The 57,344-nt window shown below is 67.2% G+C and carries 49 protein-coding genes and 1 pseudogene (1 of these 50 running past the window's edge); 20 read left to right on the top strand and 30 right to left on the bottom strand.

All coding sequences use genetic code 11. The features are described from left to right. Window positions 1-121 precede the first annotated feature (121 nt). Window positions 122-352 (bottom strand): annotated as a pseudogene (locus ABD104_RS22080) (Bug family tripartite tricarboxylate transporter substrate binding protein); the annotation flags it as partial. A 22-nt stretch (window positions 353-374) separates the two neighbouring features. Then, complete coding sequence (locus ABD104_RS22085) at window positions 375-1,292, bottom strand: SMP-30/gluconolactonase/LRE family protein (RefSeq protein WP_343928196.1); 918 nt, start codon at window positions 1,290-1,292, stop codon at window positions 375-377. Window positions 1,293-1,405: 113 nt separating this feature from the next. On the opposite strand from ABD104_RS22085, the gene ABD104_RS22090 reads away from it, so the two are divergent. The 3 genes from ABD104_RS22090 to ABD104_RS22100 all read left to right on the top strand — a co-directional run bounded on the left by ABD104_RS22090 (window position 1,406) and on the right by ABD104_RS22100 (window position 4,436). Then, window positions 1,406-2,347 carry a LysR family transcriptional regulator gene (locus ABD104_RS22090; protein WP_343928197.1) on the top strand — a complete coding sequence of 314 codons (942 nt, stop codon included), beginning with the start codon at window positions 1,406-1,408 and terminating at the stop codon, window positions 2,345-2,347. 224 nt (window positions 2,348-2,571) lie between these two features. Next, window positions 2,572-3,183 (top strand): isochorismatase family protein, encoded by a 612-nt coding sequence (locus ABD104_RS22095; protein ID WP_087841146.1) that lies wholly within the window; start codon window positions 2,572-2,574, stop codon window positions 3,181-3,183. A 2-nt stretch (window positions 3,184-3,185) separates the two neighbouring features. After that, window positions 3,186-4,436: an MFS transporter gene (locus tag ABD104_RS22100; protein WP_087841145.1), complete on the top strand. Its 1,251-nt coding sequence runs from the start codon at window positions 3,186-3,188 to the stop codon at window positions 4,434-4,436. Here ABD104_RS22100 and ABD104_RS22105 read toward each other — a convergent pair. The 8 genes from ABD104_RS22105 to ABD104_RS22140 all read right to left on the bottom strand — a co-directional run bounded on the left by ABD104_RS22105 (window position 4,424) and on the right by ABD104_RS22140 (window position 15,260). Continuing rightward, window positions 4,424-5,338, bottom strand: coding sequence for an AraC family transcriptional regulator (locus ABD104_RS22105; RefSeq protein WP_343928198.1), 915 nt, complete (start codon window positions 5,336-5,338; stop codon window positions 4,424-4,426). The two genes, ABD104_RS22100 and ABD104_RS22105, sit on opposite strands and share 13 nt — an antisense overlap. A gap of 164 nt (window positions 5,339-5,502) precedes the next feature. Next, a complete protein-coding gene (locus ABD104_RS22110) occupies window positions 5,503-6,984 on the bottom strand; it encodes a class I adenylate-forming enzyme family protein (protein ID WP_343928199.1) in 1,482 nt (493 codons plus the stop codon). Next, entirely contained in the window at window positions 6,981-7,853 is an 873-nt protein-coding gene (locus ABD104_RS22115; RefSeq protein ID WP_343928200.1) for an amidohydrolase family protein, read from the bottom strand. Before ABD104_RS22115 ends, ABD104_RS22110 begins: the two co-directional genes overlap by 4 nt. 13 nt (window positions 7,854-7,866) lie before the next feature. Next, window positions 7,867-8,847, bottom strand: coding sequence for a Bug family tripartite tricarboxylate transporter substrate binding protein (locus ABD104_RS22120; protein WP_176400837.1), 981 nt, complete (start codon window positions 8,845-8,847; stop codon window positions 7,867-7,869). 60 nt (window positions 8,848-8,907) lie between these two features. Further along, entirely contained in the window at window positions 8,908-10,956 is a 2,049-nt protein-coding gene (locus ABD104_RS22125) for a hydantoinase/oxoprolinase family protein (RefSeq protein ID WP_343928201.1), read from the bottom strand. Beyond that, on the bottom strand, window positions 10,953-12,623 hold the full coding sequence (locus tag ABD104_RS22130) for a hydantoinase B/oxoprolinase family protein (protein WP_343928202.1): 1,671 nt from the start codon (window positions 12,621-12,623) through the stop codon (window positions 10,953-10,955). The genes ABD104_RS22125 and ABD104_RS22130 overlap by 4 nt, the downstream gene beginning before the upstream one ends. A gap of 113 nt (window positions 12,624-12,736) precedes the next feature. Further along, the gene (locus tag ABD104_RS22135) at window positions 12,737-14,107 is read right to left on the bottom strand and encodes an MmgE/PrpD family protein (protein WP_343928203.1); all 1,371 of its coding nucleotides are present in this window, start codon (window positions 14,105-14,107) and stop codon (window positions 12,737-12,739) included. Window positions 14,108-14,117: 10 nt separating this feature from the next. Continuing rightward, window positions 14,118-15,260, bottom strand: coding sequence for an acyl-CoA dehydrogenase family protein (locus ABD104_RS22140; protein ID WP_343928204.1), 1,143 nt, complete (start codon window positions 15,258-15,260; stop codon window positions 14,118-14,120). Window positions 15,261-15,347: 87 nt separating this feature from the next. Here ABD104_RS22140 and ABD104_RS22145 point away from each other — a divergent pair, with 87 nt between their 5' ends. After that, on the top strand, window positions 15,348-16,115 hold the full coding sequence (locus ABD104_RS22145) for an IclR family transcriptional regulator (protein WP_343928205.1): 768 nt from the start codon (window positions 15,348-15,350) through the stop codon (window positions 16,113-16,115). 179 nt (window positions 16,116-16,294) lie between these two features. After that, window positions 16,295-17,467, top strand: a complete 1,173-nt coding sequence (locus ABD104_RS22150; RefSeq protein WP_343928206.1) for an ABC transporter substrate-binding protein — start codon at window positions 16,295-16,297, stop codon at window positions 17,465-17,467. Window positions 17,468-17,553: 86 nt separating this feature from the next. On the opposite strand, the gene ABD104_RS22155 is transcribed toward ABD104_RS22150, so the two are convergent. From ABD104_RS22155 to phaC, 14 genes are all read right to left on the bottom strand, one after another. After that, window positions 17,554-18,234, bottom strand: a complete 681-nt coding sequence (locus ABD104_RS22155) for an isochorismatase family protein (protein ID WP_343928207.1) — start codon at window positions 18,232-18,234, stop codon at window positions 17,554-17,556. 3 nt (window positions 18,235-18,237) lie between these two features. Continuing rightward, complete coding sequence (locus ABD104_RS22160; RefSeq protein WP_425543353.1) at window positions 18,238-18,954, bottom strand: ABC transporter ATP-binding protein; 717 nt, start codon at window positions 18,952-18,954, stop codon at window positions 18,238-18,240. Next, entirely contained in the window at window positions 18,951-19,700 is a 750-nt protein-coding gene (locus tag ABD104_RS22165; RefSeq protein ID WP_343928208.1) for an ABC transporter ATP-binding protein, read from the bottom strand. Before ABD104_RS22165 ends, ABD104_RS22160 begins: the two co-directional genes overlap by 4 nt. Further along, window positions 19,697-20,695: a branched-chain amino acid ABC transporter permease gene (locus tag ABD104_RS22170; protein ID WP_343928209.1), complete on the bottom strand. Its 999-nt coding sequence runs from the start codon at window positions 20,693-20,695 to the stop codon at window positions 19,697-19,699. Before ABD104_RS22170 ends, ABD104_RS22165 begins: the two co-directional genes overlap by 4 nt. Before the next feature lie 4 nt (window positions 20,696-20,699). Next, window positions 20,700-21,629 carry a branched-chain amino acid ABC transporter permease gene (locus tag ABD104_RS22175; protein ID WP_343928210.1) on the bottom strand — a complete coding sequence of 310 codons (930 nt, stop codon included), beginning with the start codon at window positions 21,627-21,629 and terminating at the stop codon, window positions 20,700-20,702. Window positions 21,630-21,656: 27 nt separating this feature from the next. Beyond that, complete coding sequence (locus tag ABD104_RS22180; protein ID WP_343928243.1) at window positions 21,657-22,790, bottom strand: ABC transporter substrate-binding protein; 1,134 nt, start codon at window positions 22,788-22,790, stop codon at window positions 21,657-21,659. 71 nt (window positions 22,791-22,861) lie between these two features. Beyond that, window positions 22,862-23,920 carry an anthranilate 1,2-dioxygenase ferredoxin subunit AndAb gene (gene andAb / locus ABD104_RS22185; protein WP_343928211.1) on the bottom strand — a complete coding sequence of 353 codons (1,059 nt, stop codon included), beginning with the start codon at window positions 23,918-23,920 and terminating at the stop codon, window positions 22,862-22,864. Between the two features lie 6 nt (window positions 23,921-23,926). After that, on the bottom strand, window positions 23,927-24,403 hold the full coding sequence (gene andAd, locus ABD104_RS22190) for an anthranilate 1,2-dioxygenase small subunit AndAd (protein ID WP_343928212.1): 477 nt from the start codon (window positions 24,401-24,403) through the stop codon (window positions 23,927-23,929). Between the two features lie 2 nt (window positions 24,404-24,405). Then, window positions 24,406-25,671 (bottom strand): anthranilate 1,2-dioxygenase large subunit AndAc, encoded by a 1,266-nt coding sequence (andAc, locus tag ABD104_RS22195; RefSeq protein ID WP_343928213.1) that lies wholly within the window; start codon window positions 25,669-25,671, stop codon window positions 24,406-24,408. 88 nt (window positions 25,672-25,759) lie between these two features. Then, window positions 25,760-26,800 carry an AraC family transcriptional regulator gene (locus ABD104_RS22200; protein WP_343928214.1) on the bottom strand — a complete coding sequence of 347 codons (1,041 nt, stop codon included), beginning with the start codon at window positions 26,798-26,800 and terminating at the stop codon, window positions 25,760-25,762. 96 nt (window positions 26,801-26,896) lie between these two features. Further along, window positions 26,897-28,282: a 30S ribosomal protein S12 methylthiotransferase RimO gene (rimO, locus tag ABD104_RS22205; protein WP_343928215.1), complete on the bottom strand. Its 1,386-nt coding sequence runs from the start codon at window positions 28,280-28,282 to the stop codon at window positions 26,897-26,899. An 82-nt stretch (window positions 28,283-28,364) separates the two neighbouring features. Beyond that, window positions 28,365-28,931, bottom strand: coding sequence for a polyhydroxyalkanoate synthesis repressor PhaR (phaR, locus tag ABD104_RS22210; protein WP_087841135.1), 567 nt, complete (start codon window positions 28,929-28,931; stop codon window positions 28,365-28,367). 106 nt (window positions 28,932-29,037) lie between these two features. Next, entirely contained in the window at window positions 29,038-29,775 is a 738-nt protein-coding gene (gene phbB / locus ABD104_RS22215) for an acetoacetyl-CoA reductase (RefSeq protein ID WP_343928216.1), read from the bottom strand. A gap of 64 nt (window positions 29,776-29,839) precedes the next feature. Beyond that, the gene (phaC, locus tag ABD104_RS22220; protein ID WP_176400835.1) at window positions 29,840-31,471 is read right to left on the bottom strand and encodes a class I poly(R)-hydroxyalkanoic acid synthase; all 1,632 of its coding nucleotides are present in this window, start codon (window positions 31,469-31,471) and stop codon (window positions 29,840-29,842) included. 225 nt (window positions 31,472-31,696) lie between these two features. Here phaC and ABD104_RS22225 point away from each other — a divergent pair, with 225 nt between their 5' ends. Then, window positions 31,697-31,921: a hypothetical protein gene (locus tag ABD104_RS22225; protein ID WP_130358701.1), complete on the top strand. Its 225-nt coding sequence runs from the start codon at window positions 31,697-31,699 to the stop codon at window positions 31,919-31,921. Window positions 31,922-31,960: 39 nt separating this feature from the next. On the opposite strand, the gene pgeF is transcribed toward ABD104_RS22225, so the two are convergent. Further along, complete coding sequence (gene pgeF / locus ABD104_RS22230) at window positions 31,961-32,716, bottom strand: peptidoglycan editing factor PgeF (RefSeq protein WP_343928217.1); 756 nt, start codon at window positions 32,714-32,716, stop codon at window positions 31,961-31,963. Further along, window positions 32,713-33,723 (bottom strand): RluA family pseudouridine synthase, encoded by a 1,011-nt coding sequence (locus tag ABD104_RS22235; protein ID WP_343928218.1) that lies wholly within the window; start codon window positions 33,721-33,723, stop codon window positions 32,713-32,715. Before ABD104_RS22235 ends, pgeF begins: the two co-directional genes overlap by 4 nt. Window positions 33,724-33,812: 89 nt before the next feature. Between ABD104_RS22235 and ABD104_RS22240 the strand changes: the two genes are divergently transcribed. Beyond that, on the top strand, window positions 33,813-34,661 hold the full coding sequence (locus ABD104_RS22240; protein ID WP_087841130.1) for an outer membrane protein assembly factor BamD: 849 nt from the start codon (window positions 33,813-33,815) through the stop codon (window positions 34,659-34,661). 13 nt (window positions 34,662-34,674) lie between these two features. Further along, window positions 34,675-35,307, top strand: a complete 633-nt coding sequence (locus tag ABD104_RS22245; RefSeq protein ID WP_343928219.1) for a response regulator transcription factor — start codon at window positions 34,675-34,677, stop codon at window positions 35,305-35,307. A gap of 14 nt (window positions 35,308-35,321) precedes the next feature. On the opposite strand, the gene ABD104_RS22250 is transcribed toward ABD104_RS22245, so the two are convergent. Next, on the bottom strand, window positions 35,322-37,067 hold the full coding sequence (locus ABD104_RS22250) for an ATP-binding response regulator (RefSeq protein WP_087841128.1): 1,746 nt from the start codon (window positions 37,065-37,067) through the stop codon (window positions 35,322-35,324). A 133-nt stretch (window positions 37,068-37,200) separates the two neighbouring features. Between ABD104_RS22250 and ABD104_RS22255 the strand changes: the two genes are divergently transcribed. From ABD104_RS22255 to ABD104_RS22265, 3 genes are read left to right on the top strand one after another with little or no spacing between them, the layout of a single operon-like run. Continuing rightward, window positions 37,201-38,862 (top strand): M30 family zinc metallopeptidase, encoded by a 1,662-nt coding sequence (locus ABD104_RS22255; RefSeq protein ID WP_140416912.1) that lies wholly within the window; start codon window positions 37,201-37,203, stop codon window positions 38,860-38,862. Window positions 38,863-38,874: 12 nt separating this feature from the next. Continuing rightward, window positions 38,875-40,527, top strand: coding sequence for a M30 family zinc metallopeptidase (locus tag ABD104_RS22260; protein WP_087841126.1), 1,653 nt, complete (start codon window positions 38,875-38,877; stop codon window positions 40,525-40,527). A gap of 8 nt (window positions 40,528-40,535) precedes the next feature. Next, window positions 40,536-42,206, top strand: a complete 1,671-nt coding sequence (locus ABD104_RS22265) for a M30 family zinc metallopeptidase (RefSeq protein WP_087841125.1) — start codon at window positions 40,536-40,538, stop codon at window positions 42,204-42,206. Window positions 42,207-42,250: 44 nt separating this feature from the next. Here ABD104_RS22265 and yoaA read toward each other — a convergent pair whose 3' ends face one another. Together yoaA and ABD104_RS22275 are read right to left on the bottom strand one after the other, a co-directional pair. After that, window positions 42,251-44,335 carry a DNA repair helicase YoaA gene (gene yoaA / locus ABD104_RS22270; RefSeq protein WP_425543354.1) on the bottom strand — a complete coding sequence of 695 codons (2,085 nt, stop codon included), beginning with the start codon at window positions 44,333-44,335 and terminating at the stop codon, window positions 42,251-42,253. Beyond that, window positions 44,332-44,535, bottom strand: coding sequence for a YdcH family protein (locus ABD104_RS22275; protein WP_087841124.1), 204 nt, complete (start codon window positions 44,533-44,535; stop codon window positions 44,332-44,334). Before ABD104_RS22275 ends, yoaA begins: the two co-directional genes overlap by 4 nt. 835 nt (window positions 44,536-45,370) lie before the next feature. Between ABD104_RS22275 and ABD104_RS22280 the strand changes: the two genes are divergently transcribed. Continuing rightward, on the top strand, window positions 45,371-47,737 hold the full coding sequence (locus ABD104_RS22280) for a Tex family protein (protein WP_087841122.1): 2,367 nt from the start codon (window positions 45,371-45,373) through the stop codon (window positions 47,735-47,737). Window positions 47,738-47,802: 65 nt separating this feature from the next. On the opposite strand, the gene zapE is transcribed toward ABD104_RS22280, so the two are convergent. Continuing rightward, a complete protein-coding gene (gene zapE, locus ABD104_RS22285) occupies window positions 47,803-48,897 on the bottom strand; it encodes a cell division protein ZapE (RefSeq protein ID WP_132980272.1) in 1,095 nt (364 codons plus the stop codon). A 168-nt stretch (window positions 48,898-49,065) separates the two neighbouring features. Between zapE and ku the strand changes: the two genes are divergently transcribed. The 8 genes from ku to ABD104_RS22325 all read left to right on the top strand — a co-directional run. Next, a complete protein-coding gene (ku, locus tag ABD104_RS22290; protein ID WP_087841116.1) occupies window positions 49,066-49,935 on the top strand; it encodes a non-homologous end joining protein Ku in 870 nt (289 codons plus the stop codon). A 21-nt stretch (window positions 49,936-49,956) separates the two neighbouring features. Next, window positions 49,957-52,377 (top strand): DNA ligase D, encoded by a 2,421-nt coding sequence (ligD, locus tag ABD104_RS22295; RefSeq protein ID WP_087841115.1) that lies wholly within the window; start codon window positions 49,957-49,959, stop codon window positions 52,375-52,377. A gap of 167 nt (window positions 52,378-52,544) precedes the next feature. Further along, complete coding sequence (locus ABD104_RS22300) at window positions 52,545-53,459, top strand: LysR family transcriptional regulator (RefSeq protein WP_087841114.1); 915 nt, start codon at window positions 52,545-52,547, stop codon at window positions 53,457-53,459. Window positions 53,460-53,548: 89 nt separating this feature from the next. Then, entirely contained in the window at window positions 53,549-54,460 is a 912-nt protein-coding gene (locus tag ABD104_RS22305) for a tripartite tricarboxylate transporter substrate binding protein (RefSeq protein WP_279815057.1), read from the top strand. 38 nt (window positions 54,461-54,498) lie between these two features. Beyond that, complete coding sequence (locus ABD104_RS22310; protein WP_343928220.1) at window positions 54,499-55,482, top strand: Bug family tripartite tricarboxylate transporter substrate binding protein; 984 nt, start codon at window positions 54,499-54,501, stop codon at window positions 55,480-55,482. Window positions 55,483-55,491: 9 nt separating this feature from the next. Next, entirely contained in the window at window positions 55,492-56,682 is a 1,191-nt protein-coding gene (locus ABD104_RS22315; protein ID WP_343928221.1) for an alpha-hydroxy acid oxidase, read from the top strand. A 97-nt stretch (window positions 56,683-56,779) separates the two neighbouring features. Beyond that, a complete protein-coding gene (locus ABD104_RS22320; RefSeq protein ID WP_132980278.1) occupies window positions 56,780-56,974 on the top strand; it encodes a hypothetical protein in 195 nt (64 codons plus the stop codon). A gap of 120 nt (window positions 56,975-57,094) precedes the next feature. Beyond that, window positions 57,095-57,344 carry the 5' portion of a hypothetical protein gene (locus ABD104_RS22325; RefSeq protein WP_343928222.1) on the top strand. 620 nt of this gene lie beyond the right edge of the window, so only the first 250 of its 870 coding nucleotides appear in the window; the start codon lies at window positions 57,095-57,097; the stop codon falls past the right edge of the window.

A 57,344-nucleotide genomic window follows, 5' to 3' on the forward strand; every position in this document is an offset into this window, starting at 1 on the left:
GAGCAAGACGCCTATGCAGGCTATGAGTGGGTGGTATGATTCACACCCTCATTTGTTCCATCGGCGGCCTTATGATCGTCCGGGACTCGACACCTATCGTATAGCCGTCCTTGGGCGCCTTGGCGACCATGTCCACGCCTATGTTGCCACCCGCGCCGCCCTTGTTCTCGACCACCACCGGTTGGCCCAGCTGCCGCGACAAGGGCTGCGCCAGCGCACGTGCCAGGATGTCCACCGAGCTGCCCGCCGCGAACGGCGCGATCAGGCGTATCGGGCGGGTCGGGTAGTCCTGTGCGTGCGCGGCGCCCAGCGCGCCGGTCATGATGGTCAGCGCAAGCGCGGTGTGTTTCATCGGGTCTCCTCGTTGTCTTTCTTCATGTGTGTGCGTATGGCGGCAGGCCGGGTTCGGGCAGCCGGGCGGCCAGGATCACGCCCTGCTCCGCTTCGGTCACGTACAGCGTGCGCCGATCGGGCCCCCCATAGGCGACGTTCGTGGTGCGGCGGCCCGCGCACGAACGGATGCGCAGCAGCGGCTCGCCCATGGCGCTGAACAGCCACACCGATCCGAGCCCCGCGTGGACCACGGCCAGATTGCCGTGGGCGTCCGTCGCCAGGCCGTCCGGGCCGGTGGGACTGCCGGACAGCTGGATGAAACGCCCCACCTTGCCGACCCGCCCCGCCTCGTCCAGCGGCACGCTGTAGATGGCGTTGTCGCGGGTCACGGCCAGGTAAAGCAGGCGTTCGCCCGGCGCGAAGGCTAGCCCGTTCGGGCCTGCCAGGCCATCCACCAGGGTCTCGACGTGGCCGGCGTCGCGCCGCAGCCGGCACAGCCGGCCCGTGGGCCGGTTCAGCGCGCTGTCGCCCTGGTCGGTGAAATACAGGTCGCCGTTGGCGGCGAACAGCAGGTCGTTGACGCCCTGGAGCCCACGGGCCTCGTCCGGCGCGAGCAGGGCCCGCGGACGGCTGTCCCGGGGAAACATGGTCATGATGCCGTGGCGCCGGTCGGCGATGTAGAGACGACCATCGCGATGCAGCTTGAGCCCGTTGGGCTCGCCGTCGTAGCGGCATGCCAGCGCGAACCGTCCCGCCGGATCGACGCGGAAGATCCTGCCATGGGCCAGGTCGGTGCAATACAGCGTACCGTCGCGGTCGAAGGCGGGCCCTTCCAGGAAGGAATGCAGGGGTCCGGCTCCCCGCGCCTTCACCCAGGGCGACATGGATCGCACCAGGTGCAGGGATGGCGGCAACGCGGCGTGGATCTCGGTGGCCAGGTCGGGAGGAGCGGCGTACATGGGACCGGAACGGATGGAACAGCCACCTATAATGGCAGTCGTTCCCCAGCCCGGGTAACGTTTTTTTCAGATGCCCCCATCTGGATCCGCGATGGCCCCGGACCACGCCCGACATGGACCTGCGACGCCTGCGTTATTTCGTCACGATATTGGAAACCGGCAGCTTCTCGCAGGCGGCCGAACGCCTTCACGTCGTGCAAAGCGCGCTCAGCGCGCAGATCCAGAAGCTGGAGGACTCCCTGGGCACGCGCCTGTTCGTGCGCGATGCCCATGGCGTGCAGCCCACGCCGTCCGGCCGCAAGCTGCTCGGCCATGCGCGGCGCATCCTGGACATGGTGGCGGCCGCCGAACACGACTTGCGGCAGGACGCGGAATCGCCCCGCGGCATCGTGCGCATCGGCATTCCCAGCAGCATCAGCCGCATGATGACGGTGCCCCTGCTGCAGGCGGTCGAAGAGGCCCATCCCGAGGTCACGCTGCACGTGGTCGAGGCGATGACCGACGAACTCGAGGCGCTGTTGAAGCAGAACCGGCTCGAGATGGCCATCCTGTTCACCGTGGGGGAAACCGGCAGTCCCCACCTCATCGACACCCTGCGCGACGAACCCTTGTACCTGGTGTCGCCCGCGGACGGCTCCCCGCCCTCCCATGTGGTCCCCTTCGCCGAACTGGCCCGCATGGACCTCGTGCTGCCCACGCTGCGCCACCGCGTGCGCCAGATGCTGTCGCGCGAGGCCGAGCAGCGCGGCCTGGCGCTCAGGATCAAGCACGAGCTGGACTCCATGGCACAGACCGTGCAGTTGATCGCCGCCGGCAACGGCAGCTCGGTCATGATCGTCTCGTCCTTCATCGAGGAATGGCAGGCCGGGCGCGTACAGGCCACGCCGGTTTCCGACCTGCGCACCACCGCGCAGGTGGTGCTGGCCACCTCGCACGGCGCATCGCACAGCGCCGTGGCCGGCATCCGGGACCTGGTCGTCGCCACCGCGGCCCGCCTGGCGCGCGACGGCACCTGGCCCGACCGTCCGCCACGGGAAGCCGCCCACCTCCGCTAGGGCCTGCGCGATTTATCCCCAGGCGATGTGGAAAACCCTGGGGAAAGCACGGGCACAACTTCACCCGGCCTAGATTCCATGCGGGTCTGCGGGCGGTGACGCGAAAATGGGCAGGCTCCTCATCCACTGCGCAACTTTTGCGCTGCCACCGCAATTTCCTGCGCTTGGCCCGCGGCCGGCGGCGCTATGTTCGGCCTTCCACCCACCCCACGGAGGCCTCTCGCATGCCCTCTTCCCTTTCCCTTGATCCCGCCAAGGCCGTCCTGCTGGTCGTCGACATGCAGAACGACTTCGTCCTGCCGGACGCGCCCATGGAGGTCGCCGCCGCCCGCCAGCGCGTCCCCGCCATGGCCGCGCTGGTCGCCCGCGCGCGCGAGGCCGGTGTCCCGGTCATCTACACCCAGCACGTGCTGTACGACGGATTCGACGTCTCGCCGCTGGAGACGACCCAGTTGCCGCACTTGAAGACGGCCGGCATGCGCGCGGGCACGCCCGGGGTCGAGATCATCGCCGAGCTGGCCCCCCTGCCCGGCGAGGTCGTCATACCCAAGCATCGCTACGACGCGTTCTACAACACCCGCCTCGAGACCGTCATCCGCAACATCCGGGGCCGCAACGTCGCCGACAGCGTGATCATCACGGGTACGGTCACCAGCGTCTGCTGCGAGTCGACCGCGCGCAGCGCCTTCATGCGCGACCTGCGGGTTTTTTTCGTGGACGACGCCACCGGCGGATTCGACGACGCCTCGCATCGCGCCACGCTCGCCACCATCGACCGGGTGTTCGGCAAGGTCGTCTCCACGCGCCAGGTGCTGGACGCGCTGGGCGGAGCATGACCATGACCCGGCCACTCGTGCACGATACCGCCTACGAATGGAAGGCCGTCACCATCCTCGCCCTGGGCTTCGGCCTGATGGGCCTGGACCGCTGGCTGCTCGCCCCCATGTTCCCCTTCATGATGAAGGACCTGGATCTGTCCTACCAGGACCTCGGCCTGCTCATCGGGGTGCTGGGCCTGGCCTGGGGCGTGTTCTCCATCACCATGGGCCGGGTCTCGGACCGCGTCGGCCGACGCAAGGTCCTGATCCCTGCCGCCATCGCGTTCTCCTGCCTGTCCGGATTGTCGGGGCTGGCCACGGGCCTGATCAGCCTGATGCTGATCCGCACGGTCATGGGCGTCGCCGAGGGCTCCTTCTGCCCCACCAGCGTGGCCGCGGCCGGCGAGGCCTCGCATCCGCGGCGCCGCGGCCTGAACCAGGGACTGCAGCAGAGCGCCTTTCCGCTGTTCGGACTGGGGCTCGCACCCATCATCGCCACCCAGCTGATGGACGTACTGCCCTCCTGGCACTATGTGTTCTTCCTGTCGGCGGTGCCTGGCCTGATCCTCGCCTGGTTCATGTACAAGGTCATCCGCGAACCCGGCACCGGTGTCCAGGGCGGGCTGCCCGCCGCGCCGGCTGCCGGGGCCACGCTGTCCTGGAAGGAACTGCTGCGCCGGCGCAACCTGCTGCTCGCGGTCGCCTCCATCCTGTGCGCGATGACCGGCATCTTCGTGGTCGGCGCCATGGTGCCCAACTACCTGACCGACTACCTCAAGCTGACACCGCAGCAAATGGGACTGGTGGTCTCGGCCATCGGCATCGGCGGGTTCTTCGGTGAATTCGGCGTGCCCGGCATCTCGGACTTCATCGGCCGCCGCGCCGCCGCCTTCCTGGCCTTCGTCGGCGCCGCGCTGGCCCTGTATGCCTTCATCCGCACCGATGCCTCGCCCTGGGCGCTGTTCGGGGTGCTGCTGGTGGTGTCGTTCTTCTGCTTCGGACTGCTGGCCCTGATGACCGGGCCCATCGCCACCGAGGCGGCGCCTCCCGGCATGGTGGCCTCGGCCATCGGCACGGTCAGCGGCCTGGGCGAGATCTTCGGCGGCGGGGTCGCGCCCGTGGTGGCCGGCTACATCGCCCAGCACCATGGCATCCAGTACACGCTGTACCTGGCGCTGGGCGGCATCGCGATCGGCCTCGCCGTGTCGCTGTTCCTGAAGGAGACGGCCCCGCGCAAGGTCGAGGCCGGCGTCCGGGCTCAGGCGTCGTAGTGGCCGGCCGTGGCGCGGTAGGCCGAGGCCGAACTGCCCAGGGCCTTCTTCAAGGCCCGGCCCATCGCGCCCGCCGACGCGAAGCCGCAGACGCTGGCGACGTACGAGACGGGCTGGCCCGTCGTCGCCAGCAGGTGGCGGGCCCGCTCCACCCGCATCGCGGTCAGGTGGCGGTATGGGGACACGCCCTGCGCGGCCTTGAAGCAGCGCAGGAAATGGTATCGGCTCAAGCCGCACAAGGCGGCCAGCTCGGCCAGGGAAATGTCCTCGGCCAGGTGTTCGTCCATGTAGCGGGTGACCTTGCGCAACGCCTGGGGACTCAGGCGCGGCGCCGTCGCGGCCGCCGGCTCCGCCCGCCACTTCTTGCCCAGTTCGTTCAACACCAGCGCGCCGAAGCTGTCGGACAGCAGGCGCGAGACCTGGCCGGCCCCCAGGTCCCGGACGAACGCTCCCAGGGCCGTGTAGACCAGCGGACTCACGAAGCCGCGCTGGGCCAGCGACCACATGCCATCCACCGGCCGCTCGCACCCCAGTTCCTCGAACATCTCCAGCGCAGCCTGCTGGTCGAACGTCAGCAGCGACACCCGGGCGGGCCCGTCCTTGACCCAGCGGAAAGCGGTGCCGGGCGGAATCAGGTGCAGCGGATTGACGAAATTGACGAAATGGTCGCGGTAGCCCCAGCCCAGGTCGAATCTGGCGGACCTCAGCCGGTACTCGTGCGAGACGAGCAGGAGCATGTGGGGCAGCGCCGGGCAGGACAACTCATGGGCATCGAAGCTGCAATGCACCACGCTGCCGGCCAGCCGGCCTCCGTAGTCGAACGACTGGTGCAGGCTGTAGGCGCCGGTATCCGTCAATACCTGGCGCAACCGGGCGGCGGTCGGGGAAGGGTCGGTGTTCACGGGATCTCCCGGAAGGCGGGAACGGCTCACCCCATATACTACCCGGCAGCCGGACTTATCCCCACCCGCTGTGAACAACCCTGGGGAAAGGCTGCGGACAAATCATCCGGCGCCAGCAACCATGCGGGTTTGCGGACCATGGCGCGAAAACGGGCAGCCACCGGCTAATCCGGGGTCGGTCCCTCGATCAGGCGCTTCTTGATGATCTTGCCGGCCGAATTGCGCTCGAACTCGTCGACGAAGCGGAAATGGCGCGGCACCTTGTAGGGCGCCAGCCGTTCCCTGCACCAGGCGGCCAGGGCCGCCGCGTCGCGATCGCCACGCATCATCACGAAGGCGGCCACTTCTTCGTCGAATTCCTTCGAGGGCAGGCCCACCACCGCCGCTTCCTGCACGTCGGGGTGCGTCATGAGGATGGACTCGATCTCCAGCGGATAGATGTTCACGCCGCCGCGGATGATCATGTCCTTGGCCCGGCCGCACAGGAACAGGTAGCCTTCTTCGTTCAGGTAGCCCAGATCGCCCGGGTAGAAGAAGCCGTCGCGGAAGGCCTCCCTGCTCGCCTCCTCGTCGCGGTGGAAACCCTGCGCCACCGTGGCGCCCTCGTAACGGATACGCCCGACTTCGCCGGGCGGCAATGAGTGGTCCTGTTCGTCGACGACCTGCAGGCGCACGCCGAACACCGGCCGGCCGACGGAGGCGGGCTGCGCCTCCAGTTCCTGGTTGGACAGCACGGTCACGCCGCCGCCCTCGGTGGAACTGTAGTACTCGATGAAATTGGGACAGACCTCGTTGCGGATGCGGCGCCGCTCCTCGGCCGTCAGCGGCGAGCCCGACGAGATCAGCGTGCGCAGGCCGCGCAGCGGCGCCACGTCGCGCGGCTCGGCCTGCAACACGCGCCGCAGCAGCGTGGGTACCAGGAAGGTGATCGTGGCGCCCGTGCGCGCCACCTCGGCGGCCAGTTCCTCGACCTTGTAGGGCGGCGGGCACAGCACCGTCGTGGCCCCCACGTACAGCGACGAGACCGAGAACGCGCGCCCGCCGCCGAAGTACAGCGGCGTGGCGTTGATGTAGGTCTCGCGGCTGCCGAACCCCAGGTCGGCGTAGTGCGTGAAGAAGCGGCTCATGAACTGCGCATGCGACAGCAGCGGCCCCTTGGGCCGTCCCGTGGTCCCCGACGACAGCGACAGGCAGAAGCCGCGGTCCTCCTCGGCGTAACGGTCGCGCACCACGACCTGCTCCGCGCGGGCCAGCCAGGCCTCGTCGGCCGCCACGCACAGGCCTGGCGCGAAGTCGTCTCCAGGCTCGACCAGCACGCAGCGCGCGCCGAAATGCCGCGCCACCCTGAGTTTCTCGCCGGCTTGCCAGCGGCAGTCCACCGGCAGGATCACCGCCCCGGCGCGCGCCACGGCGTAGAGCATGACCAGGTGCTCGGGCGTGTCCTTCAGCGCCACGCCCACCACGTCACCCGGCTGCACGCCCATCTCCAGCAACAGCGAAGCCCGTTGTCGCACCAGCAGGTCGAGCCGGCGATAGTCGATGACCCGATCGCGATGGATGATGGCGGGCTTGGTGGGCCGCTGGCTCGCGTGCAGGGTCAGCTGGTCCGCGATGTTCGGGCCGCGCATCGGCATTCCCGTGCTCATCGGTCCAGTCCGTAGACACGCAGCACGTTGCCGCGCAACAGCTTTTCCCGGGAGCCGGGCCGCAGGCCCAGGGCCTCGATCTCGTCCCGCGCGCGCTTGAAATCCAGGATGGGAAAATCGGTGCCGAACATCACCTTGTCCTGGCCGTAGCTGTCGATGTACTTCACGAAGGCCTCGGGCCAGTACCTGGGGCTGTGGGCGTCCGTGCCGATGTAGACGTTGGGATGCTTCCAGGCCATGGCGATCATCTCCTCGGTCCAGGGTATGCCCACATGTATCCCGATGATCTTGAGCTCCGGAAAATCGCAGGCCACCGCGTCCAGGCAGATGGGCCGGCCCACGCTGCGCAGCCGGTGCGAAGGGTCGTAGATCATGGACTGCCCCACCTGGAGCTGCACCGGCACGTCCAGTTCCGCGCACTTGGCGTAGAAGGGATACCACTTCGCGTGATCGGGCGCGAGCTCGAACCAATGGGGATAGAAATGCGCGCCGATGAAGCCGTATTCCCGCACGGCCTTCTCCAGCTCCCGCACGCCTCGCATGCCTTCCGTGGGGTCGAGTCCGGCCAGGCCGTGGAAGCGGTCGGGATGGCGATTGACCGCCTCGGCCACCGCCTCGTAGGGCACGTGGTAGCTGGCGCGATGCTGCCAGGGCCCTACCTTGGCGGCGATCAGGAAGGCCTGTTCGATGCCGGCGGCGTCCATGCGGCGCAGCATGTCCTCGTGCGACAACCCTTGCATGATGGCCGTATCGACGTTCATCTTGCCGCTGTAGAAGGCATCGCGCTTGGGCCGTTGCGCCAGCAGCTCGGGCGTCCAGATATTGACCACGGCGTCGATCGCCGGGATGTCGTAGCTGTGGGAGGTCATCTCGCTTCCTCGATTACGGCGTCAGGTTGGCGTTGGCGACCGCCTGCTTCCAGGCCGCCAGGTCCTGCTCGATCTTCCTGGCGAACTCGGCCGGGCCGGTCGGATGCGGGTCCAGGCCGCTGGCCAGCAGCCGGTTCCTGATGTCGGGCATCGCCATCGCTTCCTTCAGCGCATCGGCCAGGGCCTGCACCACGTCCCTGGGCGTGCCTGCGGGCGCCATCAGCCCGTACCAGACATTGAAGTCGAAGCCCGGCACGGTCTCGGACACGGCCGGCACGTCGGGCAACACCGACGAGCGCGACTGGGTGCTGACCGCGATCGCCTTGAGCTTGCCCGCGCGGATCAGTTCCAGCGCGCCGCCCAGGCTCACGAAGGCGGACTGGATCTGGCCGGACATGATGTCGACCTGGATCTGCGAAGACCCCCGGTAAGGCGCGTGGACCATCTGGATGCCGGCCATCTTGGCCAGCGTGGCGCCCGCCACGTGCGTGCTGCTTCCTATGCCCACCGACCCGTAGGTGATCTTGCCGGGATGCTTCTTCGCGTAGTCGATGAATTCGCGCATGTTCGAGGCCGGGAACGATGGCGCCACCACCAGCACCGTGGAGCCCGACACGATCTGGCCGATGGGCTGGAAGTCCTTGATCGAATCGTAGCTGGGCTTGTCGGGCAGCCAGGGACTGATGGCGATCGGCCCGACGTTGGCGAACAGCAGCGTATAGCCGTCGTTCCTGGACCGCGCCACGTAGCTGGTGCCTATGCTGCCGTTGGCGCCGCTGCGGTTCTCCAGCACGAAGGGCTGGCCAAACTTCTGCGAGAACTTTTCCAGCAGCGGCCGGATGATGGCGTCGGACGGGCCGCCGGGCGCCCAGGTGTTGACCATCATGACCGGGCGCGACGGATAGTCCTGCGCACGGACCGCGGCCGGCACGCCGGCCGCCAGCGCGGCGCACAGGATGGCCAGGTACTCACGAAGCTTGATGCGGGATCTCATTTCGCCTACCTCATCGTCTACGGGACTGCATCGCATGCCGGGCGGGCCATCCCGCCCGGATCAAACCGGTTTCAGGATCAGATTGCCGTGGTCGTCCGTCGTGGCCGAGAAGCCCGGCTCCAGCCATACGGTGGTATCGGGCTGCTCCAGGATGGCCGGCCCCTCGACTCGCGTGCCCACGGGCAGCTCCAGGCGCGCATGGCGCGGCACGTCCATCCACGCGCCGTTCACGTGCACACGTTGCGTGTCGGCCGGCCTGGGCCGCGCATCGGCCGGAGGTGCCAGCAGGCGCAGGTCGAATTTGGGCCGCACGCCGATCCGCGCGTAGCGCAGGTTCATGATGCGCACGGCAATGCCCGGCAACAGCCGCCCGAACTCGGCGCGATACGCGGCCTCGAACGCGGCGGCCACGGCCCCGGCGTGCAGGTGGTCGGCCTGGACCGGCACCATCACGGTATGGGTCTGGCCCTGGTAGAGCATGTCCAGGAAGAGTTCCTCGCGCACCGAGGCGATGGCCACGCCGGCCGAGGCCAGGTGCACGTCGCAGCGCTCGCGGAACTCCCCGACCAGCGCGCGCAGGGTCTCGAAATCCACCTCGTGCAGGCCGCGGTTGATGGTCCGCACCGCATCGTGGCGCAGGTCGGCCATCACGCAGCCCAGCGCCGAGGTCACGCCGGGATAGCGCGGCACGATGCCCGTCTCCACGCCCGTCTCGCGCATCATCGCGCACACGTGCAGCCCGCCTCCTCCGCCGAAGGGCATGTAGGCGAACCGGCGCGGGTCGTGTCCCTTCTCGATGGACACCAGGCGCAAGGCGCCCGCCATCTTGGCATTGGCCACGGTCAGGATGGCCTCGGCCGCCTCCAGCACGTCCAGGCCCAGCGGCTCGGCGACGTGGGCGCGGATGGCGGCGCGCGCCAGTTCCGCGTCCAGCGTGCCCAGAAGGCCTCCGCCCAGCGGCCGCGCGGCGTCGATGCGGCCCAGCAGCAGGTTGGCGTCGGTGACCGTGGGATAGGGATTGCCGTGCCCGTAGCAGGCCGGCCCGGGCCGGCTGCCCGCCGACTCGGGTCCGACCTGCAGCATGCCGCCGGCATCCACCTTGGCGATCGACCCGCCGCCGGCGCCTATGGTCTCGATCTGTATCATGGGCGAGCGCACGACCATGCCGAAGGCGATGCTGGTCTGCTCGGCCAGCGCCACCCGCCCGTCCACCACCAGCGAGACGTCGAACGAGGTTCCGCCCATGTCCCCGGTCATCACGTCAGGATGGCCGGCCGCGCGCGCGATCGCGGCGCAGGCGATGACCCCCGCCGCGGGGCCCGACAGCGTCGTGCGCACGGGCAGCTCGCAGGCGGTCTGCCGCGACATCACTCCGCCGTTGCTTTGCACGATCATCAGTTGCCCGCCGAAGCCGCGTTCGCGCAGGTCGCCTTCCAGCCGCCGCAGGTAGCCGCCCACGACGGGTTGCAATGCCGCGTTGAGGCTGGCCGTGGAGACACGCTCGAACTCGCGGATCTCGGGCAGGACCTCGGCCGACGAGGTCACGCAGTCGTTGGGCCACAGTTCGCGCACGCGCGCCACCGCCGCCGCCTCGTTGGCCGGGTTGGCATAGGTGTTGATGAAGAAGACGCAGACCGCCTCGCAGCCCTGCGCCAGCAGTTCGCGCACGCAGGCCTCGACCTGGTCCAGGTCCACTTCGGTGTGGATGGAACCGTCGGCCAGCACGCGCTCGTCCACTTCCTTGCGCAGGTCGCGCGAGATGGGAGGCAGGTATTCTCCGCGCAGTCCCCAGGTATGCGGCCGGTCGCGCCGCCGCATCTCGAGCACGTCGGCGAAGCCGCGCGTGGTGATCAAACCCGTGCGCGCGGCCTTGCGCTCGAGCAGCGCATTGGTGCCCACGGTGGTGCCATGGATGATGGTGGCGATGCCGGCCGCGCCGCCGGCGGCATCGTCCAGCCGCGCGATGCCGTTCATGAAGCCGACCGCTTCCTCGCCTCGCGTGGAGGGGACCTTGACCACCGCCACCGACTGGTCCGCCTCGTCCAGCACGAACAGGTCGGTGAATGTTCCGCCCACGTCGACGCCGACGACCCGCTGCTGCCCGCTCACTGCCCACCCTCCGTCACATAGCCCATGGCCCGGTCGCGCTCCACGGCGGCGCCGCTGCGCCGCGCGGGATCGCCATAGCCGCCCCCGCCCGGGGTCTCCAGCCTGACCCTGTCCCCGCGCGAGAGCGGTATCCCCATCATCTTCGACACCATGGGCGGGGTCCGCCACTGGCCGTCCACGCAATAGCTGAACCGGTTCAACGCGCCGTCGCCGCCGCCCGCGATGCCTTTGGGCGCGGACTTGCCGCGCTCGCCGAAGATGAAAGCCTGCGCCGACTGCTCCAGCAGTTCGATCTCGTAGACCGCGCCCAGGCCGCCCCGGTGCGTGCCGGCCCCGCCCGAATCGGGCCGCAGCGACCACTGCGTGAAGCGCACCGGATACGCGGCCTCGATGATCTCCAGCGGCGGTATCGTGGCCGTGGAAATGGGCGCGTTGCCGTGGCTCAGGCCATCGCCGCCGGCATGGCCGCCGTGGCCGCCCCCGAAGAAGCTGAACATCACCCAGCGCTGGCCCCGGCGCCCTTCGTCGCTGCGCAGCCCCGCTATGGACAGCGCGTTGATCGTGCCGTAGGCCTGCGCCACGGCGCGCGCCGGATCGGCCTGCGCCGCCGCGCTGAAGACCACGTCTATCATGCGCAGGATGGTCTCGGTGTAGCCGCCGACCGGCCGCGGCCGCTGCGCCGTGATCAACAGGCCCTCGGGCATCACGAACTCGACCGCATCCAGCACGCCGGCATTGGCCGGCACGTCGGGAAAGAGGTGCTTGAGCGCGACATAGCACGCCGCTACCGCGGTGGCGCGCGAAATGTTGACCGCCCCCGCGCAGGGGCCCGAGGTGCGCGAGAAATCCAGCACCAGCCGCTCGCCTTCCACCGTCATGTCCAGCGCGACGCGCAGCATGTCGTCGCGGATGCCGTCGTTGTCCAGATAATCCTCGAATGCATAGCGGCCATCGGGCAGCGACGCGATGTGCGCCCGCATCAGCCTGCGCGCCCGTTCGCGCAGCGCGCCCATGGCGCCCGTCACCCGCGCCTCGCCATAGGCCGCGAACAGCTCGGCCAGGCGCCGCTCGCCCAGTTCCAGCGCCGCGAGCTGCCCGTTCAGGTCGCCCCACAGGCTGTCGGGCATGCGCGTATTGGCGCGCAGGATGGCCAGCACGTCGGGATTCACTTCCCCTTGCTGCACGATGCGCACCGGCGGGATCTGGACCGCCTCTTGCCAGCACTCGGTAGCCGCCGGGTTGTAGTTGCCGGGAACGTTGCCGCCCACGTCGTGCCAATGCGCGGCCGAGGCCAGGAAACAGACCAGCCGGCCTTCCAGGAAGAAGGGCTTGACCAGCTTGAAATCATTGGCGTGCGTGCCGCCTTCGTAGGGATCGTTGAACAGCCAGACCTCGCCTTCGCGCATGCCGCCCAGCGGCTGCGCCGCCTGGACCGCCGCCCGCACCGCGAACGCCATCGCCCCGACGAACACCGGCAGCCCCGATTTGCCCTGTACCAGGGTATCGCCGGTCGCACCGTCGTAGATCCCGTGGCAGGCATCGTGGGCCTCGGCAATGATGGGATTGAACGCACTGCGGTAGAGCGTGGCGTCCATCTCATCGGCGATCTGCTCCAGCCGGCCTTTCAGGACGGCCAGGGTGACTGGATCGAGCTTGGCCTCAGACATGCGCTGCCTCATGCATTCAGGATTCTCCACAAACTGTATGGATGATCTATTGTTCTGTCAATAGAACAATTAGATGGGCTAGTCATCGAGTTCGCCATGCATCGGCATGCAGTCTAGTTGCTCAGTCCCCGTACCGCTCGTACTTCACTCCATAGCGCGTCGGCCTCGGCGGCTTCCAGCGCAGCTTGCGCCAGGCCGAGGAATTTGCGTTTGACCCCTTCCCTGCCCAAGGGAGGCACATTGGTTCCCAATGGCGAGTAAGGTCCATGTTCCGATGGCGTGCCATATTCCATCATGCACAAGCCGGTGCGGCGTTGCCCGCCGGACAGCGTAAGCTCGACCCTGGCGGGGAGGAAACGGGGGTACAGCGCGCTATAGCCCTCATCGACATGAAGATGGATCTTGTCGTAGAGCGCGCAAACCGCCGGGTCAATGGCCGGGGCGCGGACATTGGACAAGTCGTAGCGTCCGTGGCGAAGCGCGCTGGCCACGGCCCAGACCACGCTCATCAGCCGGTCGTACAGCTCGTGCCGCGCGTTGGGCACCTTGCCGAAGCGCAACGCCACCGGATAGGTATGAAGGTCGACGCGGACGATATCCTCGGCGGCCAACGGCCCCTCGCGCCAAATGGCTTCGATGGCGTCGATGGCCGGCTGGGCGTGGCGGCATGCCGGTATGGCCTTGAAGTAGACGCCGTCGAGCATCTCCCCTCGCCAAGTCTCGGGTGGGCAATCGAACCCGCGGCTATGCAGCACTGCCAGCACTCCGGGGTCGTCGCCATCGTCGAAAATGCGTTCGCCGGCGCACAGCCCCGCCTGCGCCATCCGCACGGCTTCGAGCGCACAGCGGGCGGCCAAGCCTCCATGCAAGGGCACGGCCGAACCGTGTCCGGTCAGCCCGCGCAAGGCGGCCGCGGGAAACGAGAACGCCGCGTTGCTCAACGCCCGGACCAGCGTCGCTTCGTCCAACTCGAGCAAGCGGCCCAGCGCCGCCGCGGCGCCGATGGCGCCGGTGCAGGAAGTCGGTGCCAGCCCGGCCAGGGTCAAGGCAGGGTGCGCGCTGGCTGCCAGCCGATTGGCCACTTCATAGCCGACGGCGATCGCCGTGTGGACGGCTTCCATCGACCGTCCTTCGCGCATGCACCAGACCGCGGGAATGATGCTGTTGCTGGGATGGTTTCCGCCGTTGCCGAAACCATCGTGCAGCTGCAGCAGCGAGCCCAGCGCGCCCATCGCAATGGCCGCCGATTCCGCGCTCAGTCCAGCCGGTGCTCCCGGGATCCTTACCGGGCCGGGCTGAGCCAGCACGAAAGCCGTCGAGGCCTCGGGCAGCACCGACCCTGCCAGCATGCAGCCCAGAAAGTCGGCCAGGATCAGCGACACTTTTTCCTGCCTGGCTGGCGAGAGATCGTCCCGCCGCAAGCCTAGGGCGAATGACGCAAGACGCCTCGCAATGGAAGGATGGGATCCGTGGTCTGCCGGCATCGCGCTTTCCTTACTTCAAAAGCGCCCGCGCAATCAGCATGCGCTGGATTTCGGAAGCGCCCTCGCCTATGCGATAGTGGCGCACATCGCGATAAAAGCGTTCGACCGGCACGCCGCGGATCAACCCCGAACCGCCAAGAATCTGCACCGCACGATCGGCGACCCGACCGACCATTTCGGAACAGAAAAGCTTGACCATGCTCGGGGCCGTACCGGCGTCTTCGCCGGCGTCGATACGCCGCATGGTGTCGTAGGCCAGTGACCTGGCCAATGCCAGCTCGGTGGCCGAATCGGCCAGCATCCATTGGATAGCCTGGCGCTGCGCCAGCGGCTGGCCGAACGTCACGCGCGTCTTCGCGTATTCGATGGCATCCTCCAGCAGGCGGTCGGCAGTCCCTATGCATGCTGCCGAGACCCCCATGCGGCCGCTGGCCAGCGACTCCATCGCGATCCCGAACCCGCCGCCGACCTGTCCCAGCACGGCTTCGTCGGGAACCCGGCAATCCTCGAACCGGATCTCGGCCAATTCAATGGGATCCGAGCCGATGGTTTTGTCGATGCGGTCGATATGCATGCCGGGCGTTCCGCGGTCGACCAGGAAGGCCGTGATGCCGCCGCGCGCGCGCTTGGACGGATCGGTCACGGCGAGCACCATGAGGACTTGTGCGCGATGTGCCGCGCTGATGAACTGCTTCACGCCCTGGATCATCCAGCCGCCCGCCACCTTCTGCGCCGTGGTTCGCAGGGCGGCCGCATCGGATCCGGCGTCCGGCTCGGTCAGCGCGAAGCTGGCCAGCCATTCGCCCTTGGCCAGCTTGGCCACGTATTTTTCCCGCTGCGCCGGAGTGCCATGCCGGGCGATGGCAATCGGGGTCAGGCCGCTGGTGCAATCCAGCATGACGGTGAAGATCCGGTGCGAGCGTGCCACCTCTTCCATGACCAGGCAATACGTCGACAGGTCGAAGTCTCCGCCGCCATGTTCGGCCGGCAGCCGCATGCCCAGGTAGCCCTGCCCCCGCATCTGGTCCAACGCGGCTGGCGGTACGACGCCTTCGCGGTCGATCTGGCGGGCGAGCGGCTCCAGGCGTTCCGTGACGAAGCGGCGGATGGCCGGCCGCATTTCGGCCAACTCGGGCGTGCAGTCTTGCTTCATGGACTTTATCAATTCATTGTATGAATATACAATTCGTTTTATGAATTTATTCTGCGCGTCGCCCGAGCGCGGTGTCAAGGGCGTTCCATGAAAGAAGAAGATCCACTGTTCGTCACGGCCTTGGCGCGCGGCCTGCAAGTGCTGCGCTGCTTTACCCCTGGCCACCCGGAACTGGGCACGACCGAAATCGCCAAGCTCACCGGCCTGCCGCAGCCGACGGCCTGGCGGCTGTGCAAGACACTGGTTAGGCTCGGCTACCTGGTTCCCACCGCCAACGACAAGCTGCGTATCGGCGCCGCGGCCTTGTTGCTCGGCTATTCCGTCGTGGCGCAAACCGACATCAACCAGTACGCGGCGCCGCTGATGAAAGCAGTGGCGGATGAACTGGGAACCACGGTGCTGCTGGGCGAACGCCACGAGTCGAAAATGGTGGTCATCCAACGCAGCGAACCCGCGACCGCGCGGCGGGTGATGCTGCATATCGGGTCCACCGTGGGTCTGACCGATTCCTCGCTTGGTCTGGCCTACCTGGCAGCCCTCGACGTCGGGGAGCGCCGACAGGTCATCGGCACGCTACAAACCCGCGGCGAATGGGACCCGGCACGCGACCCGGGCCGGCTGGAAGCCGCCCTGGCCGACTATGCGAGCCACGGCGCGGTCTTCATGCGCTATCCGCAAGAAAACTTCAACGCCATCGGGGTACCGGTGCAGCCGGCCGATCGCAACCGCACGCTGGTACTGACCTGCGGGGCCTCCAGCGCGCTGTTCACCGACGACTACCTGGTATCCACCGTCGCTCCGGCGCTGAACCGGCTGGCGGCCGATATCGCGCCCCTGCTGATGGCCCGCAAGTAGCGCGGCTGCCCCTTCCCGTCCATCCGCCGGTTTCCGGATTCGGACATCCGGCCGACCTGCTTTGCCGAATTCGGATTGTCCCGGCTCCGGCGCGCCCTCCACAATGTCACCAAGTGTCACCAACCGGCCCGGGACACTTGGTCCTGGCGCGCCATCTCCAATCCATACAGGGAGCCACTATGCGCAAATCACCGCTCGCCCTTTCCATTGCCGCGCTCGCTTTCGGCTTTGCCGGCATGGCGCATGCCGCCGACCCGATCAAGGTCGGCCTCGCTCTCGACCTGTCGGGGCCCTTCGCAACAGCCGGGGCAGAAGCGCGCGATGGTTTCGATCTTGCCATCGAAAAGCTGGGCAGCAAACTGGGCGGGCAGCCGGCCCAGTTCCTCAAGAACGACTTCGCCGGCAGCCCGGACCAGGTCATCCAGTTGGTCAAGCGCTACGTCGACCGCGACAAGATCGACTTTTTCACCGGCCCCATCGCCTCCAACTCCGCCCTGGCGGCCGGCCCTGCGCTGTTCGCCGCCAAGGTGCCCTTCCTGTCCAGCAACCCCGGTCCGAGCCAATATGCCGGCAAGCAATGCAATCCGTACTTCTTCGGCCTGTACCAGAACGACACCTACGATGAGACGGCCGGCATCCTGGCAAACACCAAGGGCTACAAGAAAGTCGTGATTATTGCGCCCAACTATCCCGCGGGCAAAGACCACCTGGGCGGCTTCAAGCGCTTCTACAAAGGCGAGATCCAGAACGAGGTCTACACCAAGGTCGGGCAGATCGACTATGCCGCCGAAATCGCCCAGATCCGGTCCTCCAAGCCCGACGCGGTCTACGTCTTCCTTCCCGGCGGCATGGGGATCAATTTCATCAAGCAGTATGTGGCGGGCGGGCTGAAAGACACGCCGCTGCTGATCTCGGGCTCAGGCGCCGATGAAGACGTGATTCGCGCCGTAGGCGAAAGCATGCTGGGTACGACCAACACCGCCCATTGGGCCCATGACCTGAAAGTGCCGGCCAACGTCGAGTTCGTTGCCGCGTACAAGAAGAAATATGGGCACTTCCCGTCGGTCTATGCGGCCCAGGCCTATGACACCATCATGGCCATGGACGCCGCCGTGCGCGACGTCGGCGGCAACCTCAAGGACAAAGCGGCGCTGCTCAAGGCGCTCAAGGCCGCCAACTTCGAGACGCTGCGTGGACGCGTCAACTACGGTCCCAACAACTTCCCGGTGCAGGCGTTCTATCAGCGCACCATCGTCAAGCTGCCGGACGGAACCATCACCAACAAGCTCGACGGCATAGTGGTGGAAAAGCACCAGGACGCCCACGTGCAGGACTGCAAGATGGCGTCCTGATAGCGAACGGGCCAGGCAGCCCCGCCGCCCGGCCCATCGACTCAGCTGTGGCCCGCAGCGCCGGTACGCCGCTGCGGCCGAACGGCTCAGTCCAGCCGCTCTATGACTTCCGCCGATTCGTAGACATCGCCAAAGTTCTGGATGAAGGTCTCCAGTGCTGCCCGGTGCTCTTCATCGGACAGCGCGGCGAGGCAATCCGGCACCATGACCGGAAAGAAGTCGAGCATCATGGCGTCACGACCGGTCGACTCGCAGCAGATATTGGTCTTGGTCCCGGCAATCAGCAGCGTCGTGATACCGGCGCTGCGCAGCACCCGCTCCAGCCCGGAAGACCCATGCGCCAGCGCACTGTACCGGTTCTTGCTCACGTGCACGTCGCCCTCCTCGACCTGCAGCTCGTGCCAGAGCGACTCGCGCGGCGCACGCGGCGCGTTCGCATCGATCGTGCGGGCGCGCACATCGGCCGCGACAAAATGGTCGTAGAACGATGACCAGTCCGACCCGTCGCCCACCTTCTGGTTGGCGTGCGTGACCCAGATGACCAAGCCTCCCTTGGCGCGTACGCCGGCCGCCAGCCGATTGATGTTGCCGACGATGGAACGGGACTCCGGCACCTCGGCAGGGCTGCCCGGCGCCACGAAGGTGGGCTGCATGTCGATGACCACGAAGGCGGTCTTGCGGGCCGGCAGCCGGTCGTGCAGATGATAGCGGCCGCGGCGGGCGACGACCCGGTCGACGATGTGCTGCCGGATGGAAAAGGGATGCATGTTTCAAACTCCTAGGTAACGGGCCCACAGGCCGCGGTCGCCGTCGAGCTCCGCGGACGAGCCCTGCCAGACGACCTGGCCGCGTTCGAGAATAAAGTGATGGTCCGCCAATTCAATCAGCTTTTCGACGTACTTATCCACGACCAGAATGGTCTGGCCAGCCGCCTTGAGCAGATTCAGGCACCGCCAGATCTCGTCGCGGATCACCGGCGCCAGGCCCTCGGTCGCTTCGTCCAGGATGAGCAGGCGGGGGTTGGTCGATAGTGCCCGCCCGATCGCAAGCATTTGCTGCTCACCGCCGGACAGTTGGTTGCCCATGTTCTGCGCACGCTCGGCCAGGCGTGGAAAGAGTTCGCAGATCCGGTCCAGCGTCCAAGCATCGGACTGGCCGTTGCGATTGTCGGCAAAGGCGACCAAGTGCTCGCGGACGGTCAGATTGGGAAAACACTGGCGGCCTTCGGGCACGATGGCCATGCCCATCCGGGCAATGGCGTCGGCGCGCAGCTTGGCCGTGGATTGGCCGGCAAAGCGGATGTCGCCGTTGCGCAGGCCCAGTGCCCCGATCAGCGTCTTGATCGTGGTGCTCTTGCCCATGCCGTTGCGGCCCATCAGGGTGACGATCTGGCCGGGTTCGATGTCGAGGTCTATGCCGAACAGGATCTGGCTGGCGCCGTAGCCGGCCTGCAGGCCGCGCGCGGAAAGCAGCGGTTCGCGCTTCATGCGTGCACCTCCGTACCGAGATAAACGCTTTGCACCTCGGCATTGCCCTTGATGTCTGCGGCGGTGCCGGACGTGAGCACCCGGCCATAGACCAGCACGGAAATGCGGTCGGCAAGTTGGAAAACAGCGTTCATGTCGTGTTCAATGAGCAGGATGGCCATGTCCGTGCGCAGCAGCTGGATGAGCTCGACCATGCGGGCCGAATCTTCTGGCCCCATGCCGGCCATGGGTTCGTCCAGCAGCAGCAGCTTGGGATCGGCCGCCAGGGCCAGTGCCACGTCGAGCTTGCGCTGGGCACCGTGCGGCAGTGCGCCGGCGATGCGGTCGTATTCCTTATCCAGCCCCACTCTTACGGCCAGCTCATGGGCGCGGTCCTGCAGCGCCGCTTCGGCATTGCGCGGCGCCATGAAGCGGAAACTGGAACCGCTATGGGCCTGCGCAGCCAGCAGCAGATTGTCGCGCACGGTGGCGCCGGGGAAAATGCTGGTGACCTGGAAGCAGCGCGACAAGCCCTTGCGTACGCGCTGATAGGACGGCAGCGGCGTCAAGTCCACGCCATCCAGCTCCACGGTGCCCTCGTCAGGTTGAAGCAGTCCCGAAATCAGGTTCACCAGTGTCGACTTGCCGGCGCCGTTGGGACCGATCAAGGCATGCACCTCCTCGGCCTCCACTTCGATGCTGACATGGTCGGTAGCGGTCAGGCCGCCAAAACGCTTGACCAGGCGGCGGGCGGCGAACAGGCTCATGCCTCCTCCTTGCGACGGCCGTCGAAAATCGTAGCCAAGCCGCGCGGCTTCCAGAACACGGCCAGGATCAGCAACAGGCCCAGCGGCCAGTGCCAGAAATCGGTGTAGTTGCGCAGGGTTTCTTCCAGGATCAGCCATACGGCCGTGCCTACGACCGCTCCCCAGCGATGGCCGACACCGCCCAGCACCAGGATAACCATGACGGTCGCCGATTGCGTCCAGTGGATCATCGAAGGGCTCACGAAACTGTTGTGGGTGGCCAGAAGCGCGCCCGAGAGGCCCGCCACGGCGCCCGCGATGACGAAGGCAGCCAGGCGGATCCTGTAGACCGGATAGCCCATGGCCAGCATGCGGGTTTCATTGTCCCGGCACCCGATCAGCGCCTTGCCGAAGCGGGAATGGGAGATGCGTGCTAGTACCGCCAGCAGCGCCACGGTCAATGCCAGCACCACCCAGTACAACGTGGCTTCATCGTTACTGTCCAGGCCCAGCCCCAGCTCCGGACGCATGGGAATCGAGTAGCCGTCATCCCCGCCATAGGCGCTGAGCGACACCGTGACGTAGTAGATCATTTGCGCAAATGCCAGCGTGATCATGATGAAGTACGTCCCCCGCGTGCGCAGCGAAATCACGCCGACGACAAGCGAGGCAATCGCCGCGCCCAGCGTTGCCACTCCCCACAGGACCCAGGCCGACTCGACCCCGGAGTCGGTCAGCACCACCAGCGTGTAGGCGCCCACGCCGACGAAACCGGCCTGCCCCAATGCGACCAGGCCGCCATATCCCAGTACGAAGTTGAGCGACGCGACCGACAGGACGATGATGAAGAGACGGCGCATGAAGCTGACGTAGTACTCCGAGCCAAGCACCGGGCTCAGGAAGGGAAAGGCGGCGAGCACCGCCAGCAGCACCCATGGCGCCCACCGTCCCAGCGGGCTGCCGGCGCTCGCGGCACCGGGTAGCGCCGCGGGTTTCACGATAGCTTGCAGATTCATGGATTCAGCCTCGGGCCGGGAACAGCCCGGCCGGTTTGAATACCAGCACCGATGCCATCAAGGCATAGATGGCAATGCTGGTCAGGGTCGCGCCCAGGTCCGTGGCCACGGCCGCGGGCAGCATCGCCTTGAGCGCGGTCGGAAGGTAGGCCTTGCCGTAGGTTTCCACCATGCCGACCATCAGGCTGGCAATGAAGACCCCACGGATGGACCCGACGCCGCCGATAACGATGACGACCATGGCCGGGATCATGATGCTCTCGCCCATGCCGACCTCCACGGCGGCGATGGGCCCCATCAACGCCCCTGCCAGCGCCGCCAATGCGGCGCCAAGCAGGAAAATCCACGTGAAGACCCGGCTGACATTGATACCCATGAATTCGGCCATGCGCCGGTTGGAGGCACCGGCCCGCACCAGCATCCCGACGCGGGTGTGATTGACCAGCACATAAAGGCCCGCCGCCACCGCAAGGCCGGCCAGCAGCAGCACCAGGCGATAGGTCGGGTACGGGAGACCGTCGATCAGCTCGATCGGCGCCGCCAGGGCCGCCGGCGTCGGCGCCATGAGCGGCGCCACGCCCCAAATCGCGCGCACTGTGTCGTCGGCGATCAGGATGACGCCGAACGTGGCAATGACGTGCGTCAGATGGTCCTTGCCGTACAGTTTCTTGAACAGCACGATTTCCAGCAGGCAGGCGAACAACAGCGTAGCGACGATCCCTGCCAGCACGGCGGCGAGAAACGAGCCGCTGTGCGTATGGACGGTGGCGGCGACGTAGCCGCCCACCATGTACATGGACCCGTGCGCAAGGTTCAGAGTATCCATGATGCCGAAGACCAACGTCAGCCCGGCTGCGATCAGGAACAGCATGAGACCGTAGCCCATGCCGTTCATGGTTTGTTCAATGAAATAAATCATGGGAAGGAACTCCATCGCCGGGAAGCATGCCTCCGGACGCCATCAGATGGCCTTGCATTGACCGTGGAACGAGTCCTGGTACTTTTCGAGCAGGACGCCCTCCGTCTTGTTCGTGAGCTTGCCGCTCTCGTCGCGAACGACCTGCCGGGTATAGAAGTTCATGATGGGGTGGTTGTTGCCGTTGTATGAGAAGTCGCCCCGTACCGACTCGAACTTGGCCGTGCGCAAGGCCTTGGCCACCGCCGCACGGTCGCCCAACTTGCCGTTCAAGGCCCGCACCGCAGCGTCGATGTTCATCACCACATCGTAGGCATGAGCTGCGTACAGCGTGGGATTGCGGCCGTAGGCCTTGCGGAACTCTTGCACGAATTTCTTATTGGCCGGATTGTCCAGGTCATAGGCGTACGGGGCGGAGTTGTAGAGCCCCAGCATGGGTTCGCCCACCGCGACAATCATGTCTTCGTCGGCCGATACGCCAGCCGTGACCATCTTGATGTCGTCGGCCAGGCCCGCAGCGACGAACTGCTTGATGAAGTTGATCCCCATCGCTCCCGGAAGCAGGAAATACACACCTTGGGGCTTGGCCGCGCGCAATTGCGCAATTTCGGCCGAATAGTCGATCTGCCCGACCTTGGTATAGATTTCGGCCACGATCTCGCCCTCGTAACGGCGCTTGAAACCCGTCAAGGCATCCTTGCCTGCCGGGTAGTTCGGCGCGATCGCCACGACTTTCTTGAAACCCCGCTGGTTGGCCAGCACGCCGCCGGGTTCGTGCATCATCTGGTTCTCGTACGAGGTGCCGAGATAGAACGGCGAGCACTTCTCCCCTGCCAGCAGGCTGGGGCCGGCATTATTCGACAGGTAAGGCACCTTGGCGGCGATCAGCGTCGGCGCGACGGCCAGTGCCACATTCGAACCGATGGGGCCGGTGAAGAAGTCGATCTTGTCGCGTTGTATCCACCGATTGGCGAGCTGGCGCGCCTGGTCAGGGTTGCCAGCCATGTCGGTCTGCAGGAACTCGGCAGGAAAACCGCCCAACTTGTTGCCCAGCATCTTGATAGCCAGGTTGAACGCGTCCTTGGCCTCGGCTCCGTTGGCGGCGAACGGACCCGACATATCGAGGGCCATGCCGACTTTGATGGGTTCGGCCGCATGCGCACCTCCCCACAGGCTCAAACATAGGGCGGCACAAGGCGCAACGGCAAAAGAACGGAATGACACAGCATTACTCCATAGTGAATCTTTGATCAAACCTTGCTGTCCGCCTTGGACAGGAAAGCGTCGGCGTAGTAGTTATCGGCCGGCAGCCGGCACGCCTGCACGAAATCGGCGCGCGCTGCCTCGACCATCTGGGGCGCGCCGCATGCGTAGACCTCGTGGCCCGACAGATCGGGAAAGTCTTCCATCACCGCGCGGTGCACGAACCCCGTGCGCCCCATCCAGCCGTCCTCTGGCGCCAGGTCGGACAACACCGGCACGTAGGTCAGCCACGAATATTGCTCGGCCCAGCGGCGGCACAGCGTATCCATGTACAGGTCGGACCGCCGCCGCCCGCCCCAGTAGAGATGCATCGCACGCGGCCGGAACAGGGCCGCATTGGCAGCCACCATGGCCTTGATGGGTGCAAAACCCGTGCCACTGGCCAGCAGGATCGCCGGCATGCCGAATTCGCTCAGGGTGAAGCTGCCCGCCGGCCCTTCTATGCGCAGCGTGTCGCCGCTGGCCAGCCCGCCGAAAACGCGGTCCGTGAACAGCCCGCCGGGCATATGGCGGATATGCAGTTCCAGCCCTGCCTCCCCGGGCAGCGATGCCATCGAATAGCTGCGCCGTTCGCCGTTTTCCAGCAGAACGTCCAAGTATTGGCCGGGGCGGTAGTCCAGCAACGGCTCGGTGGCCAGCGAAATCACCGCCACATCGGCCGCCGGCCGCTCGATGCCGGTGATGCGGGCCGACGCCTGCGTGACCGCCGGCCGCTCCTCGGCCCACGCGCAGCCGGTGGACACCTGCACCCGTCCGGCCACCACGCGCACCGGAAACGTGCGCACTGGTTCGGTCAACGGCGCACAGCGCACCGCGCCGCTGCGGATATCGAACAGGCCCTGATGAAGAGGACACTCCACGCAGCCGTCCTCGACATAACCGTCGGACAACAGCGCGTTGCCATGCGTGCACAAATCGCGCAGGGCGAATAACTCATCCCCCAAGCGGAACATCGCGATGGCGACGCCGCCTGCCTGCACCGGCGTGCCGGCATCTTCGGGAAACTGGTCGGGTGTGCCGACGTCGTGCCAATCGCTCATGGTCATCGGCACTCAGATAGGCGTCGCCAGCAGCGTCTGTACCCGCAAGGTGTCGTACACCACCTTCTTGCTGCGATAGCGCCACTGGCCTTCGTGCTTGACCACCTCGTCGATGTACATGCCGGCTTGGTAGACCACCGTATCCCCTGCCGTGCCGGTGGATACGACCACGTAGTTCGAATGCGTCGTCACGACATCGTCTTCGATGCCCTTGATCACCAGCCCGGAGGTGGCGTGCCGGTAGGTGTGCGCCTCGTAGATGTTGGCGTTGCGCAACGACACCACCCGGTCCCGCATCATGCGCGCATTGCGGCAATAGATGACCGGCACCGGCAGGCCCTGGTCGTAGTTTTCCTTGGGAATGATCTCGTAGTGCCCTTCTTCGAGGAAGAAGGCGGGCCACGCCTCGAGCTCGTTGGCGTCGAGGGCGGCGACATACCGGTGCTGGAGCTCCAGCAATTCCATCCAGAGTTGCAGGTTGTTTTCCATGATCAGTAGCCCATGAGCTTTTGATAGCCGGTCCAGAAACGCCGGATCAGGTTTTCGGTAATGACGGTGTCGGTCTGGTCGGGCGCCGACCGGGCCATCGCGATGTATGAGTGCTTGTCGCCATCGCGCACCGTTCCCTGCTGCACCAGCTCGGTGGCCTCGGTGTCCTCCATCGAGATGTAGCCCGCCGGCCCCACCAGGTTGGCCTGCAGGATGCGCAGCTCATGCAGCTCGGGGGTATCGTCCTCGTAGCCGAAGAAATGGAAGATCAGTTCAAAATGGTCCGGCCCCTTGGGCAGCAGTTGCCGTGCCACCAGGGTGTTATGGATCTGCTGGATGACCAGTTGGGGGAAGATCGGCTGGATCTGGTTGGTCGTCATCTCGTCGTATTCCTGGATCTGGCCGAGCAGTTCCGGATCCTCGAGGGCGAAGCCGCCGTCCATGGAGCGGATGTTCTGGGCTGCATACGCCGCCGCCGTGTCCGATCCGTCTTCAGGCTTGGTGACGGTGATGATGCTGTGCAGGCCGTGCTTGCTGTCCGGGATCGAGCGAGCCTTCATTCCCACCCGGAAAATGTTGAAGGTAGTATGGAACAAGTGCAGCAGGCTGGCGTGGTAGGGATCCTTGACGTTCTCCAGATACAGCTTCCAGTTCGAGTTCGAGTACTGGCGGGTACATCCCAGGAACGCGATGGGTTTGTGGAAGATGCGGTCGATCCACGGGCGCATTTCATCGCCCAGGTATTCCGGCAGCGGCGGCGTCTCGTCGCTGAAAGTCGCGAACATCAGGCCCCGGTAGCTGTCGACTCGCAGCTTGCGCAGCCCATGTTCGGCGGGCTTGAAATCGGGCGGCATGCCCACCATGCCCTTCTGGCCGCGGCGGAACGGCACGCCCAGCAGGTCGCCGTTGGCCGCGAAACTCCATTGGTGATAGACACAGGCATGCGAGTCGGCATTACCTTTCTTTTCGCGCACGACCATCGCGCCGCGGTGGGCGCACTGGTTCACCCAACAGGCCAGCCCCTCGGCCGTGCGCGTCACCACCACCGGCGTATCGCCGACAAAGGTGCTCTTGAAGTCGTTGACGTTGGGGATCTCGCATTCGAGCCCCAGGAAATTCCACGTGGGGCCGCGGTAGATACGCTCCTGCTCGCGTTCGTAGACTTCCTGCGAGCTGAAGACACTATAGGGGACCTGCGAACCGTCGGCTTGGGGAAAGACGACGCGGCGCTCGGCCTTCGCTTCGGAATGGTGGGCAAGTGTGGTCATGATGATCTCTCTGACTCGATCCTGAAATCAAGTCTATGGAGACCGGAAAAGCGTGGCTATCCGCTATGTGCAAGACAGGTTCGGAACCTTATCCGATTCCCGCAATCGTGCCGGCGGACAACCGCTGCACCGCAGCGGAGACCGACGCAGCGGTCTGATTGGGCAGTTCTCCGAAGCGCTCGCGATAATAGGCGGCGAAGCGGCCGAGATGCCCAAAGCCGTGCTCCAGAGCCGCGCTCGTCACGTTCACGCCCGGCTTGCTGAGCAAATGGGCGCGGACCGCATCGAGGCGCCGGTTGCGCAGCAGTTCCATCGGCGTACAACCCCGGTAGCGGCGGCACAGAAGATTGAGGGTGCGCACGCTGACGCCGATCACGCGGGCCAGGTCGAATGTCGAGACGGGAGCGCACAGCTTGGTGTGGATATAGGCATCGAGTGCCTCCATCCGCCTGACCGACTCCGGCGACGACAACGCCTCCGGTTCGGGATGCCGCATCTGCGACGGCGCGCCCCCCTGAGGACAGGACAAAAGGAACAGCGCGACATTGCGCTCGAAATGCTGCAGCCAGGCCTGCGCGACCTCGTTGCCCGGCGCGCGGTCGGCGCTGGTCAGCAGCGACTGCACCAGCAGGTCCCATTGGGCCACGGCGGCCTCCGGCAACAGGAGGACCGGCTCCAGGCCCGCCGCGCCGCCTTGTCCATGCCGCACTTCCTCCAACAAAGCCTTGGGCACCTTGATGATTAATTGCTCTGCGCCCTTCTGCCACCGCATGCGTATGTTCTTCCTTGGTGCGATCAAGGCGCTGCGTCCCGGCCCGACGCACACTTTCCGCCCATCGGCCTCGACTTCCATCACGCCGCGCAAGGACATATGGACCAAGGAAAAATCCTGGAATACGGCGGGCATGACCTCCACTTCGGCGCCGTAGCGCAAGGCCATGATTTGCAGGTCGTTGACGCCGGCCTTGAACAAGGCCGTATCGGCCGGCCCCCGGCTCCAGCGCAGGTCGTGGTCGGACAGCGCGCTGGCGACCTGGTGATGCGATTCTGCCTGCGTATCCGAGCGGAAGACGCAGCGGCGATACAGGCGGGAAAGGTCCAAAGGACGGCTAGGCGTCGAAGCGTTCATGGCAATCTCGCGCCGGCCCGCGAGTGCCGGCACCACGGAAAACATTACCGTGGAAGGCAAGAAACGTACCAGAGGCCAGGTGCCGCCTGCCAGAGATCAGGCCACGGCGCCCCACAAGTCGTGATCGTCGGACTGTGTGATGCGCACGGAAATGATGTCCCCGACCTTGTAGCGTTTCCAGGGCTTGTCGACCGGCGCCACGTAGACCTTGCCGTCGATGTCGGGCGCATCGCCCATGGAACGGGCGACGCCGCCCTCGGGGCCCACCTCGTCGACGATGCACTTGATGACCTTGCCGATCCGGCGCGCCAGGCGCTTGCGGGAAACGGCCTCCTGGACCTGCATGAAGCGGGCCTGGCGTTCCTGCCGGACTTCGTCGGGCACGGGATCGGGCAGCTCGTTGGCGGCCGCGCCCTCGACCGGTGAATAGGCGAAACAGCCCACGCGGTCCAGCTCGGCCTCGCGCAGGAAGTCCAGCATTTCCTCGAACTCGGCCTCGGTCTCGCCGGGGAAGCCGGCGATGAAGGTGCTGCGTATCGTCAGGTCCGGACAGACCGCGCGCCAGGCCCGGATGCGGTCGAGGTTGCGTTCGGACGAAGCCGGACGCTTCATCAGCTTCAGGATGCGCTGGCTGGCATGCTGGAACGGCACGTCCAGGTACGGCAGCACGCGACCGCCGTTCTCGTGGACTTCGTTCATCAGCGGCAGGACCTCGTCCACGTGCGGATAGGGATACACGTAGTGCAGGCGGATCCAGGCGCCCAGCCTGGACAGCTCGCGCACCAGTTCGGTCATGCGGGTGCGCACCGCCCGGCCGTCGACGAAGCCCGTGCGGTACTTCACGTCCACGCCGTAGGCGCTGGTGTCCTGCGAAATGACCAGGATTTCCTTGACGCCGGCCTTGACCAGGTTCTCGGCCTCGCGCATGACCTCGTGGATGGGCCGCGACACCAGGTCGCCGCGCATGGACGGGATGATGCAGAAGCTGCACCGGTGGTTGCAGCCCTCGGATATCTTCAGGTAGGCGTAGTGCTTGGGCGTCAGGCGCACGCCCTGCGGCGGCACCAGGTCGCTGAAGGGATCGTGGGGCTTGGGCAGGTGCAGGTGCACCGCCTGCATGACCTCGTGGGTGGCGTGCGGCCCGGTCACTGCCAGGACCTTGGGATGCATCTTCTGCACCACGCCTTCGCCATCGGCCTCCTTCTTGGCGCCCAGGCAGCCGGTCACGATGACCTTGCCGTTGGCCTGCAGGGCCTCGCCTATGGTGTCCAGGCTTTCCTTGACCGCGTCGTCGATGAAGCCACAGGTGTTGACGATGACCAGGTCCGCGTCCTCGTAGGTCTTGGACGTCTCGTAGCCTTCGGCACGCAGCTGGGTCAGGATCTGCTCGGAATCCGAGGCTGCCTTCGGACAGCCCAGGCTGGCGAAGGCCACGCGGGGAATGGCGGTGTTGGTCGGGGAATCGGACGAATGGATGGACATCGGGCGCACCGCGAGCGCGACTCGCGGCCGGAATTAGCGGAATGGGGGCATTTTACCGGGTTACTGCGCGCCCGCCCCCGCGCTACTTGCGCTCGTCGTCCTTGGACGCGGAGGTAAAGGGAAATGTGGTGAACATGGACCGGGTCTGGTTCTGCATCTGGTCCTGCATCTGCACGAACAGGTTCTTGCTCTGCTCGATGTAGTTGCTCATCATGCTCTGGATCATCGGCGTCTGGACGTTCATGAACTGCGCCCATGCCTCGGGGCCGAACTGGCCGCCGTACAGGCCCTTGGACTGCTCGCCCAGCTTGTTCTGGATCTCCATGAAGGCCTGGATGTTCTTCTCCAGGTACGAACCCATGATGCCCTGCATGGCATGGCCGTAGAAACGGATGATCTGGGCCAGCATGGTGGACGTGAACATGGGCGCGCCGGCGGTTTCCTCTTCCAGGATGATCTGCAGCAGGATGCTGCGGGTCAGGTCCTCGCCGGACTTGGCATCGACGACCTCGAACGTCTCGTTGTCCAGCACGAGCTGCTTGACGTCGGCCAAGGTGATGTAGGTGCTGGTCTGCGTATCGTATAACCGGCGATTGGGATATTTTTTTATCAACCGCAACGCGTTGCCGGCTCCGGCTTGCTGCGCCATGCTTGCCCCCAACTTAGATTTGTATGAAACCGGTGCGGTCCGCCGACCGCACCAGCCATCAAGTTTAGTCCAACCCGGCGTGGAACGCCTCGGGCCGGATCGGGGCTTACCCCATGTGCAGGCCGCCGTTCAGCGAGAAATCCGCGCCGGTGGCGAATCCCGCGTCGTCCGAAGCCAGCCAGGCCACGATGGAGCCGATCTCGTCCGGCGTGCCCAGGCGCTTCACCGGGATGGTGTCGACGATGCTCTGGAGCACGTCGGGGCGGATGGCACGCACCATGTCGGTACCGATGTAGCCGGGCGAAACCGTGTTGACCGTCACGCCCTTCGATGCGACTTCCTGCGCCAGCGCCATCGTGAAGCCGTGGATGCCGGCCTTGGCGGTCGAGTAGTTGGTCTGGCCGAACTGCCCTTTCTGGCCGTTGACCGAACTGATGTTGATGATGCGCCCCCACTTGCGCTCGGTCATGTCGCCGATGACCTGCTTGGTGACGTTGAACAGGCTGTTGAGGTTGGTGTCGATGACGGCGCGCCAGTCTTCCAGCGTCATCTTGCGGAAGAGGCCGTCGCGGGTGATGCCCGCGTTGTTGACCAGCACGTCGACCGGCCCGAACTCCTCTCGCACCTTGGCGAACGCGGCCACGGTCGATTCCCAGTCCGCCACGTTGCCCACGGAGGCGTGGAACGTATAACCGAGCGCCGATTGTTCGTTCAGCCACTGCTGAGAGTCGCGATTGGGCCCGCAGCCGGCGATGACGGTGAACCCGTCCTTGGCCAGCCGCTGGCAGATGACGGTGCCTATGCCGCCCATGCCGCCCGTCACGTACGCTATCTTTCCGCTCATGATGCCTCCTTATGAAACGGCGGAACCCACCGCCGCTTGACCCGCAGAATACGCATGTCTCTTGTCATGCCGCCCTGACCCGCACGTACTTGCCCGGCGCGGGTTCGATGACGGGATGGTCGGCGCTGCCCAGCGCGCCCGGCGCCTTGCCCTGGCGCCCTCCGTGCTCCTTGATCCAGGTTGCCCAGTCGTTCCACCAGCTGCCCGGCACTTCGCGCGCCTCGCCCATCCAGGCGGCGGCGTCGGCCGGCAGCTTGTCGTCCTCGCGCACCCAGTAGCTGCGCCGGTTGCGCGAAGCCGGATTGATGACCCCGGCGATATGGCCCGAGGCCCCCAGCACGAAACGCATCGGCCCGCGCAGGAGCGCGGTCGAGGCGTACGCCGAGGTCCAGGGCACGATGTGGTCCTCGCGAGAACCGTACACATAGGCCGGCATGTCGAGGGAACTCAGGTCGAGCCCCACGCCGCACGCGCGCACCTTGCCGGGCACCCGCAGGTTGTTCTCGAGATAGGTATTGCGCAGGTACCAGGCATAGAACGGTCCCGGCAGGTTGGTGCTGTCGGCGTTCCAGTACAGAAGGTCGAAGGCCGACGGCGCCTGCCCCTTCAGGTAGTTGTTGACGACGTAGTTCCAGACCAGGTCGTTCGGACGCAGGAAGGCGAAGGTGGTCGCCAGTTCGCGCGCCGCCAGCACGCCGCCCGCGGCGAACTGCTGTTCGCGCAGCAGCACCTGGGCTTCGTCGATGAAGACGTCCAGCACGCCGGTGTCGGCGAAATCCAGCAGCGTCGTGAGCAGCGTGAGCGAGGCCACCGGATCCTGGCCGCGTGCCTTCGCCACCGCCAGCGCCGACGACAGCAGCGTGCCGCCCACGCAGAATCCCAGCGCGTTGACCTGCGGCTGCCGCGAGATGGACGAGACGACGCCGATCGCCTCGAGCACGCCTTCCTGCAGGTAGGCATCCCAGTCCGCATGCTGCACGCCATCCGCGTCGACGGCCAGCGGGTTGCGCCACGACACCATGAAGACCTGCATGCCCTGTTCGAGCGCGAAACGCACGAAGGAATTGTGCGGCTGCAGGTCCAGGATGTAGAACTTGTTGATGCAGGGCGGCACGATCAGCAGCGGACGCGCGTAGGCCCGGGGCCCGAGAGGCTTGTACTGGATCAGTTGGAACAGCCGGTTCTCGAACACCACCGACCCCTCGGTGGTGGCAAGATTGCGCCCGACCTCGAACGACGATTCGTCCGTATGGGAAATGCGCCCCTTCTGCAGGTCCGACACCAGGTTGGCGATGCCCTGCTGCAGGCTTTCGCCGCCGGACTCGAGCAGGCGGCGCTGCGCGTCGGGGTTGAGCGCGAGGAAGTTCGAGGGCGACATGGCCTCGACCCATTGCATGGTGGCGAAGCGCAGCCGGTTCAGGACATGTTCGGGCGCCTGGACGCTGTCGGCCATCTTGAGCATGGTGCGCGCGGACAGCAGGTAGGCATGCGCCAGGAATGCATGCCCGGGGCTGGCGCTCCAGGCTTCACCGGCGAAGCGCTGATCGGTCAGTGGTTCGAGTTCGCCCGCGCCGGCGGCCCGCCAGAGATCGGCCCATTCCTGCGCGAACTCCTGCTGGATCTCCAGCAGCTTCTCGGGGGCCATGGCGTGCCCGCCCGACAGGATGCGACTCGAAGGCGCCGACGACCCAGGCATGTCGGCCTTCTGATTCAACATCTGCTGCCATGCTTCCAGCCACGCCAAGGGGTTCGTAGAATCCTGCCTGGACTGACTCACTAGAACACCTTGCTGATTCGATTACGCTAGATGCCATAGTGCATAGCGCGCCTGCGGCTGTCAAATCGCGCAAGACCCGCGCCAATGCCTGCGCGGCGCGCCGGTCGGACCGGCGTTTCACTCATATTTCATCTTCGCCGACCCATGCATTTTTCCTTCCTCGTCGCCATCGGCTGGCTTTACGTGACACTGCTGATGTCCCTGGCACAGCCCACGGTTCTGGCGGGTATCGCGACCCTGCTTTTCTACGGATTGCTGCCGGTCGCGATCCTGCTGTACATCTTCACCGCGCCCATGCGCAAGCGGCTGCGCCGTGCGCGCGAAGCGGCGCGCGACACCCCGGAAAACCCTGATCAAGAGAAACCCTGATGGCGCCGGCGACCAAGCGTCGCCCCGAGCGCCTGGCGGTCACGGAACGAGCCAGGCCAGCGTCGCGAAGCGTCCGGTGACGCCCTCCTTGCGGTAGGAGTAGAAGCGGTCGTTGCCGGCCACCGTGCAGAGATTGCTGCGCACGACCGTGGCCACGCCCGCGGCGCGCAGCCGCTGCTCGGCCAGGGCCGGCAGGTCGGCCAGCCACTTGGGGGCGCCCGCCGCGTCGTGGCCGCCGGTCGGGACGAAGGCGCCCGCAGGCGGTTCGGCCGCGCGCGCGAAAGCCGCCCGCACCTCGTCTCCGACCTCGAAGGCCAGGGGACCGATGGCCGGCCCTATCCACGCCCTCAGGCCTGCGTCCGGCGGCACGCCCATCGCCGCGACGGCATTCTCGAGCACGCCGCCCGCCAGTCCGCGCCAGCCGGCATGGGCCACAGCCAGGACGCCGGCCTCGGGCGCCGCGATCACGACAGGCAGGCAGTCGGCCGTCATGATGGCCAGCACCCGGCCCGGGACGCGCGTGACGGCGGCATCGGCCGGCGCGGGATCCGCTTCGTGGTCGGCGTCGGCCACCCGCGTGCCATGGACCTGGTCCAGCCACAGCGGATCGGACGGCAACAACGCGCGCAGGCGCGCGCGGTTTGCGGCCACCGCCCCGGGGGCGTCGCCCACGTGCGCGCCCAGGTTGAACGAAGCATACGGCGCCGCGCTGACGCCGCCGGCACGGGTGGTGGCGAAGATGCGCAGCCCGGGCCAGTCCGGGCCTTCCTGCACGAACGGCTGGGCGGCGGTCATGCGTCATCCCCCTCGTCCAGGTAGCCGTCCGCGTCCTCCTCGCCATCCTCCCAGGCGATGATGCGCACGACGGCCTGCATGTCGTCCGGCACCGGCGCATGGAAAACGCGGGGCCCGCCATGGACCGGATCGTCGAACTGCAGCCTGGCCGCGTGCAGCATCTGCCGCGCGGCGGGCGCCACCGCCTTGCCGCCGTACAGCGTGTCGGCCAGGAGCGGATGGCCGATGCTGGCCATGTGCACCCGTATCTGGTGCGTGCGGCCGGTCTCGAGGCGGCATTCGACCTCGGTCACCGGCATGCCGCCGGGCGCCCTGCCCAGGCGCAGGGGTTCGAAATGAGTGATGGCCGGCTTGGCGGCGATGGGCCGCTCCACGCTCATGCGCACCGGCACGCGCGGGTCCCGGCCGATGGGCCGATCGATGGTGCCGCCGCGCCGCACGTGGCCCGACACCAGCGCGAGATAGCGCCGCCCCACCGTGCGGGCCTGCAACTGCCGCACCAGCGAGGTTTGCGCCGTAATGGTGCGTGCCACGACCATCAGCCCCGAGGTATCCTTGTCCAGCCGGTGCACGATCCCGGCGCGCGGCACCTGGGCCAGTTCGGGATAGCGGTGCAGCAGGCCGTTGAGCAGCGTCCCGTGCCAGTTGCCCGCCCCCGGGTGCACGACCAGGCCGACGGGCTTGTCGACCACGATCCAGTCGGCGCTGTCGGCCACCACCGGAAAATCGATGGCTTCCGGCGTGAAGGCCAGCGACTCGGGCGCCGCTTCCTCCCAGACCGTGAGCTGGTCACCCGGCCCGACGACCTGCCGCACGGAGGCCGCCTTGCCGTTGACCAGCACGCCGCCGCGCTCGATCCAGCCCTGCAGGCGGCTGCGGGAATGCTCGGGCAGCAGCTGCGCCAGGACCTTGTCCAGGCGATCGGCCCGGGTGCCCGAAGGCAGGTCCAGCAAGCGCGGCTCGGCTTCCTGGCTTTCGATATCTTGGGACGGCAGCGAAGATGACATGTTTCTGGAGGGCCTGGCCGCGAAGCCCGAATATAATCACGGATAGTCTATTGGTGAGGGACACCACCATGCAGTTGAATTCCCTGGCAATGCAAGCGGCCTGCGGGCATCCGGCCCCGGCCCGGCGGCAGCGCCTCGTCGCGCGGCTGAGCCTGGCCCTGGCCTGCCTGCTGGCCTTTTTCATCCTGGCGGGCTGCGCCAATACCGGCAAGGAACCCGACCCCACGGTGGGCTGGACTGCCGAGAGATTGTACAAGGAGGCCAAGGACGAGATGGATACCGGCAACTGGACCCAGGCGGCCAAGTTGCTGGAGAAACTCGAATCGCGCTATCCCTTCGGCGTCTTCGCCCAGCAGGCGCAGATCGACATCGCCTACGTCTACTGGAAGGATGGCTCCAACGCCCAGGCGCTGGCCGCGATCGACCGCTTCGAGCGCCTGCACCCCAACCACCCCAGCCTGGACTACATGCTCTACCTGAAGGGCTTGATCAACTTCTACCAGGACAGCGCCTTCCTGGCCAGCCTGACGCGCCAGGACCCCAGCGAGCGCGACCCCAAGGGCGCGCGCGAATCGTTCGACGCCTTCAAGGCCCTGGTCGCGCGCTTCCCCGACAGCAAGTACGCGCCCGACGCCCGCCTGCGCCTGAACTATCTCGTCAACTCCATCGCGATGAACGAGGTCCACGTCGCCCGCCTGTATCTCGAGCGCGGCGCCTACGTGGCCGCCGTCAACCGCGCGCAGACCGCGGTGCGCGACTTCCAGGGTGCTCCCGCGGTCGAGGAAGCGCTCTACATCATGGTGCTGGCCTACGACAAGATGGGCATGACCGACCTGCGCGACGACGCCTCGCGCGTGCTGAGCATGAACTATCCCGACAGCAGCTTCGTCAAGAGCGGCTTCCAGAAAGACAGCGGTCCCTGGTGGAAGATCTGGTAGCGGCATCGCCTCCGTGGCCAGCGCCCTGCTGATCGACGATCACGCCATGTTCCGGGAGGGGCTGGCGCTTGCCCTGCGGCAAGCGGCCGGCCCCTCGCTGCATCTGCGCACCGCCGCCGGCGGCGCCGAGGCCCTGGCCTTGCTCAAGGACACCACGGCCGACATCGCGCTGATGGACTACTACCTGCCCGACATCGGCGGCACGGCGCTGGTGCGCCAGCTCCGGCGCGCGGGCGCCGGCCTGCGGGTCATGGTGCTGTCGGCCTCCGAGGACCACGAGGATGCCGAGGCGGCCCTGGCCGCGGGGGCCCACGGCTTCCTGCACAAGTCCGCCGACGTCGGGCAGTTGCTGGATGCCATGCAGCGCGTGCTGGCCGGTCAGGTCGTCCGGCCGCCGGAAAACCTTCCGGCATCGCTGGCCGTCCTGTCCGAGCAGCCCCCCGGCCGCCTGACGCCTCGCCAGACCGAGGTCCTGTGCCTGCTGTGCGAGGGGCTGCGCAACAGTGAAATCGCCGAACGCCTGGCCACGACCGAGAAGACCGTCAAGGCCCACATCTCGGCCATCTTCGCCGCGCTGGGCGTGGTCAACCGCACCCAGGCGGTGCTGGCCGCGCGCCGCGCCGGCCTGTTCGGCAAGCCCAGGTAGGCCGGGAATGGGCCCTAGCCCAGCATCCGTACCAGGACCTCCCGCAACTCGGCGGGCTCGACCGGCTTGTGCATCAGCGGCCAGGTGCGCGCCGCCGCTTCCGCCAGCCGCTGCGGATCGGTATCTCCGCTGATCAGCATGGCCGGGATGTTCTCGTCGTTGAACTCTTCGTGCAGCGCGTCGATCACCTCGATTCCCGTCTCGTGGTTGCGCAGCCGGTAGTCGCTGATGATCAGGTCCGGCCGCTCGTTGCGCCGGGCGGCGGCCTGGACGATCTCTTCGCCGCTGCCGCCGGCCACGACCCGGCACCCCCAGGCCTCCAGCAGCAGTTGTAGTCCCTGCCGGTTCTCGATGTCGTCGTCGACCACGAATACCAGCCGGCCCTTCAACGCTCCGGCGGAATGACCGGGCGGCGGCGCCTCCGGCTGGCCGGCATGCTGTTCGGCCATGCGGGGCACGGTAATGGCGAAGACGCTGCCGCGCCCCGGCCGCGAGCGCAGGCCCACGGCATGCCCCAGCAGCTTGGCCGTGCGCCGCACGATGGCCAGCCCCAGGCCCAGCCCCTTGCCCCGGTCGCGCTCGGGATTGTTCAACTGGTGGAACTCCCAGAACACCTTGTCCTGCTCGGCGGCCGGAATGCCCGCCCCGGTGTCCCAGACCTCAATGCGCCAGGCGCCCCGCCTGGGCCGGCACGCCAGCAGCACTCCGCCCCGCTGCGTGTTGCGGATGGCGTTGTCCACCAGGTTGCGCAGGATCCGGTCGAGCAGCGCCGGATCGGTATAGACCACCGCCCGCGTGGGCCGCACGCGCAGGACCAGCGACTTGGCATCGGCCTGGGGCGTGAATTCCAGCAGCAATTGGTCGAACAGCGCCGTCAGCGCGAAAGTCCGCCGGTTGACGCGCACCACGCCCGCATCCAGGCGCGAGATGTTCAGCAGCGCCTCGAACAGCGTTCCCAGCGCGGATGCGGCCCGCCCCACGCTGTCGACCAGGCGCCGGCTCTCGTCGGGCAAGGGCTGCTCCTTCAGCACGCCAATGAACAGGCTGAGCGCGTGAACCGGTTGGCGCAGGTCGTGGCTGGCGGCGGCCAGGAAGCGCGACTTGGCCAGGTCGCTGCGCTCGGCCGCCTCTTTCTCGCGTTGCAGGCTCTCGACCAGGGACAGGTTCTCGAAGCGCAGGCGCAGCGAGTCGATCTGCGTGCGCGACATGCGCTGCGCGAACACCAGGGTGACGGCCAGGTACAGCGCCGCCGCCAGCGCCAGCACCGTATGCATGGTGCCCGGAATGGTCAGGATGGCAATGAAAGGTAGCGAAAAATACGGCACCTGGAAGGCGTAGAGCAGCGGCAGGTCGATGCAATAGGCGTAGATCGCACCCGTGCCAAGCGTCAGCAGCGCGACGATCAGGAACATCTGGTGCGGCAGGTCCACGTGCAGCATCCAGTAGGCGAAGGGAATTCCCCACAGCAATCCGGCCACCCCGGTCGTGGCGATGGCGGTCCGGCGCCAGCGCGCCACGCCGCCCGCGTCGCCCGCGCCCCGCCGGTACCTCGACACGCCCCAGGCGCGGACCAGGGTCCAGGCTGCTTGCGCCAGGAACCAGGCCAGCATCTGCCAGGCGGGCACCGCCTCGCGCATCGCCGCCCACACCAGGCCGACCGTCAGCAGCGCCCCGCACAGCGAGAACGGCAGGTTGCGGCGCAGAATCGCCGCCTGTTCGGCCTGGAGCTGCTCGGCAAGGGGCGTGCTGGGTGCGGACATCGGGCTCGTGTTCCAGGAATTGGCACAACGCTATCACGGAGTGGATCGCCAGGCATTGGACCTTGGACCAATGCGCGCGGCAAGACCTTCCGCTACGCTGGCGGCCACGTTTCCCACCCGACAGGTATCGCCCATGCCCCCACGACTCCGCGCCCGGCTCCTGCGCGTGCTGTCGCTGCTATCCATCCTGGCCGTGGCCGCCTGCGGCGGAGGGGAAGAAGCCGCCGGGCCGGCGCCACCTGCGCCCGAGACCGGCCCGCGACTGGCCGTCGATTGCAGCGGGCCGCACTGCGGCGCCATCGACGCCCATCGCTATGCCGGCTCCGGCGTGGGCGTCTGGCAGTACACCAACGATACCGACGACCGCGTGGAAGTGTCCGTCCGGATCGACGGCATACCGGGCAAGGACGTCCATCTTTCCTACGTGAACCACTCGGACACGCGGCAGAAGCTGCCGCCGCTGGAGCTGTTCCTGCGCTCGCCCTACACCGGCACGGCCGCCCTGCTGCGCGCGGCGGCACCCGCTCCGGCCCGGGCGGGTCTTCCGCGGCCCCATGCGCCCTACGACCTGCGCGCCTTGCCCCGCCCGCGTGCGAAGACCGCCTCCGGCCCGGCCCTGGCCCGGATGGCGGCCTCCGCATCCCACCGGGTGGGCGACACCCGGGAATGGTGGGTGAACGATTTTTCCGGCGGTGACAACGCCAGGGCCCCGCGCCCGACCACGCTGCGCCGGCGCTCCAGCCTCGACGGCGCCGATCGCCGGGCGCTGAACATCTGGGTGGAGGACGCGGTCACGGCTGCTGGCGTCATTACCGACGAAGCGCTGGATCAATTGCAGGAGCGTATCCGGTCCACCTACGACCGGATAACGAGGATCGCGGGACCGATCTGGGCGGAAACCCCCTACGAGAACATCATCGGCGCCCATGAAGACCTGAACGTGGTGATCGTGGAACCGCTCGAGGTCCTGGGCTATGTCAACTTCACGGACGCCTACGTGCGGCACTACTACCCGGACTTCCCGAACATCCAGCAGTCCAACGAGGCGCTGGCGGTCTACATGCACGCCCGGAGCATTTACGCCCCCGACGACGTCTACACCGATGCCATCCAGACTTTCTCGCACGAACTCACCCATCTCATATTCTGGTTCTATCGAGGCATCCTCGCAGGCGATGACGACCAGCTCGACTCCTGGCTGAACGAAACCGTCGCGGAAGCAATGAAGGAGCTGGCCTACCATCCCGACGACGCGGCGCCCTCCGATACCGAGGCGCGGTTCCAGAGCTGGTTGTCCTGGGGACAACGCGGTGGCTTCAATTGCGACCTGCGAGACATGTATCCGATCCCGTTGCCGAACCGGGCCTGCTATGGCTACAGCACGGTCAATGCACTGGCCGCCTTCCTGATGCGCCACTACGGTGCCGATCTACTGGTTTCGCTGCTGCACGACTTCAGTTCGAGCGACTCGTTCGAAATCCTCGACCATTCCCTCCGGCAGGCCGGCGGCGACGGTTTCCCGGCCCTCCTGCGGCGCTTCGGGACCAGCGCGGCGCTGTTTCCCGCGGCGGCATCGCCCCCAGGCTTCGGCTATCCCGCGCGGCACGGGCAGGACGTCTTCCTTATCCCGCTCGATGGCGCGCGCTATGCCGACATCAACACCTTACCCGGCCGCGTGCCGCTCTACCTGGAACCCTACGGCTTCTTTCCGTTCGTACGTCCCCTTGTCCAGGGCAGCTACCGCGAAACGCTGCTGGTTCCCCCACGCTCCAGCCTGAGCCTCGTCATCCGATAGCAAGGAATCGCCATGATCACAGTCTCTTCACGTCCATGCCTTCCCATCAGACGCCTGGCCATCCATGGCGTATGGCTGCTGCTGGCCGCCTGCGGCGGAGACGGCGCCGTGGCGCCGGATACGCCCGAACCGCCTGCTCCGGCCGAGGCGCAACTGACGGTCGATTGCAGCGGACCTCATTGCGGCGCGGTCGATGCCCATCGCTACCTGGGTTCGGGCGTCGGCATCTGGCAATACACCAATACGACCGACGATCGGCAGACAGTGGCGATCGACATCTCGGGCCTGGCAGGCAAGGACGTGCAGCTGATCATCACCAACCACGGCGGCACCCCGCAGAAGATGCCCGGCATCGAATTGTTCGAGCGCTCGCCGTATCCGCCGGGCGCGCCCGCCGCCGCGCGGCGCGCTCCCGCCCTTTCCCCCGCCGTGCCGCCCGTCGCGCAACGAGTCGACGCCAGGCAGACCGTCAGCCGACGAGCCCCCGCTGCCACCGCCGCCGTGGGTTCCACACGCACCTGGTGGGTCGATACGTGGACAGAGGGGCGGGTAGAACGCTCATTCAACCTGCTTCGCCAGGGGCAGGCCCAGGGCCCCGATGGCCCGCGCCGGGTCAACATCTGGCTGGAGGACGATCAATACGGCGACGAACTGGTCAACGACGCGATGCTGGATACCCTGTTGCGACGAGTCATCTCGGGTCCGGACTCCATCTACACGCGGGCCACGGACCTCGCCGGCGAACCCTGGGGACAGCACGAGACGGCCGGGGCGATCCCGCCGGCGCAAGACCTGAACATCGTGCTGGGCAAGGAACTGGCCTATGTGGCCTATCCCGGCGCCCGCGACCTTCGCATCCGCCGACAGACGGGCAATCCCGACTTCGACGAATACGTCCGCACCAGCAACGAAGCGCTGGCGGTATATCTGACCTCGGAGCGCTTCTATCAGCCGGACGACTACTATGCGTACGGCGAACCGGCCGCGGCCATGGCGTTGCTGCTGACCCAGATGTCCAACATCTATCATCGCTCGGCACTGCCCGAGACCGACCAGTCCTTCGAACCATGGCTCGACATCATGACGAGCTTCATGATGCAGGACATCCTCTACCTGCCTGGCGTCGATACCTATCAGCTTGCAGGCGACATCTACCGCTGGTATTGGCTGTCGCTGGGCGCCACGGGCAACTTCAACTGCGACCTGACAACGTCACTGGACGCCGACGGATCGGCCTGCTATTCCGACGCGGTGCGGGCAACGTTCGGCGCCTACCTGTTGCGGCAATACGGTATCGGCTTCTATCGCCAATTGCTGCGCAATACCAGTTCGCCGGATTCCTGGGCCATCCTGGACGACGCCATCAAGCAGGCGGGCGGAGAAGGCGCAGATACCGCGTTGCGCCGCTTCGCCACGAACATCGCCCTGCTGCCCGCAGCCGCGTCGCCCAGGGGCTACGGACTGCCTGAACGGACGGACGGCGCCTACACGCTGGCCGCCATCGATGGCGGCACCTACGCCAGCGAATTCACGCTGCCGACCGACACGATCATGACCCTGATGCCGCGCGCGTTCTTCCCCTTCGCCCGGCCGGCCGTGCGGGACAACTACCGGGAGAACATCGTCGTCCCCCCGCATGCCAGCCTGTCGGTCGTCGTACGCTAGGAGCCGACATGAGACCCGCCTCCCCCACGCTTGCCCTGCTTGCCGCCGCCACCCTGATGCTGCTGTCGGGATGCGGGGGCGACGCCGAACCCATCGCCCCGACGGAACCGCCGCCTTCCACCGCGCAGTTCGAGGTCGATTGCAGCGGCCCCCGCTGCGGCGCCATCGATGCCCACCGCTACGCGGGCTCGGGTATCGGCGTTTGGCAGTACACCAATACCGGCGACGAACGGACCGCCCTGCCCATCCGGCTGGCTGGCGTGGCCGGCAAGGATGTGCAGTTGATTTACACCAACCACGGGGATACGCCGCAGCGCCTGCCCGCGCTGGAGCTGTATCTGCGTTCGCCCTATCCGCTCGCTGCGCCCGCCGCCAGGCTGGCGTTCCCGGCCGGCGCGGACGCGGCGGATGCCGCAAGTCCGCGCCGCCCGCGGCACCCCGACCTGCCTCCGATGCAGGCCGATCCGATGCAGCGGCTGAAGAGCCGCAAACCCTCGCCCGCGCACAGAATCGTGGGGCCGAGCCGCACCGCCCACGCGCCCCGGCTCGGGGACGTGCGCACCTGGCGGGTATCCGGCTACGGGATGGGCACGGAAGAAGACGCGTTCCGCCGGTCGACCCTGGTCCGCCAGACCGTGGCCCGCGACGGGCGCGGCATCCATGTATGGATCGACGCGGAGACCCAGGCGGCCGGCAGTGTCACGGATGCAATGCTCGACGGCTTCATCCGCGACGTCGCCCAAAGAGAGGACGCGGTCTACGACAGGACCGTGGCACTCGTCGGTCCGCCCTGGGGCCCGTATCCGGAAGGCGAATTGCCGGCCATCCCTCCCGACGCGGACCTGCACGTCGCCTTCATCCGCGACATGATGGCGGCCGGAATGGTGCATTGGAACGACGTCGGGCTGAACGATCCAGCCGGCCCTCCCGAGGACAATCTCAGCAACGAAGCGCTGGTCCTCTTCATGTCAGACGACAACTTCTACAACCCCGTCCTGGACGAACTGGCCTCCTTCGCCCATGAGCTGACTCACCTTTCCACACGCTACCTGCAGGTCATCTCCAAGGAGCCAGGCCAGGAGTACTTCCATCAATCCTGGTTCATCGAACTGATCGCGCTGATGGCCGAGGATGTCCTTTACCTTCCCGGCCTGAACCGCCACCATGAAAACCGTGATTTCTTCGTCCGCTACTGGCTGCGCGACCAGAACTTCAACTGCGACATCCTGTCGATCGCCATCCAGGACTGGGGCGCCTGCGACAGCTACAACATCAACTCGACCATAGGCGCCTACCTGCTGCGTCATTACGGCATGGACTTCTATCGAAGGTTGCTGAACGAGACCGGCGCGCCGGACTCCTGGCGCATCCTGGACAAGGTCATCCGCGACGTGGGCGGCCCGGGCATCCAGACGACGATGCGCCGCATCGGCACGACCAGCGCACTGTTGCCGGCGGCATCGCCGCCGAACTTCGGCCTGGGGGCGAGAAGCGACTCCGGCTACGACCTCGTGCCAATGGACGGTGCGCTGTACGCGGACTACGGGCTGCCAACGAGCGTACCGATGTATCTGCAGCCGCGGGGATTCTTCCCGTTCGTGCGGCCGGCTGTGCGGGACGTCTACGAGGAGGTCATCACCGTGCCGCCCCGGACCAGCGTGTCGGTGGTGATTCGCTAGGGCCTGCTGGCCCTGGCCGGTGCGGGGTTCCGGCAGCGCACCGCTCAGGCCGCTGGCGACAGCGTCTCGGCGCGCTCGGCGTAGAACGCCTCGACGTCCGCCACGTTGCGGGTACGCGTGAACGGCGGCAGGCCGCGCCACAACAGCTTGCCGTAGGGCTTCTCGACCAGCCGGCGGTCGGCCACCATCAGCACGCCCCAGTCGGTTTCAGTGCGGATCAGCCGTCCCGCGCCTTGCTTGAGCGCGATGGCGGCCTCGGGCAACTGGTATTCGAAGAAGGGATTGCCGCCCCGTTCGCGGCAGGCGCGGATGCGGGCATCCAGCACCGGATCGTCCGGCGGCGCGAACGGCAGCTTGTCGATGGCCACCAGGGTCAGCGCGTCGCCCGGCACGTCTATGCCTTCCCAGAAACTCGCGCTGCCCACCAGGACCGCGTGCGCGCTGGTCCGGAAGCGCTCCAGCAGTTCCCGGCGGGAACGGTCGCCCTGCCTGAACAGAGGCCATTCCCAGCCACGTTCGCGGAAGGCTTCCTGCAGCAGCTCGGCCACCTTGTCCACCGCCCGCAGCGTCGTGCACAGCACCAGCGCCGAACCGCGGCTGGCCGCCAGCACGGGCAGCAAGGCCTCGACGAAGCCTTCGGTGAAGCGCGGATCCTGCGGCGCGGGAATGCCATGCGGCACGAACAGTCGGCCATTGGTCCCGTAGTCGAACGGCGACTCCCAACGGCCGGTCGTGGCTTCGTACAGGCCGAGCTGGCGCGTGAAATGCGAGAAATCCTCGCGCACCGACAAGGTGGCCGAGGTAAGGATCCAGGCCTGCCCCGCCGGCCGGTACTGCGAAAACGCCTGTGCGACGGACAAGGGCGCGGTATGCAGGCGGATGTGGCTGGTGCCAGTTTCCACCCAGCGCACCCAGCCGTCGTCTGCCCGTTGCGGGGGCTGCTCGGTTGGTTGGTCGGCAACGGATTCCGGCCAGGCGGATTCGGCCGGTTTGCCGGGCTGCCCGGCATGGGCCGGCGGCACGCCGTGGGCCTCGGTCCAGCGCGCCAGCCGCGCGATCAGGTCGGGACCGCGCTTGGCCACCATGTCCAGATCGGGGTGGCGCTCACCCACGGCCATCAGGATGCGGCCCAGGGTGTGGACCGCATCGATCACCTGTTGCACCGCCTTGCCGAAGTCCTGGGGATTGGGCAGCGTGTCGAAGGTGCTGCGCTGGCCCGGCATTTTCTCGACCGCCGCGCACGACAGCCGCAGCTCGCGGGTGGCTTGCTCGACGGCCTGTCCCAGCACCGGCCAGTCCGCGCTTTCGCGCGCATGGGACAGGCCGGCGACCGTGGCGTCGCGCGCGAAGTCCAGCAGCTGGTGCGACGATACCGATTCGCCCAGGAAGCGCGTGGCGGCGGCCGGCAACTGGTGGGCCTCGTCGAACACCACCGTATCGGCGGCCGGCAGCAGATCGGTGATGCCTTCGTCCTTGAGCGCGAGGTCGGCCAGGAACAACGCATGGTTCACCACCACCACGTCGGCCTCGATGGCGCGCTTGCGGGCCTGCATGACGAAGCACTCGCGAAAGGCCGGACAGTCCGATCCCAGGCAATTGTCGCGGGTGGACGTCACCTTGTGCCAGATGTCCGCGTTCTCGGGCACCTCGGCCAGTTCGGCCTTGTCGCCGCTGCGGGTGTGCTTGGCGAACACCTCGATCTTGCGCAGCTGGGCGACCTCCGCCCGCGAAGCCAGGCGGCCGTCGCCCACGGTGCGCTCGAGATGGTAGTGGCACAGGTAGTTGGACCGCCCCTTCAGCAGCGCGATGACGACGGGCAGCCCCAGCGCGTCCCGCACGGCCGGCAGGTCGCGGGCGAACAACTGGTCCTGCAGCGTCTTGGTGCCGGTCGAGACCAGCACCTTGCCGCCGTGCATCAGCACCGGCACGAGATAGGCGAAGGTCTTGCCGGTCCCGGTGCCGGCCTCGGCCACGAGCGTGCCGCGATCGCCGATGGCCCGCGCGATGGCCTGGGCCAGCTCGATCTGCTGGATCCGCGGCCGGTAGCCCTTGAGCTTGCGCGCCAGGGGGCCGTCGGCCGCGAACACGGCGGCCACGTCGGCGCCGATGTCCATGATCGAAGCGGTCATGCAGGAATGTCCGGTATGAGCTGCATCTGCAGGGCCACGATGTGGTCCTTGAGCTGGAGCTTGCGCTTCTTCATGCGCTTCAGGCGCAGTTCGTCCACCGCGGCGTCGAGGGCCAGCCTCTCGATCGCGGCGTCGAGGTCGCGGTGCTCGAGCTGCAGCTCGACGATGCGCGCGGTCAGCGCCTGGATCCTGTCGTCCATCACGGCTTCCCGGCAGGCGCCGGCGCGCCCTCTTCCTGCTGCTGCGCCTTCAGGCGCCCGGCCTCTTCCTCGCGCTCGGCCCGGCGCCGGGCACGCTTGGCCTCGGCTTCCTGCCGATCGCGGGCCTGCTTCTCGGCGTACTCGCGCGCCTCGGCCTGCTTGCGTTCGAATTCGGCCCGGTTGCGGGCGCGAACGGCAGGATCGTCCACGTCGCGCGGCGGACGAGGCGCCGGCGCGGCGGCGGGGGCCGACGGGCGCGGCGGGGGGGGGCGGCTCGGCCTTGGGCGGCGGGCGGCTGGCCGCTTCCTCGGCCTTGCGGGCGGCGCGGTCGGCGGTCTTGGCGTCGCGCTCGGCATTGTCGCGGTCGCGCTTCTCGTGCCGCTCGCGGGCTTCTTCGCGCCGGATATAGAGCTCGGCTGCGCGCCGTTCCCCGTCGGCGCGCGTCACGCCCGCATTGCGCTCGAGCCTGGCCTTCTCGGCACAGCTGTTGGCGAAGAACTTGTGCATGCACTCGGCCGCGTCGATGTCGTACTGCCGCTTGATGCGGTCGGACTCGGCCTTGGCGGCGTCGGCGGCCGCCTGGGCCGCCTCCTTCGAGGCGTAGGCCTGCGCGGGGGCGGGCTGCCCGTCCCCCTCGGCCGCCCATGCGGGCGCCGCGCAGACGGCCACGGCCACGACCGTGGGCAGCAGCCAGCGCGCCAGCCGGGCGGCCCAGCCGCCCGTGGCGGGCAGGCGGTCGACACATTGCGTAACGCCCGGGCAGAAAGCAATTAAGGACATATTCTCAGACTGTGGCAAAATCCGCGGCTTCATTTTCCAAGGTAGGACGGACTCGATGGCTATGGTCACCGACCGGGGCGAGGCACTCGACACCCAGGCCCAATCCCGCATTATCGCCCAGCTTGCCGAAGAACTCGGCGCACGCCCGGCACAGGTCTCGGCCGCGGTGGAACTCCTGGATGACGGCGCGACCGTGCCGTTCATCGCCCGCTACCGGAAGGAAGTGACCGGCGGCCTGGACGACACCGTCCTGCGCAACCTGGAAATACGGCTGGAATACCTGCGCGACATGGAAAGCCGCCGCGCGGCCATCCTGGCCTCGATCGAGCAGCAGGGCAAGCTGACGCCCGAGCTCAAGGACGCGCTGACCACCGCCGACACCAAGCAGCGCCTGGAAGACCTTTACGCACCGTACAAGCCCAAGCGCCGGACCCGTGCCCAGATCGCCCGTGAAGCCGGCCTCGAGCCCCTGGCCGACGCCATTCTCGCCGATCCGGCCATCGATCCGCAAACCGCCGCCGCGGACTACGTCAACGCCGAGGCCGGCGTGGCCGACGTCAAGGCCGCCCTGGACGGCGCCCGCGACATCCTGACCGAGCGCTTCTCCGAAAACGCCGAGGTGCTGGAGAACCTGCGCGGCTACCTGTGGAATACCGGCCTGGTCTATTCCAAGGTGGCCGAGGGCAAGGAAGCCGAAGGCGCCAATTTCCGCGACTGGTTCGATTTCAGCGAGCCGCTGCGTACCCTGCCCTCGCACCGCGTGCTGGCCATGCTGCGCGGCCGCCAGCAGGGCGTGCTGGAACTGCGCCTGGGCCTGGAGCCCGAACTGGAAGAACAGCTTCCCCACCCCTGCGTGGCGCGCGTCGCCAAGCTGGTCGGCCTGGACGGCGTCTTCGGGCTGGACGTCAGCCCGCGCCAGAAATGGCTGGGCGAGGTTTGCCGCTGGACCTGGCGCGTGAAGCTGCTGCCCTCGTTCGAGACCGAGAACCTGGCCCGCCTGCGCGAAGAAGCGGAAACCGAGGCCATTCGCGTCTTCGCCCTGAACCTGAAAGACCTGCTGCTGGCGGCGCCCGCCGGCCCGAAAGCCGTGCTCGGCCTGGACCCCGGCATCCGCACCGGCGTCAAGGTCGCGGCCATCGACCGCACCGGCAAGCTGCTGGAAACCGCGACGGTCTACCCGCACGAACCCCGCCGCGACTGGGACGGCTCGATCGAGGCCCTGGCCCGCATCGCCCGCCGCCACCAGATCGAGCTCATCGCCATCGGCAACGGCACCGCCTCGCGCGAGACCGAGAAGCTGGCCGCCGACCTGATGAAGCGCTACCCGGACCTGAACCTGACCCGCATCGTCGTCTCCGAGGCCGGGGCTTCCGTCTATTCGGCCTCGGAACTGGCCGCCGCCGAGTTCCCCGAGCTCGACGTCAGCCTGCGCGGCGCCGTCTCCATCGCCCGCCGCCTGCAGGATCCGCTGGCCGAACTGGTCAAGATCGACCCCAAATCCATCGGCGTCGGCCAGTACCAGCACGACGTCAACCAGCGCGAACTGGCGCGCATGCTCGACAGCGTGGTGGAAGACTGCGTGAACGCCGTGGGCGTGGACGTGAACACCGCCTCGGTGCCGCTGCTGACCCGCGTCTCGGGCCTGAACGCCGCACTGGCCAAGAACATCGTTTCCTGGCGCGACCAGAACGGCGCCTTTCCCTCGCGCGCCAAGCTCATGGACGTGCCGCGCTTCGGCGACAAAGCCTTCGAACAGGCCGCCGGCTTCCTGCGCGTGGCCAACGGCGACAATCCGCTGGACTGCTCGTCCGTCCACCCGGAAGCCTATCCCGTGGTCGAACGCATCCTGGCCAAGCTCCAGACCGACATCCGCCAGGTCATCGGCAACCGCGCCGCGCTCAAGGGCGTCTCGCCCGCCCAGTTCACCGATGAACGCTTCGGCCTGCCCACCGTCCAGGACATCTTCAGCGAACTCGAGAAGCCCGGCCGCGATCCCCGCCCCGAGTTCAAGACCGCCACCTTCCAGGACGGCGTCGAGACGCTGAACGACCTGCGCCAGGGCATGATCCTGGAAGGCGTGGTCACCAACGTCGCCAACTTCGGCGCCTTCGTCGACATCGGCGTCCACCAGGACGGCCTGGTCCACATCTCGGCGCTGTCCGAGAAATTCGTCAAGGACCCGCGCGACGTGGTGCGCGTGGGCCAGACGGTGAAGGTCAAGGTGCAGGAAGTCGACCTGCAGCGCCAGCGCATCGCGCTGACCATGCGCCTGAACGACGACTCGGTCCCCGCGCGCCGCGGCGACGGCGGCAGCGCCGGTGCCGGACGCCCGGGCGGCGGCCGCGGGCGCGATCGCGGCATGAGCGCCCCGCCTCCGGGGGAAAGCGCGATGGCGGCGGCGTTCGCGAAGCTGAAGCGCTGACTACCCGGCCCCCGAAAGGGGGCCACGTCCACTCCGGCGGGGCCGGGATACGGCCACCTCGAGAACTACAAGACCACCGTCTCCCGCCGCTCGGCATCCAGGTATTCCCGGGACTGCATCTCCAGTATCCGCGACACCGTCCGGTGGAACTCGTTGGCCAGCGCGCCCTCGGTATAAAGCTCCTCGGGTTCGCAGGCCGCCGACATGATCAGCTTGACCTTGTGGTCGTAGAACACGTCCACCAGCCAGGTGAAGCGCCTTGCTTCCGAGGCCTGCCTGGGCCCCATGCTGGGCACGTCCGACAGGATCACCGCGTGGAAACGGCTGGCCAGCTCCAGATAATCGTTCTGCGACCGGGGCCCGCCGCACAAGGTTGCGAAGTCGAACCACACCACCGTCCCGCTCAGCTTGCGGGCCTTGATCTGCCGGTTCTCGACCGACAGCACCGGCGGTTCGATGGGCGGCGTGTCGGCCAGCGCGGCGAAGGCCTTCTCCAGCGCCTGGTCGGCTTCCGGACCCAGCGGGCTATGGTAGATCTCGACCTGCTCGAGCGCCCGCCGGCGGTAGTCGACACCGGAATCGACGTTCATCACGTCCATCTTTTCCTGGATCAGCGCGATGGCCGGCAGGATGCGGTCGCGGTGCAGGCCTTCCGGATACAGGGTCGAGGGCTCGTAGTTGGACGTCATCACGAACGAGGTCCCGTTGGCGAACAGCGCCAGCAGCAGCCGGTACAGGATCATGGCATCGGCCACGTCCGAGACGTGGAACTCGTCGAAGCAGATCAGCCGGTAGCGACGCGAGATGCGGCGCGCCACCTCGTCCAGCGGGTCGGCCATGCCCTTGACCTCGTCCAGCTCCCGGTGCACGCCACGCATGAACTCGTGGAAATGCAGCCGCGTCTTTCGCTGCACCGGCACCGTGGCGTAAAAGGCGTCCATCAGGAAGCTCTTGCCCCGGCCCACGCCGCCCCACATGTAGACGCCGCGCGGCACGCCCGGGCGGTTCAACAGGCGCTTCAGGGCATTGGAACGCAGCGACTTGAACTCGACCCAGTCATCGTAGTAGCGCTGCAGGCGCTCGATGGCTGCACGCTGGGCCGCATCCGGGGTGAACCCGCGCTCGGCCAGGGCTTGCTCGTAGTATTCGCGGACGTTCATTACGGTCGGGCAAAAGACGAAAGTATACGTCCAGCAAGCGGCCGCCCCTCCCGCGTGCCCTGGCCCGCGATAACACTCTGCTACCAGTTCGCCAGGATTTTCACCGCCTCCGGCCCCAGCCTCGGATATGCTGGACGTGACGATTCCGCTACACAAGGGGGAACGGCCATGGCCACCACGGCACGCACACTCTGGAAAGGCGCCATCAGCTTCGGTCTGGTCCACATTCCGGTTGCGCTGTACACCGCCACCCAGGAAAGCGAACTGGATTTCGACTGGCTGGACAAGCGCAGCATGGACCCGGTGGGCTACAAGCGCATCAACAAGCGCACTGGCCGCGAAATCACGCGCGAGAACATCGTCAAGGGCATCGCCTACGAGGATGGCCGCTACGTCGTGCTGTCCGACGACGAGATCCGCGCCGCCTATCCTGAATCCACGCAGACGATAGAGATCGAGACCTTCGTGGCGGCCGACTCCATCCCCTTCATCTATCTCGAACGGCCTTACTACCTGGCCCCCCTGGGCAAGGGCGCCAAGGTCTACGCCCTGCTGCGCGAGGCCCTGTTCAAGACCGGGCGGATAGGCGTGGCACGCGTGGTGATCCAGACCAAGCAGCACCTGGCGGCGCTGATTCCCGCCGGGCCCGGCCTGGTCCTGAACCTGCTGCGCTGGGGCGACGAGATCCGCTCGTGGGAGAACCTGGGCCTGCCCGAGGAAGGCAGCCATGCCGAGGGCATCTCGGCGCGCGAGATGAAGATGGCCGTCCAGCTGATCGAGGACATGGCGGGCGAATGGGATCCGCAGCAGTTCCACGACGAGTTCAAGGAGAAGATCCTGCAACTGGTGCAGACCAAGATCGAAGCGGAGGAAACCCAGGCCGTCCATCCCATCGAATCCCTGGAGGAAGCCCGGCCCACGGCCGACATCGTGGACCTGACGGAACTGCTCAAGCGCAGCCTGGAAAAACACAAGGGCAGCGGTGGCTCCAGCGGCAAGGGGCATGCCCGAGGCGGCAAGACCCGGCGCAGCGCCTGACCGCGGCCACCGGAGCCTCGCATGGCCAGGAACGACGCCCTCCGCACCTATCGCGCCAAGCGCGATTTCGCCCACACGCCCGAACCCGCCGCGGGCGGCAAGCCCGGCACGCACGCCCTGTCCTTCGTCGTCCAGCGCCATGCGGCGCGGCGCCTGCACTACGACTTCCGGCTGGAGCTGGACGGCACGCTCAAGAGCTGGGCCGTGCCCAAGGGCCCGAGCCTGGATCCGGGCGTCAAGCGCATGGCGGTCCAGGTCGAGGACCATCCGCTGTCCTACGGCAGCTTCGAGGGCCGCATTCCCGAGGGCCACTATGGCGCCGGCGACGTCGCCATCTGGGACGCCGGGACCTGGATTCCGCTGGAGGATCCGCGCAAGGGCTACCGCGCGGGCAAGCTCAAGTTCGAGCTGCGCGGCGCCAAGCTGCACGGCCAGTGGGCGCTGGTGCGGATGCGCAAGACCGAGAAGCAGCCAGCCTGGCTGTTGATCAAGGAAAAAGACGACTACGCGGTCACCGGTCCCGAGGCCGATGCCGAGGAAGCCTCCGCTCCCGCGCCGGCCTACGCGAAGCTGCCCGCCACGCTCGAACCGCAACTGGCGACGCTGGTGAACGCGCCGCCGCCGGATCCCGAACATTGGCAATACGAACTGAAGTTCGACGGCTACCGGATCCTGGCCCGCATCGAAGCCGGCCAGGTTCGCCTCTACACCCGCACCGGCAAGGACTGGACGCACAAGCTGGAAGAACTGCGCGCCGCGATCGAAGCAATGAAGTTGGCCGATGCCTGGCTGGACGGCGAGATCATCGTGCCCGACGAACACGGCATCCCCGACTTCCAGTCGCTGCAGAATGCGTTCGAGACCGGCTCCGCGCGCGGCGCCGTCTACTACCTGTTCGACCTCCCCTTCTACGCCGGCCGCGACCTGCGCCGCCTGCCGCTTGCCGAGCGGCGCACGACGCTGCGCAGCCTGCTGGAGGACGCCGATCCGGCGCGCCTGCGCTTCAGCGACGCGTTCGAGGCCGCGCCGCGCGACCTGGTCGCCTCGGCCTGCCGCCTGGGCTTCGAGGGGGTCATCGGCAAGCGCAAGGACGGCGGCTATCGCTCGGGCCGCTCCGCCGACTGGATCAAGCTCAAGTGCCAGAACCGCCAGGAATTCGTCATCGGCGGCTATACCGACCCCCAGGGGACGCGCTCGGGACTGGGTTCGCTGCTGCTGGGCGTGCACGACGAAGAGGGACGGCTGCGCTACGCGGGCAACGTCGGCTCGGGATTCGACCAGCGTACCTTGCTATCCCTGAAGAAGCGCCTGGACGAGCTGGCCGCGCCGCGCTCCCCGTTCGAAACCAACACGAAGGGCCTGGGCCGGGCCCACTGGGTCCGGCCGGAGCTTCTGGCCGAGGTCTCGTTCGCCGAATGGACCGGCGGCGGCCACATCCGCCAGGGCGTCTTCCGCGGCTTGCGCGCCGACAAGCCCGCCAGCGCCGTCACCCGCGAACAGGCGGCCGCGCCGCCCAAGGAATCCGAGACCATGCAAAGCAACGGCCTGCCCGCCTCCTTCCGCGTGACGCACCCGGGACGGGTGATCGACAAGCAGAGCGGCATCACCAAGCTGCAACTGGTCCAGTGCTACGCGGCCATGGCCCCGCTGCTGCTGCCGCACCTGAAGAACCGGCCCGTGGCCCTGGTGCGGGCGCCGGACGGCGTGGGCGGCGAACTCTTCTTCCAGAAGCACGCCGACCGCGCGGCGCTGCCCGGCGTGGTCAGGCTGCCCCAGGAGATCGACCCGGGCCATCCACCGCTGATGAAGATCGACGACCTGCAGGGCCTTTTGTCCGCGGCGCAGATGAACACCATCGAACTGCACACCTGGAACGGCACGGACGACGCGATCGGCACGCCCGACCGCATGACCTTCGACCTGGACCCCGGCGAAGGCGTGGGCTGGCCGCGCATCCGCGAAGGCACCCAGCTCGTGCACGCCTTCCTGCGCGAACTGGGCCTGCCCGCCTTCCTGAAGACCAGCGGCGGCAAGGGCATGCACGTCATCGTGCCGCTGCGGCCGCAATACGACTGGGATACCGTCAAGGCCTTCTCGCGCGCCATCGTCCAGCACCTGGCGCAGACCCTGCCCAGCCATTTCGTGGCCAAGAGCGGGCCCCGGAACCGGGTGGGCAAGATCTTCATCGACTACCTGCGCAACGGCTTCGGCGCCACCACGGTGGCGGCCTGGTCGGTACGCGCGCGGCCGGGGCTGGCCGTGTCGGTGCCCGTGGCCTGGGAGGAACTGGACGGCCTGTCGAGCTCCGCCCACTGGACGCTGCACACGCTGGGCGACCGGCTGGCCACCGGCAACACGCCCTGGGCCGACTACGAGCGGTCGCGGATCTCGCTGGCGGACGCGATGCGGCGCATGGACTTCGATCCGGGCGAGGACGGCTGAAGCATGTCCCGGCCTCTTGGCATCCGGGCGGCCGCGGCGGCGCAATCCTGGAAAGACCAGCGCATCATCCAGCCCATGGATACCGACTATCCAGCAAACCGGCTGGCCGGGCCGTCTCATCCGCTCGTAGAGTGCCGGGATGACTTCCCCGCTGGAAGGCCCTGCCCGTGCTCAACTCCAAGCTGCTTACCTGCTTCCTGGCCGTAGTGACGCATCGCACGCTCACGGCGGCCGCCGACGAGTTGTGCATCACCCAGCCGGCGCTGTCCAAGAGCCTGCGCAAGCTCGAGGAACAACTGGGCGTACCTTTGTTCAAGCGCACCGCCGCCGGCATGGTGCCAACCGCGTACGGAGCGACGCTGGCGCACCGCGCCCGCCTCATCCAGCTGGAATCGCAGCGTGCCCATGACGAAATCCTTTCGATGAAGGACGGCGGCGTGGGCATGCTGAATGTCGGCGCCGGCCCGCTCTGGTCCGTCCATCTACTGCCAGACGTCGTGGCGGAACTGGCGCAAACCCATCCCAGCCTGCGCGTACGCGTGGTGCCCGGCGTGCTGAGCACCTTGCTGCCGCAATTGCTGCGCGGCGAACTCGACATCATCTGCGCCGCGCTGGATTTTCCCGACCACGACGACATCGAGAAGGAATACCTGATCGACAGCAGCCATGTTTTCCTCGCGCATCGCAGCCATCCCCTGCACCAGGCGGACGAGGTCTCCGACGTAGAACTCAGTCGATGCCGATTCGTCGGCCCGCACAATGACTATGCCGTGCTGGAACGCATGAAGCGATACTTCGCGCTGCGCGGGCTGGACACGCCAGGCTTCGCCGCCGAGGCCGATTCGCTCGAGATACTGCTTTCGCTTGTCGCGACCGGCCAGTTCGTGGCGACGCAATCGCACCAGGTGCTGCCGCACGCGCGCAAGCTCGGCATCGACGTCCTGCCGACAGCACAAGGCATCTGGCGCTTCCGCGGCGGCCTGGCACGGCGCAGGCACCCGGTTGCCCTGCCGCTGATCGATCTGTTCGGCGATTGCATGCGCAGGCACGTGGCGGCGCGGGAGTCTTCCGGCGGCCTATAACCCCAGGGAATGAGGCATGAAAACATGCCATTGGCCCCCGCGCCGTCCCACCGATAAGCTGACCGGACTCAACGAGACACGACAAGCCCATGCCCCACTCCAATGCACCTATCCGATTGCTGGTCCCGTACGTGAAAGACGGAGGCAGCGATCAGCGCGCCCGGCTCATCGCCAGGCACCTGGGACGAAAACTCGGGCGCACCATCGATGTGGTGAATCGACCCGGCGCCGTCTCCGGCCACCAGGCCATCGCCGATGCCAGCGCGGACGGCACGGTGCTGGGCCTGATCACCGGCGAAATCGGCATGATGCACTGGCACCCCGGCCTCACCTCGCTGACTCCCTCCGACTACACGCCGCTGGCGGTGCCGTTCGTCGAGTCCTCGGCCGTCATCGTGCCGGCCGGCTCGCCGTTTCATGATCTGCGCGCTTTCCTCGAACATTGCCGCCGCCATCCGATCATCGGCTCGGGCGGGCCCAATTTCAGCGTCTGGAAATTCTCCTTGGCCGGTTTGATGCACGTCAACGGCATTCCGCTGGAGCACCTCCAATGGATAGAGACGCATAGCGGCGAACAGGGGCTGGAGCACGCGCTGGCGGGGCGCGCGCATGTCGCGCCCATCACCATGACCGACGCCCGCGGGCCGCTCCAGGCCGGCAGCGCCCGTGCGCTGGCGACCATGGAAGACCAGCGCCACCGCTCGTTTCCCGACGTTCCCACGGTGCAAGAGGCGGCGGGCGTGCCGTGGTCGGTCGCGCACTGGCGGGGCATCGTCGCTCCGCGCGGCCTCCCCGGTACGATCACCCGCGAATACGTGGAGGCGCTGGGCGCCGTGGCCGATGACCCCGATTTCCAGGCCGAAGCCCGAGCCAGTTTCTTCACGACCCGCTGGCGCCTGGGCGACGAGTTCGCGCAGTACATGCAGGAAGACGACAAACAGTTCGGAGACGTGATCAAGGCATTGGGCTTGTCGGCTGCCGGCCAGACGTCGCTGCACTGAAAACCGAGCGGCCAGGCGCCGCCATCGAGGAGACCACCATGCATTCCACCATCCGCCGCGCGGGGTTCGTCCTCGCGCTGACCGCTTGCGTCCTGTCGCCTGCCGTCCAGGCCCAGGACGACTACCCCACGCGTCCTGTCAAGCTGATCGTACCGATCGCTCCGGGCAGCGTCACCGACGTCGTGCTCCGGGCCGCCACGCCGGCGCTCGCCCAGCAATTGGGACAGCCGATCGTCGTCGAGAACCGCCCGGGCGCCAGCGGCATCGTCGGCGCCGAGGCCTGCGCGAAGGCCCCCGCCGACGGCTACACCCTTTGCGCGGTGTATCACGCCACCATGTCATTCAACCCGTTCATGTTCGAGAAGCTGCCCTACGACCCAGCCCGGGACTTCACGCCGATCAACCGCCTGTTCTACGTCACCGAAGGGCTGGTGGTGCCGGCAGCGCTTCCCGTGCGCTCGGTGGCTGAATTGCGCGCCTATGCGAAGGCGCACCCGGATGCCGTCAATTTCGGCACCCTGGGCTCCGGTTCGCTGCAGGAATTGCTCGTCGCCTGGCTCAACCGGGAATGGGGAACGCGCATGGTGGGCGTCCCGTACAAAGGCGGCGGCCCCATCGCCAACGCCGTCACGGCCGGCGAGATCCAGCTTGCGCAGATGGGCCTGGGCAACTTCATCGGCCTGATCCAGAGCGGCCAATTGCGCGCCATCGCCGTGGCGGGCGGCCAACGGTCGCCACAATTGCCAGATGTGCCGACCATGGCCGAAAGCGGCCTGGGCGGTTTCCCCAGCCGGCCGTGGTGGGGCATCGCCGCCCCCGCCGGTACGCCGTCCGGCATCGTGGCGCGCATTCATCGCGCATTCACCGCCGTGTTCCAGGATCCGAAAATGGTCGAGGTCATGCAAACCCGCTACGTGGAAAGCGCTCTTGACACGCCCGAGCAATTCGTCCGCTTCCTCGCCCAGGACCGCCAGGCCGCGGGCATGCTGGTCGAATTGGCCCGTGTTCCCAAGCAACCCTGACGCACGATCATGGCCCGCCTGGACCGCACCTTTGTCCTCGATGATTTCGAAGCGCTGGCCAAGCGGCGCCTACCCGGGCCGATCTTCGATTTCTACGCCGGCGGGGCGGACGACGAACACACCCTGGCGCTCAACCGCAATGCCTTTCGGCAGGTGGGATGGTCTCCCCGCGTGCTGGCCGGCGGCGCCTCGCCCGACGCGTCCACGCTTCTGCTGGGGCGTGCCGTCGCCATGCCGGTGGCCGTGGCGCCCATGGGAGCGGTCGGGTACGGTTGCCTGGACGGCGACCGGGCCATCGCGCGCGCGGCGGCCCAGGCGGGCATCCCCTACATCTTGTCGACCACCGCCACGACCACGATCGAAGCCATCGGCGAGGCATCGGCCGGCGCCAAGTGGTTCCAGCTCTACCCGCTTCGCCAGCGGGACCATATGTGGCGCCTGCTCGCACGCGCGCTTGCCGCCGGCTTCGAAGCCCTGGTCGTGACCGTGGACGTGCCGGTAGGCGGCAAGCGGGAACGGGACCTGCGCAATGACTGCGCCATGCCTTTCCGGTTTACCGCTCGCAATGTCGCCGCGTTCGCGGCCCGGCCGCGATGGGCTCTGGGCATGCTGCGCCATGGCGTACCCGCCATGGCCAATCTCGCTGGCCTCGACCCGGCCGGCGCGCGCGGCTCCACGCTTGCACCGTCGGTAGGCGCCGAATTCGATCCCGCGTTCGATTGGAGCGGCCTGGCCGAGATCCGCCGGCGCTGGCCCGGCCCCCTGCTGGTGAAGGGCGTGCTGCGCCCAGACGACGCGCTGCGGGCACTAAGGGCGGGATGCGACGGCCTGGTGGTCTCCAACCATGGCGGAAGGCAACTCGAGACCGGCGTCCCCGCCCTGGCCGCGCTGGCCGCAGTCCTGAGGGCGGTCGGTGACAAGGCGCAGGTATTCCTGGATGGCGGCGTGCGCCGCGGCGCCGACGTGGCCAAGGCGCGATGCCTGGGCGCTGCCGGAGTCCTGGTCGGACGCCCGTTGCTGTTCGGCGCCTGTGTGGCCGGCCAGGCGGGCGCGGCGCGCGTGCTGGACATCCTGCACGACGAGCTCATACGGACGATGCGCCTGTGCGGTGCCGCCAACGCAGCCGCCTTGACCTCCGAATTGCTCTGGAACGCTGGCATCCCGGCCGCCCCGTCCAACGGCCAACCGCCGCCGACTTGACGATTCGCGACCAACTGGTAGCATGCGGCTGCCGCGCCCTGTCTTCCCGGGGCGCGCCGCAATCCGCCCACAGGGTTGCAACTGCCCGGAAACAACCATGCCTGCTTGCCCCGCCGTGTCCTGCCAGCGGTGGCCCGCCCTGACGGGGCCCCGCCTGTGGCGTCTTGCGCCAGGCCCGGCGGTGCACGGCGATTTCGCGCCCTACAGTTTCCCCCATGCCCTGCGGAAGCGTTTCCTGGACGCCCAGGAAGCAGCGGCCCGTTCGGCCTACGCCCGGTCCAAGCCCGGCTAACGAGCATCCAGGCCCGCATCCGTTCCGGCGTCCGCCTCCGGCCGCCCGGAACGACTGTTTTCGCCCGCGTGCAGCCTTGCTCCACGCGGGCGCCCTTGCTCATCGCCAGCGCCAGGCACCATGGAACTCACCAAGCAATTCGTCAAAGCCAAGAACCCCTGCACCGGCGGCTACCGCTGGTTCATCCGAGACCACAACGGACACGGAGACTATCAAGCCATCCTCGATGCCCTGGTGGCCGATGGCCGGGTCGATGACGCCTGCTGGCTGCTGGACCAGTTCGGACCGGTGGACACCGTCTTGCGACTGGACACGGTCGACGCCCACGCCATCGTGTTCGCGGGCACGCTCGAAGTCCGCAGCGGCATCA

The organism is Pigmentiphaga daeguensis, from assembly GCF_039523035.1.
Classification (GTDB): Bacteria; Pseudomonadota; Gammaproteobacteria; order Burkholderiales; family Burkholderiaceae_B; genus Pigmentiphaga; species Pigmentiphaga daeguensis.

Excerpts from the sequence above, each read along its gene's own strand:
- ABD104_RS22280 (WP_087841122.1), top strand. The coding sequence starts at position 45,371 with ATGGCTATGGTCACCGACCGGGGCGAGGCACTCGACACCCAGGCCCAA.
- ABD104_RS22310 (WP_343928220.1), top strand. The coding sequence starts at position 54,499 with ATGCATTCCACCATCCGCCGCGCGGGGTTCGTCCTCGCGCTGACCGCT.
- ABD104_RS22130 (WP_343928202.1), bottom strand. The coding sequence starts at position 12,623 with ATGTCTGAGGCCAAGCTCGATCCAGTCACCCTGGCCGTCCTGAAAGGC.
- ABD104_RS22260 (WP_087841126.1), top strand. The coding sequence starts at position 38,875 with ATGATCACAGTCTCTTCACGTCCATGCCTTCCCATCAGACGCCTGGCC.
- ABD104_RS22265 (WP_087841125.1), top strand. The coding sequence starts at position 40,536 with ATGAGACCCGCCTCCCCCACGCTTGCCCTGCTTGCCGCCGCCACCCTG.
- rimO (WP_343928215.1), bottom strand. The coding sequence starts at position 28,282 with ATGTCCATCCATTCGTCCGATTCCCCGACCAACACCGCCATTCCCCGC.
- pgeF (WP_343928217.1), bottom strand. The coding sequence starts at position 32,716 with ATGACCGCCGCCCAGCCGTTCGTGCAGGAAGGCCCGGACTGGCCCGGG.
- yoaA (WP_425543354.1), bottom strand. The coding sequence starts at position 44,335 with ATGACCGCTTCGATCATGGACATCGGCGCCGACGTGGCCGCCGTGTTC.
- ABD104_RS22240 (WP_087841130.1), top strand. The coding sequence starts at position 33,813 with ATGCAAGCGGCCTGCGGGCATCCGGCCCCGGCCCGGCGGCAGCGCCTC.
- zapE (WP_132980272.1), bottom strand. The coding sequence starts at position 48,897 with ATGAACGTCCGCGAATACTACGAGCAAGCCCTGGCCGAGCGCGGGTTC.
- ABD104_RS22155 (WP_343928207.1), bottom strand. The coding sequence starts at position 18,234 with ATGCATCCCTTTTCCATCCGGCAGCACATCGTCGACCGGGTCGTCGCC.
- ABD104_RS22120 (WP_176400837.1), bottom strand. The coding sequence starts at position 8,847 with ATGAGATCCCGCATCAAGCTTCGTGAGTACCTGGCCATCCTGTGCGCC.
- ABD104_RS22135 (WP_343928203.1), bottom strand. The coding sequence starts at position 14,107 with ATGCCGGCAGACCACGGATCCCATCCTTCCATTGCGAGGCGTCTTGCG.
- ABD104_RS22200 (WP_343928214.1), bottom strand. The coding sequence starts at position 26,800 with ATGAACGCTTCGACGCCTAGCCGTCCTTTGGACCTTTCCCGCCTGTAT.
- ABD104_RS22170 (WP_343928209.1), bottom strand. The coding sequence starts at position 20,695 with ATGAATCTGCAAGCTATCGTGAAACCCGCGGCGCTACCCGGTGCCGCG.
- ABD104_RS22100 (WP_087841145.1), top strand. The coding sequence starts at position 3,186 with ATGACCCGGCCACTCGTGCACGATACCGCCTACGAATGGAAGGCCGTC.
- phaR (WP_087841135.1), bottom strand. The coding sequence starts at position 28,931 with ATGGCGCAGCAAGCCGGAGCCGGCAACGCGTTGCGGTTGATAAAAAAA.
- ABD104_RS22115 (WP_343928200.1), bottom strand. The coding sequence starts at position 7,853 with ATGACCTCCCACAGCTACGACATCCCGGCGATCGACGCCGTGGTCAAT.
- ABD104_RS22250 (WP_087841128.1), bottom strand. The coding sequence starts at position 37,067 with ATGTCCGCACCCAGCACGCCCCTTGCCGAGCAGCTCCAGGCCGAACAG.
- ku (WP_087841116.1), top strand. The coding sequence starts at position 49,066 with ATGGCCACCACGGCACGCACACTCTGGAAAGGCGCCATCAGCTTCGGT.
- ABD104_RS22175 (WP_343928210.1), bottom strand. The coding sequence starts at position 21,629 with ATGGAGTTCCTTCCCATGATTTATTTCATTGAACAAACCATGAACGGC.
- andAd (WP_343928212.1), bottom strand. The coding sequence starts at position 24,403 with ATGGAAAACAACCTGCAACTCTGGATGGAATTGCTGGAGCTCCAGCAC.
- ABD104_RS22225 (WP_130358701.1), top strand. The coding sequence starts at position 31,697 with ATGCATTTTTCCTTCCTCGTCGCCATCGGCTGGCTTTACGTGACACTG.
- ABD104_RS22095 (WP_087841146.1), top strand. The coding sequence starts at position 2,572 with ATGCCCTCTTCCCTTTCCCTTGATCCCGCCAAGGCCGTCCTGCTGGTC.
- phbB (WP_343928216.1), bottom strand. The coding sequence starts at position 29,775 with ATGAGCGGAAAGATAGCGTACGTGACGGGCGGCATGGGCGGCATAGGC.
- phaC (WP_176400835.1), bottom strand. The coding sequence starts at position 31,471 with ATGCCTGGGTCGTCGGCGCCTTCGAGTCGCATCCTGTCGGGCGGGCAC.
- ABD104_RS22140 (WP_343928204.1), bottom strand. The coding sequence starts at position 15,260 with ATGAAGCAAGACTGCACGCCCGAGTTGGCCGAAATGCGGCCGGCCATC.
- andAb (WP_343928211.1), bottom strand. The coding sequence starts at position 23,920 with ATGACCATGAGCGATTGGCACGACGTCGGCACACCCGACCAGTTTCCC.
- ABD104_RS22110 (WP_343928199.1), bottom strand. The coding sequence starts at position 6,984 with ATGAGCACGGGAATGCCGATGCGCGGCCCGAACATCGCGGACCAGCTG.
- ABD104_RS22145 (WP_343928205.1), top strand. The coding sequence starts at position 15,348 with ATGAAAGAAGAAGATCCACTGTTCGTCACGGCCTTGGCGCGCGGCCTG.
- ABD104_RS22255 (WP_140416912.1), top strand. The coding sequence starts at position 37,201 with ATGCCCCCACGACTCCGCGCCCGGCTCCTGCGCGTGCTGTCGCTGCTA.
- ABD104_RS22090 (WP_343928197.1), top strand. The coding sequence starts at position 1,406 with ATGGACCTGCGACGCCTGCGTTATTTCGTCACGATATTGGAAACCGGC.
- ABD104_RS22275 (WP_087841124.1), bottom strand. The coding sequence starts at position 44,535 with ATGGACGACAGGATCCAGGCGCTGACCGCGCGCATCGTCGAGCTGCAG.
- ABD104_RS22305 (WP_279815057.1), top strand. The coding sequence starts at position 53,549 with ATGCCCCACTCCAATGCACCTATCCGATTGCTGGTCCCGTACGTGAAA.
- ABD104_RS22320 (WP_132980278.1), top strand. The coding sequence starts at position 56,780 with ATGCCTGCTTGCCCCGCCGTGTCCTGCCAGCGGTGGCCCGCCCTGACG.
- andAc (WP_343928213.1), bottom strand. The coding sequence starts at position 25,671 with ATGACCACACTTGCCCACCATTCCGAAGCGAAGGCCGAGCGCCGCGTC.
- ABD104_RS22085 (WP_343928196.1), bottom strand. The coding sequence starts at position 1,292 with ATGTACGCCGCTCCTCCCGACCTGGCCACCGAGATCCACGCCGCGTTG.
- ABD104_RS22160 (WP_425543353.1), bottom strand. The coding sequence starts at position 18,954 with ATGAAGCGCGAACCGCTGCTTTCCGCGCGCGGCCTGCAGGCCGGCTAC.
- ABD104_RS22315 (WP_343928221.1), top strand. The coding sequence starts at position 55,492 with ATGGCCCGCCTGGACCGCACCTTTGTCCTCGATGATTTCGAAGCGCTG.
- ABD104_RS22150 (WP_343928206.1), top strand. The coding sequence starts at position 16,295 with ATGCGCAAATCACCGCTCGCCCTTTCCATTGCCGCGCTCGCTTTCGGC.
- ABD104_RS22235 (WP_343928218.1), bottom strand. The coding sequence starts at position 33,723 with ATGTCATCTTCGCTGCCGTCCCAAGATATCGAAAGCCAGGAAGCCGAG.
- ABD104_RS22165 (WP_343928208.1), bottom strand. The coding sequence starts at position 19,700 with ATGAGCCTGTTCGCCGCCCGCCGCCTGGTCAAGCGTTTTGGCGGCCTG.
- ligD (WP_087841115.1), top strand. The coding sequence starts at position 49,957 with ATGGCCAGGAACGACGCCCTCCGCACCTATCGCGCCAAGCGCGATTTC.